General features: G+C 71.0%; 49 protein-coding genes, 10 tRNA genes and 1 other RNA gene. 39 read left to right on the top strand and 21 right to left on the bottom strand.

Features of this window, described 5'->3' with window-relative positions; genetic code table 11:
- Nucleotides 1-552: 552 nt before the first annotated feature.
- The 9 genes from rpmI (at nt 553) to QFW77_RS12475 (ending at nt 6,578) form a co-directional block, all read left to right on the top strand.
- The gene (gene rpmI, locus QFW77_RS12515; protein WP_024889803.1) at nt 553-750 is read left to right on the top strand and encodes a 50S ribosomal protein L35; all 198 of its coding nucleotides are present in this window, start codon (nt 553-555) and stop codon (nt 748-750) included.
- A gap of 12 nt (nt 751-762) precedes the next feature.
- Nucleotides 763-1,122, top strand: a complete 360-nt coding sequence (gene rplT / locus QFW77_RS12510) for a 50S ribosomal protein L20 (protein ID WP_180678114.1) — start codon at nt 763-765, stop codon at nt 1,120-1,122.
- A 153-nt stretch (nt 1,123-1,275) separates the two neighbouring features.
- Nucleotides 1,276-2,286 (top strand): phenylalanine--tRNA ligase subunit alpha, encoded by a 1,011-nt coding sequence (gene pheS, locus QFW77_RS12505; RefSeq protein ID WP_280575070.1) that lies wholly within the window; start codon nt 1,276-1,278, stop codon nt 2,284-2,286.
- Between the two features lie 123 nt (nt 2,287-2,409).
- Complete coding sequence (pheT, locus tag QFW77_RS12500; RefSeq protein ID WP_280575069.1) at nt 2,410-4,818, top strand: phenylalanine--tRNA ligase subunit beta; 2,409 nt, start codon at nt 2,410-2,412, stop codon at nt 4,816-4,818.
- Between the two features lie 19 nt (nt 4,819-4,837).
- Nucleotides 4,838-5,140 (top strand): integration host factor subunit alpha, encoded by a 303-nt coding sequence (locus QFW77_RS12495; protein ID WP_280575068.1) that lies wholly within the window; start codon nt 4,838-4,840, stop codon nt 5,138-5,140.
- The gene (locus tag QFW77_RS12490) at nt 5,133-5,489 is read left to right on the top strand and encodes a MerR family transcriptional regulator (RefSeq protein WP_280575067.1); all 357 of its coding nucleotides are present in this window, start codon (nt 5,133-5,135) and stop codon (nt 5,487-5,489) included. Before QFW77_RS12495 ends, QFW77_RS12490 begins: the two co-directional genes overlap by 8 nt.
- 83 nt (nt 5,490-5,572) lie before the next feature.
- Nucleotides 5,573-5,649, top strand: a tRNA-Pro gene (locus tag QFW77_RS12485).
- Between the two features lie 72 nt (nt 5,650-5,721).
- Complete coding sequence (locus tag QFW77_RS12480) at nt 5,722-6,174, top strand: cupin domain-containing protein (protein WP_425603322.1); 453 nt, start codon at nt 5,722-5,724, stop codon at nt 6,172-6,174.
- Nucleotides 6,175-6,200: 26 nt separating this feature from the next.
- The gene (locus QFW77_RS12475) at nt 6,201-6,578 is read left to right on the top strand and encodes a hypothetical protein (RefSeq protein ID WP_280575064.1); all 378 of its coding nucleotides are present in this window, start codon (nt 6,201-6,203) and stop codon (nt 6,576-6,578) included.
- Between the two features lie 149 nt (nt 6,579-6,727).
- Here QFW77_RS12475 and dxs read toward each other — a convergent pair whose 3' ends face one another.
- The 10 genes from dxs to QFW77_RS12425 all read right to left on the bottom strand — a co-directional run bounded on the left by dxs (nt 6,728) and on the right by QFW77_RS12425 (nt 20,722).
- Nucleotides 6,728-8,635 carry a 1-deoxy-D-xylulose-5-phosphate synthase gene (gene dxs, locus QFW77_RS12470; RefSeq protein ID WP_280575063.1) on the bottom strand — a complete coding sequence of 636 codons (1,908 nt, stop codon included), beginning with the start codon at nt 8,633-8,635 and terminating at the stop codon, nt 6,728-6,730.
- A gap of 75 nt (nt 8,636-8,710) precedes the next feature.
- Entirely contained in the window at nt 8,711-9,826 is a 1,116-nt protein-coding gene (locus QFW77_RS12465; RefSeq protein ID WP_280575062.1) for a hypothetical protein, read from the bottom strand.
- Between the two features lie 96 nt (nt 9,827-9,922).
- Nucleotides 9,923-10,594 (bottom strand): HNH endonuclease, encoded by a 672-nt coding sequence (locus tag QFW77_RS12460; RefSeq protein ID WP_331487957.1) that lies wholly within the window; start codon nt 10,592-10,594, stop codon nt 9,923-9,925.
- Between the two features lie 67 nt (nt 10,595-10,661).
- Nucleotides 10,662-12,452, bottom strand: a complete 1,791-nt coding sequence (locus QFW77_RS12455) for an acyl-CoA dehydrogenase C-terminal domain-containing protein (RefSeq protein ID WP_280575061.1) — start codon at nt 12,450-12,452, stop codon at nt 10,662-10,664.
- 82 nt (nt 12,453-12,534) lie between these two features.
- Nucleotides 12,535-13,011 carry an LEA/WHy family protein gene (locus QFW77_RS12450; RefSeq protein ID WP_280575060.1) on the bottom strand — a complete coding sequence of 159 codons (477 nt, stop codon included), beginning with the start codon at nt 13,009-13,011 and terminating at the stop codon, nt 12,535-12,537.
- A gap of 100 nt (nt 13,012-13,111) precedes the next feature.
- Nucleotides 13,112-14,635: an exopolyphosphatase gene (ppx, locus tag QFW77_RS12445; protein ID WP_280575187.1), complete on the bottom strand. Its 1,524-nt coding sequence runs from the start codon at nt 14,633-14,635 to the stop codon at nt 13,112-13,114.
- Nucleotides 14,636-14,655: 20 nt separating this feature from the next.
- Nucleotides 14,656-16,701 carry a polyphosphate kinase 1 gene (gene ppk1 / locus QFW77_RS12440; RefSeq protein ID WP_280575186.1) on the bottom strand — a complete coding sequence of 682 codons (2,046 nt, stop codon included), beginning with the start codon at nt 16,699-16,701 and terminating at the stop codon, nt 14,656-14,658.
- Nucleotides 16,702-16,771: 70 nt separating this feature from the next.
- Nucleotides 16,772-18,127: a phosphate regulon sensor histidine kinase PhoR gene (gene phoR, locus QFW77_RS12435; protein ID WP_280575185.1), complete on the bottom strand. Its 1,356-nt coding sequence runs from the start codon at nt 18,125-18,127 to the stop codon at nt 16,772-16,774.
- 160 nt (nt 18,128-18,287) lie between these two features.
- On the bottom strand, nt 18,288-18,977 hold the full coding sequence (gene phoB / locus QFW77_RS12430; RefSeq protein ID WP_280575058.1) for a phosphate regulon transcriptional regulator PhoB: 690 nt from the start codon (nt 18,975-18,977) through the stop codon (nt 18,288-18,290).
- A gap of 89 nt (nt 18,978-19,066) precedes the next feature.
- Entirely contained in the window at nt 19,067-20,722 is a 1,656-nt protein-coding gene (locus tag QFW77_RS12425) for a M48 family metalloprotease (protein WP_280575184.1), read from the bottom strand.
- 195 nt (nt 20,723-20,917) lie between these two features.
- Between QFW77_RS12425 and grxC the strand changes: the two genes are divergently transcribed.
- The 4 genes from grxC to QFW77_RS12405 all read left to right on the top strand — a co-directional run bounded on the left by grxC (nt 20,918) and on the right by QFW77_RS12405 (nt 24,212).
- Complete coding sequence (gene grxC / locus QFW77_RS12420; protein WP_280575056.1) at nt 20,918-21,205, top strand: glutaredoxin 3; 288 nt, start codon at nt 20,918-20,920, stop codon at nt 21,203-21,205.
- Entirely contained in the window at nt 21,202-21,615 is a 414-nt protein-coding gene (locus tag QFW77_RS12415; protein WP_280575055.1) for a carboxymuconolactone decarboxylase family protein, read from the top strand. The genes grxC and QFW77_RS12415 overlap by 4 nt, the downstream gene beginning before the upstream one ends.
- A 190-nt stretch (nt 21,616-21,805) precedes the next feature.
- Entirely contained in the window at nt 21,806-22,813 is a 1,008-nt protein-coding gene (locus tag QFW77_RS12410; protein ID WP_280575054.1) for an isocitrate dehydrogenase, read from the top strand.
- Nucleotides 22,814-22,880: 67 nt separating this feature from the next.
- Complete coding sequence (locus QFW77_RS12405) at nt 22,881-24,212, top strand: Na+/H+ antiporter NhaC family protein (RefSeq protein ID WP_280575053.1); 1,332 nt, start codon at nt 22,881-22,883, stop codon at nt 24,210-24,212.
- A 248-nt stretch (nt 24,213-24,460) separates the two neighbouring features.
- Here QFW77_RS12405 and QFW77_RS12400 read toward each other — a convergent pair whose 3' ends face one another.
- Entirely contained in the window at nt 24,461-25,219 is a 759-nt protein-coding gene (locus QFW77_RS12400; RefSeq protein ID WP_280575052.1) for a Bax inhibitor-1/YccA family protein, read from the bottom strand.
- Between the two features lie 183 nt (nt 25,220-25,402).
- Between QFW77_RS12400 and QFW77_RS12395 the strand changes: the two genes are divergently transcribed.
- From QFW77_RS12395 to QFW77_RS12330, 14 genes are all read left to right on the top strand, one after another.
- Nucleotides 25,403-25,479 (top strand) — tRNA-Pro (locus QFW77_RS12395).
- Nucleotides 25,480-25,520: 41 nt separating this feature from the next.
- A tRNA-Arg gene (locus tag QFW77_RS12390) sits at nt 25,521-25,597 on the top strand.
- Nucleotides 25,598-25,639: 42 nt separating this feature from the next.
- Nucleotides 25,640-25,716: transfer RNA gene (locus tag QFW77_RS12385), tRNA-His, on the top strand.
- Between the two features lie 71 nt (nt 25,717-25,787).
- Nucleotides 25,788-25,863, top strand: a tRNA-Lys gene (locus QFW77_RS12380).
- A 103-nt stretch (nt 25,864-25,966) separates the two neighbouring features.
- Nucleotides 25,967-26,052: transfer RNA gene (locus QFW77_RS12375), tRNA-Leu, on the top strand.
- Between the two features lie 286 nt (nt 26,053-26,338).
- On the top strand, nt 26,339-27,637 hold the full coding sequence (gene tig / locus QFW77_RS12370; RefSeq protein ID WP_280575051.1) for a trigger factor: 1,299 nt from the start codon (nt 26,339-26,341) through the stop codon (nt 27,635-27,637).
- A 64-nt stretch (nt 27,638-27,701) separates the two neighbouring features.
- Nucleotides 27,702-28,331: an ATP-dependent Clp endopeptidase proteolytic subunit ClpP gene (gene clpP / locus QFW77_RS12365; RefSeq protein ID WP_280575050.1), complete on the top strand. Its 630-nt coding sequence runs from the start codon at nt 27,702-27,704 to the stop codon at nt 28,329-28,331.
- A 203-nt stretch (nt 28,332-28,534) separates the two neighbouring features.
- Nucleotides 28,535-29,821 carry an ATP-dependent Clp protease ATP-binding subunit ClpX gene (gene clpX / locus QFW77_RS12360; RefSeq protein WP_280575049.1) on the top strand — a complete coding sequence of 429 codons (1,287 nt, stop codon included), beginning with the start codon at nt 28,535-28,537 and terminating at the stop codon, nt 29,819-29,821.
- Nucleotides 29,822-29,869: 48 nt separating this feature from the next.
- Nucleotides 29,870-30,169, top strand: a complete 300-nt coding sequence (locus tag QFW77_RS12355) for a PAAR domain-containing protein (protein ID WP_280575048.1) — start codon at nt 29,870-29,872, stop codon at nt 30,167-30,169.
- A 361-nt stretch (nt 30,170-30,530) separates the two neighbouring features.
- Nucleotides 30,531-32,954, top strand: a complete 2,424-nt coding sequence (lon, locus tag QFW77_RS12350) for an endopeptidase La (RefSeq protein WP_280575047.1) — start codon at nt 30,531-30,533, stop codon at nt 32,952-32,954.
- A gap of 207 nt (nt 32,955-33,161) precedes the next feature.
- Nucleotides 33,162-33,434 (top strand): non-specific DNA-binding protein Hbs, encoded by a 273-nt coding sequence (hbs, locus tag QFW77_RS12345; RefSeq protein WP_180679307.1) that lies wholly within the window; start codon nt 33,162-33,164, stop codon nt 33,432-33,434.
- A 12-nt stretch (nt 33,435-33,446) separates the two neighbouring features.
- Nucleotides 33,447-33,521 (top strand) — tRNA-Val (locus QFW77_RS12340).
- A 25-nt stretch (nt 33,522-33,546) separates the two neighbouring features.
- Nucleotides 33,547-33,623 (top strand) — tRNA-Asp (locus tag QFW77_RS12335).
- Nucleotides 33,624-33,798: 175 nt separating this feature from the next.
- Nucleotides 33,799-35,772 carry a SurA N-terminal domain-containing protein gene (locus QFW77_RS12330; protein WP_280575043.1) on the top strand — a complete coding sequence of 658 codons (1,974 nt, stop codon included), beginning with the start codon at nt 33,799-33,801 and terminating at the stop codon, nt 35,770-35,772.
- Nucleotides 35,773-35,799: 27 nt separating this feature from the next.
- On the opposite strand, the gene QFW77_RS12325 is transcribed toward QFW77_RS12330, so the two are convergent.
- From QFW77_RS12325 to gloB, 3 genes are read right to left on the bottom strand one after another with little or no spacing between them, the layout of a single operon-like run.
- A complete protein-coding gene (locus QFW77_RS12325) occupies nt 35,800-36,591 on the bottom strand; it encodes an enoyl-ACP reductase FabI (protein ID WP_280575042.1) in 792 nt (263 codons plus the stop codon).
- A gap of 32 nt (nt 36,592-36,623) precedes the next feature.
- Nucleotides 36,624-37,871, bottom strand: a complete 1,248-nt coding sequence (locus QFW77_RS12320) for a lytic transglycosylase domain-containing protein (RefSeq protein WP_280575041.1) — start codon at nt 37,869-37,871, stop codon at nt 36,624-36,626.
- Nucleotides 37,868-38,635, bottom strand: a complete 768-nt coding sequence (gene gloB, locus QFW77_RS12315) for a hydroxyacylglutathione hydrolase (RefSeq protein ID WP_280575040.1) — start codon at nt 38,633-38,635, stop codon at nt 37,868-37,870. The genes QFW77_RS12320 and gloB overlap by 4 nt, the downstream gene beginning before the upstream one ends.
- A gap of 41 nt (nt 38,636-38,676) precedes the next feature.
- Between gloB and QFW77_RS12310 the strand changes: the two genes are divergently transcribed.
- The 3 genes from QFW77_RS12310 to dnaQ are packed head-to-tail and all read left to right on the top strand — an operon-like array spanning nt 38,677 to nt 40,585.
- A complete protein-coding gene (locus QFW77_RS12310; RefSeq protein ID WP_280575039.1) occupies nt 38,677-39,330 on the top strand; it encodes a hypothetical protein in 654 nt (217 codons plus the stop codon).
- 5 nt (nt 39,331-39,335) lie between these two features.
- A complete protein-coding gene (gene rnhA, locus QFW77_RS12305; protein WP_280575183.1) occupies nt 39,336-39,818 on the top strand; it encodes a ribonuclease HI in 483 nt (160 codons plus the stop codon).
- Nucleotides 39,819-39,850: 32 nt separating this feature from the next.
- Entirely contained in the window at nt 39,851-40,585 is a 735-nt protein-coding gene (gene dnaQ, locus QFW77_RS12300) for a DNA polymerase III subunit epsilon (protein WP_280575038.1), read from the top strand.
- A 24-nt stretch (nt 40,586-40,609) separates the two neighbouring features.
- Here dnaQ and QFW77_RS12295 read toward each other — a convergent pair whose 3' ends face one another.
- Complete coding sequence (locus tag QFW77_RS12295; RefSeq protein ID WP_280575037.1) at nt 40,610-41,314, bottom strand: PP2C family protein-serine/threonine phosphatase; 705 nt, start codon at nt 41,312-41,314, stop codon at nt 40,610-40,612.
- Between the two features lie 482 nt (nt 41,315-41,796).
- Nucleotides 41,797-41,887, bottom strand: a tRNA-Ser gene (locus QFW77_RS12290).
- Nucleotides 41,888-42,000: 113 nt separating this feature from the next.
- Here QFW77_RS12290 and QFW77_RS12285 point away from each other — a divergent pair.
- Nucleotides 42,001-42,408, top strand: coding sequence for a DUF6165 family protein (locus QFW77_RS12285; protein WP_280575035.1), 408 nt, complete (start codon nt 42,001-42,003; stop codon nt 42,406-42,408).
- Here the strand turns inward: QFW77_RS12285 and QFW77_RS12280 are convergent.
- Together QFW77_RS12280 and QFW77_RS12275 are read right to left on the bottom strand one after the other, a co-directional pair.
- Nucleotides 42,405-42,932, bottom strand: coding sequence for a DUF1203 domain-containing protein (locus QFW77_RS12280; protein WP_280575034.1), 528 nt, complete (start codon nt 42,930-42,932; stop codon nt 42,405-42,407). The two genes, QFW77_RS12285 and QFW77_RS12280, sit on opposite strands and share 4 nt — an antisense overlap.
- Nucleotides 42,933-43,068: 136 nt before the next feature.
- Complete coding sequence (locus QFW77_RS12275; RefSeq protein WP_280575033.1) at nt 43,069-44,130, bottom strand: glycosyltransferase family 9 protein; 1,062 nt, start codon at nt 44,128-44,130, stop codon at nt 43,069-43,071.
- 21 nt (nt 44,131-44,151) lie between these two features.
- Here QFW77_RS12275 and QFW77_RS12270 point away from each other — a divergent pair, with 21 nt between their 5' ends.
- The 5 genes from QFW77_RS12270 to QFW77_RS12250 all read left to right on the top strand — a co-directional run bounded on the left by QFW77_RS12270 (nt 44,152) and on the right by QFW77_RS12250 (nt 47,572).
- Nucleotides 44,152-44,904: a 3-deoxy-D-manno-octulosonic acid kinase gene (locus QFW77_RS12270; RefSeq protein WP_280575032.1), complete on the top strand. Its 753-nt coding sequence runs from the start codon at nt 44,152-44,154 to the stop codon at nt 44,902-44,904.
- On the top strand, nt 44,904-45,668 hold the full coding sequence (locus tag QFW77_RS12265; RefSeq protein WP_280575031.1) for an MBL fold metallo-hydrolase: 765 nt from the start codon (nt 44,904-44,906) through the stop codon (nt 45,666-45,668). The genes QFW77_RS12270 and QFW77_RS12265 overlap by 1 nt, the downstream gene beginning before the upstream one ends.
- 94 nt (nt 45,669-45,762) lie before the next feature.
- Complete coding sequence (gene moaA, locus QFW77_RS12260) at nt 45,763-46,785, top strand: GTP 3',8-cyclase MoaA (protein WP_280575030.1); 1,023 nt, start codon at nt 45,763-45,765, stop codon at nt 46,783-46,785.
- A gap of 53 nt (nt 46,786-46,838) precedes the next feature.
- On the top strand, nt 46,839-47,333 hold the full coding sequence (gene moaC / locus QFW77_RS12255; RefSeq protein WP_280575029.1) for a cyclic pyranopterin monophosphate synthase MoaC: 495 nt from the start codon (nt 46,839-46,841) through the stop codon (nt 47,331-47,333).
- Nucleotides 47,330-47,572 (top strand): MoaD/ThiS family protein, encoded by a 243-nt coding sequence (locus tag QFW77_RS12250; protein WP_280575027.1) that lies wholly within the window; start codon nt 47,330-47,332, stop codon nt 47,570-47,572. The genes moaC and QFW77_RS12250 overlap by 4 nt, the downstream gene beginning before the upstream one ends.
- Here QFW77_RS12250 and QFW77_RS12245 read toward each other — a convergent pair.
- A complete protein-coding gene (locus QFW77_RS12245) occupies nt 47,559-47,684 on the bottom strand; it encodes a hypothetical protein (protein ID WP_280575025.1) in 126 nt (41 codons plus the stop codon). The genes QFW77_RS12250 and QFW77_RS12245 overlap by 14 nt on opposite strands.
- A gap of 109 nt (nt 47,685-47,793) precedes the next feature.
- Here QFW77_RS12245 and QFW77_RS12240 point away from each other — a divergent pair, with 109 nt between their 5' ends.
- Both QFW77_RS12240 and QFW77_RS12235 read left to right on the top strand, forming a co-directional pair.
- Nucleotides 47,794-48,237 (top strand): molybdenum cofactor biosynthesis protein MoaE, encoded by a 444-nt coding sequence (locus tag QFW77_RS12240; protein WP_280575023.1) that lies wholly within the window; start codon nt 47,794-47,796, stop codon nt 48,235-48,237.
- A complete protein-coding gene (locus QFW77_RS12235) occupies nt 48,234-49,256 on the top strand; it encodes a beta-propeller fold lactonase family protein (RefSeq protein ID WP_280575021.1) in 1,023 nt (340 codons plus the stop codon). The genes QFW77_RS12240 and QFW77_RS12235 overlap by 4 nt, the downstream gene beginning before the upstream one ends.
- 54 nt (nt 49,257-49,310) lie before the next feature.
- Here QFW77_RS12235 and ffs read toward each other — a convergent pair.
- Nucleotides 49,311-49,407, bottom strand: an RNA gene (ffs, locus tag QFW77_RS12230) — signal recognition particle sRNA small type.
- Between the two features lie 55 nt (nt 49,408-49,462).
- A tRNA-Ser gene (locus QFW77_RS12225) sits at nt 49,463-49,555 on the bottom strand.
- 122 nt (nt 49,556-49,677) lie between these two features.
- Between QFW77_RS12225 and dnaX the strand changes: the two genes are divergently transcribed.
- Nucleotides 49,678-50,802, top strand: a 1,125-nt coding sequence (gene dnaX, locus QFW77_RS12220; RefSeq protein WP_280575019.1) for a DNA polymerase III subunit gamma/tau, incomplete at its 3' end; no start/stop codon positions are given.

Below are 50,802 nucleotides of genomic sequence, written 5' to 3'. Positions count from 1 at the left end.
TGGCCCGATCCGCCGCCGCAGACCGTCCCTGGTCTGCTGTCCGCATCCCCCGGCCCGGACGCCGCGTCGGCGATTCGCTTGCGGATGCTCGGTAGCCACTCGCTCCGAAGTCGACCAACGCTCGAGCGCGAGCCGCGCCGGGGGTGTTGCGCAGAGCAGACCATGGATGGTCTGCGGCCCTGGCTCCGGCCATGGATGGCCGGACGGAAGGGCGGAGCAATACCCCCGGCGCGGCTCACGCTCCGCGGCGGACACCCAAGCCGCTCTCGGCGCGGGGTCGCGACCGCCGTCGCTCCCGCGGTTCTGGGAGTGCACGGCCGCTTGCGCGGTGCCTCCCGGCCTGAGGCACGGCTCCAACCGTCTGATTTGCAAGCCAAACCCCGGGGCGGCATAATGGCCGGCCCGGTTCGCCGGGTTGTCGTGCGCAACACTCAGGACCCGCCGCGATTCCGTTGTGGATCAGTGGCTTACAACCGGTCAGGGCAGGATGGAAAGCGTGGCTGAGAGGCCGCCGCCCGCGCCAGTCGCAGCAAGACCCACAAGGACATCGCAATGCCCAAGATCAAGACCCACCGGGGCGCGGCCAAGCGCTTCCGGAAGACCGCTTCCGGAAAGTACAAGGCGGGCCACGCCAACCGCAGCCATATCCTCACCAAGAAAGCGACCAAGCGGAAGCGCAACCTCCGGCAGACGAATCACGTCCGCGCCGAGGATGCAGGCCGTCTGGACCGCATGTTGCCCTATCTCTGAGGAGGCTGAACCATGGCACGAGTCAAGCGGGGCGTCACCGCACGCCGTCGTCACAAGAAGGTCCTGAAGCTCGCCAAGGGCTACTACAACGCGCGCCGCAAGGTCTTCCGCGTCGCCAAGCAGGCGGTGATCAAGGCCCAGCAGTACGCCTACATCGGCCGCAAGCAGAAGAAGCGCAACTTCCGTTCGCTGTGGATCACCCGCATCAACGCCGCGGCGCGCATCAACGGCATGAGCTACAGCCGCTTCATGAACGGCCTGTCCAAGGCCGGTATCACCCTGGACCGCAAGGTGCTGGCGGACATCGCCGTGCACGATGCCACCGGGTTTGCGGCCCTGGCCGAGAAGGCGAAGGGCGCTCTGGCGGCCTGAGCCGCCGTCTCCACGCACAGCGGTATCGACGGCTCGCCGTCGGGACAGGTGGGGAAGGGCGCAGGTCCTTCCCCATTTTTTTGGCGCCGGCGGCGCCGGAGCCGACCGCTCCCGGTAGATCCGGGGCCGGCGGAACCTGGGGAACACGGGCGGATGAGCGGGATCGAGCAGATCGAGACACAGGCGCTGGCCGACATCGCCGCGGCGGACTCACCCGATGCGCTCGAGGCGCTGCGGGTGGCGCTGCTGGGCAAGGGCGGCAGCATCACCGCGCAGCTGAAGTCGCTGGGGGGCTTGCCGGCGGAGGAGCGCAGGATCGCGGGTGCGGGAATCAACCGCGTCCGGGATGCGGTGGGCCGGGCGCTCGCGGAGCGGCGCGAGGCGTTGGACCAGGCGGCGCTCGATGCCAGGCTCGCCGGGGAAACCATCGACGTCACCCTCCCGGGGCGCAACGCCGCCCGTGGCGGGGTGCATCCGGTCAGCCGCACCATCGAGCGGATCGCCGAGATCTTCGCCCGGCTGGGCTACGAGCTCGCGGACGGCCCCGAGATCGAGGACGACTGGCACAACTTCGAGGCGCTGAATTTCCCCCCGCACCATCCCGCGCGGGCGATGCACGACACGTTCTACCTGACCGACGACGGCAGCGGCGTCGCCCGGCTGCTGCGCACCCACACCTCGGGCGTGCAGGTGCGCTACATGGCCGAGCACGCGCCGCCGCTGCGGATGATCGCACTGGGCAAGGTCTACCGGTCAGATTCGGACCAGACCCACACCCCGATGTTCCACCAGTGCGAGGGCCTGCTGGTCGACGAGCGCGCCAGCTTCGCCGACCTCAAGGGCACCCTGGTCGAGTTCGTGCGCGCGTTCTTCGAGCGCGATTTCGAGATGCGGTTCCGCCCGAGCTACTTCCCCTTCACCGAGCCCTCGGCCGAGGTCGACATCGCCTGGCAGCAGGCGGACGGCTCGACCCGCTGGCTGGAGGTTCTCGGTTGCGGCATGGTGCATCCGAACGTGCTGCGCAACGTCGGCATCGACCCCGAACGCCATACCGGCTTCGCCTTCGGCATGGGTGTCGAGCGTCTGGCGATGCTCCGCTACGGCGTCGGCGACCTGCGCGCGTTCTTCGACAACGACGTGCGGTTCCTCAGGCAGTTCGCCTGAGGCACGGGATTGGTGATTCGTGATTGGTGATTCGTAGCAGCGGATCGCCGCGGCGGTCACGGTCCGGGCACGAGCCGCCTTTACGAATCACGAATCCCCGATCACCAATCACGGCTTTTCAACATGAAATTCAGCGAAAACTGGCTCCGCCAACATGTCGCCATCGAGGCCTCGCGCGACCAGCTCGCCGCCACGCTGACCGCGATCGGCCTGGAGGTGGAGGAGGTCACGCCGCTGGGCGAGGGCCTGGAAGGCGTGGTGGTCGCGCGCATCGTCGCCGCGGAGAAGCACCCGCAGGCGGACCGCCTGCAGGTCTGCCGGGTCGATGCCGGCCTGGACGCGCCGCTGCAGATCGTCTGCGGCGCGCCCAACGCGCGGGTGGGCCTGTTGGCGCCGCTGGCGATGGTCGGCAGCCGTATCGGCGAGCTCACCATCGAGGCGGCGAAGCTGCGCGGCGTCGAGTCGAACGGCATGCTGTGCTCGGCGCGCGAGCTGGGCCTGGACAGCGACGGGTCGGGGCTGATGGAGCTGCCCGACGACGCCCGTCCGGGCACGCCGCTGGCGGAGCATCTCGGGCTGCCGGACGCGACCTTCGAGCTCAAGCTCACTCCCAACCGCGCCGACTGTTTCGGCATCCGCGGCATCGCCTTCGACGTCGCCGCGGCCTGCGGCGGCGAGGTCGCGGCGGATGGCATCGAACCGGTTGCGGCGCAGACCGACGCCGCGCTGGAGGTCTCGCTCGATGCGGGCGCCGATGCGCCGCGCTACCTCGGCCGGGTGATCTGCGAGGTGGATGCCGCGCGCGCCACGCCGCTCTGGATGGCCGAGCGCCTGCGCCGCAGCGGGGTGCGTCCGGTCGGCTTCCTCGTCGACGTGACCCAGTACGTGATGCTCGAGCTCGGCCAGCCGATGCATGCCTTCGACCGCGACCGCCTGCAGGGACCGGTCGGGGTGCGCCGTGCCCGTGCCGGCGAGGCGCTGCGGCTGCTCGACGGCCGCGAGGCCGTGCTCGACGAGGGCTTCCTGGTGATCACCGACGCCGACCGCGCGGTGGCGCTGGCCGGGGTGATGGGCGGCGACGACACCCGCGTCGGCAGCGCCACACGCAACGTGTTCCTGGAGGCGGCGCACTTCGCACCCGCCGCGGTGATCGGCCGCGCCCGGCGGCTCGGCATGCAGACCGATGCCGCGCACCGCTTCGAGCGCGGCGTGGACCCCGGCCTGCCGCGCCAGGCGCTCGAACTGGCGACCCGGTTGATCATGGAAACCGCCGGCGGCCGTCCGGGGCCCGTCGTCGAGGCGGTGCTGCCCGAACACCTGCCGCAGCCGCGGACGATCCCGCTGCGCCGCGCGCGCCTGGCGCGCGTGCTCGGGCTGGAGATCGCCGATGTCGAGGTCGGGCGCATTCTGCGCGCGCTGGGACTGGTCGTTGAGGCCGACGCCGGGGGCTGGCGCGTGACCACGCCGGCGCGTCGCTTCGACCTGGAGATCGAAGAGGATCTGCTCGAAGAGATCGCGCGCATCCACGGCTACGACCGCATTCCCGCCACCGTGCCGGCCGGGGCCACGCGCGTGGCTCCGGCCGCCGAAGGCCTGGTGGCTGAAGCCGAGCTGCGCCGCCAGCTGGTCGCGCGCGACTACCTCGAAGCGGTGAACTACGCCTTCGTGGACGCGGGGCTGCTGGCGCGCTGGGATGCCGGCGAGGGCGCGGTCGCGCTGGCCAATCCGCTGAGCGCCGAACTCGGCGCGATGCGCACCATGCTGCTGCCGGGGCTGGTGGATGCGCTGGCGCGCAACGCCGCGCGGCAGCAGCCGCGGGTGCGCCTGTTCGAGATCGGCAAGGTATTCGCAAGCCGGGCATCGGGCATCGGGAATCGGGAATCGGCGAGCGCGGAGGCCGCCGCGCCGGTGGAGACTGCGCGAATCGCGGCGGTGGCGGCCGGCGCTGCCTCCGCCGAGCAGTGGGGAACGGAAGCGCGCGAGGTGGATTTCCACGATCTTCGTGGCGACCTCGAGAGCCTGGCCGCCTGCGCCGGTGCGGTGCTGGAGTTCCGGCCCTCGCAGCGGCCCTACGGGCATCCGGGGCGTTCGGCCGAGGTGTTCCGCGACGGCAGGCCGGCCGGCTGGATCGGCGAACTGCATCCGCGGCTGCTGGCCGGGCTCGGGCTCGACCACCGCGCCGTGGCCTTCGAGCTCGACCTCGCGCCGCTGCAGCGGCGCGCCTTGCCGGTGGCGGAGGCGCTGACGCGGTTTCCGTCCGTCCGCCGGGACCTCGCGTTCGTCGTCCCGCAGCAGGTGCCCTGGGCTGCGCTGGACGCCTGCATCCGCGACGCCGCGGGACCGCTGCTGGCCGGGCTGCGGCTGTTCGACCGTTACCAGGGCAAGGGGGTCGAAAACGGGTGCAAGAGCCTGGCCATCGGCTTGATTCTGCAGGACAAATCGCGCACTCTGACCGACCGCGACGCGGAGGCCGTGACGGAACGCGTCATCGCCGCGCTGCGGGACGGATACGGTGCGAGTATCAGAAGCTGATGGTGCCCCGGGGAGCAGCATGGCATTGACCAAGGCGGAAATGGCCGAACGCCTCTACGAGGAGGTCGGTCTCAACAAGCGCGAGGCGAAGGAATTCGTCGACGCGTTCTTCGACGCGCTGCGCGAAGCGCTGCAGGGCGGGCGCCAGGTCAAGCTTTCCGGCTTCGGCAACTTCGACCTGCGGCGCAAGAACGAGCGCCCCGGCCGCAATCCGAAGACCGGCGAGGAGATCCCGATCTCGGCGCGCACCGTGGTGACCTTCCGCCCGGGCCAGAAGCTGAAGGAACGCGTCGAGGCCTACGGCGGTACCGCGCATGCTTGATCCCGGCAGCAACCGCGAGCTCCCGCCGATTCCGGCCAAGCGCTACTTCACCATCGGCGAGGTGAGCGAACTGTGCGACGTCAAGCCGCACGTGCTGCGGTATTGGGAGACCGAGTTCCCCGGCCTCAGCCCGGTCAAGCGCCGCGGCAACCGACGCTACTACCAGCGCCACGACGTGCTGATGGTGCGGCAGATCCGCGCGCTGCTGTACGAACAGGGCTACACCATCGGCGGGGCGCGCCTGCGCCTGGAGGGCGATGGCGCCAAGCGGGAGTCGGCGCTGAGCAGCCAGATCGTGCGCCAGGTGCGGACCGAGCTGGAGGACATCCTGCAGCTGCTTCGGCGCTGACCGGCCGTGGCGCTGGGATGGCGGGCCCAATCCCGCTACAATCAGCGCCCGCCCGGCGGCCGCTGGCCGCCGGCGGGAGCTTTCGGGGTGTAGCGCAGCCTGGTAGCGCACCTGTCTGGGGGACAGGTGGTCGTCGGTTCGAATCCGGCCACCCCGACCAATTCCGCCCCGGCCCGCCTCGCGCGGGCCGCCGCGTCTTCGCCGCCCGGGCCCGGGCGCGATGGAGGGCACGGTGAGCGCGACCGAGCTGGTCCGTGCGCTGGGGCTGCAGCCCCATCCCGAGGGTGGGCACTACCGGCGCGTGTACACCTCTGCGGCCCGTGCGGGCGATCCTGCTGACGGCCGCGCGGCGCTGAGCGCGATCCTCTACCTGCTCGCCGCGGGCCAGCGCAGCCGCTGGCACCGCATCGATGCCGACGAGGTGTGGCACTGGCACGGCGGCGACGCCCTGGAACTGCTCAGCGTCGACCCGGCCGGTGCCGGACTGGTTCGCCATCGCCTTGGCGCGGGAGCGCAGCGGGTGGCGGTGGTGCCTGCCGGCGTCTGGCAGGCGGCGCGGCCGCTGGGCAGGTACGCGCTGACGCTGTGCACGGTCTCGCCGGGGTTCGTCTGGGCGGGTTTCGAACTTGCCGGGGAGGACCATCCCGTGAGCGCGGAACTTCGCCGTCTGGGCGTCTTCCATTGAACACCTGTGGCCCAAGGATGACGACCATGTCCGCCGCGCTGCTTTGCCTGCTTCTGACCTTCTCCCCCGATGTGTCCGCCCAGGTCGCGCGAGATCCCGCGCCGGCCGTGCAGCCCACGACCACAGAGCTCGCAGCGCCCGCACCCGACGATGACGGCATCGTCGACATGGAGGCCCTGGTCGTCTCCGGGGTCCAGCCGGGGCCCGGGTTGTGGAAGGTGTCGCGCGACGGCCGGGTGCTGTGGATCCTCGGCACCGTGGCGCCGCTGCCGCGGCGCATGGAGCGGGCGTCGGACGAAGTGGAGGGCATCGTCGCGGCCTCGCAGGAGGTGCCCGATCCGCCCTCGATGGCGATGCGCTCGGGGCTGGGCGCCACCGCGTGCCGCGCACGCCGGTGCAGCTGACCATCGTCATCGAGGATCCGAAGAACGCGATCAGGGAATTCAACGCCGGTCCGCCGGCCGACACCGAGTGTTTCGAGCGGACCCCGGCGCGCATCGAGACCGACCTGGAGGCGCTGCGCGCGCGCGCCAATGCGCCGGGCGCGGCCGGCTCAGGCGATCGCGGCGCGGGCCCCGCTGCCGTCCGCCAGCCCGGGCCAGCGCGCCAGCACCGCCGCGCGAATACCCGCCGCATCCAGCCCGGCCTCGGCCAGCAGGTCCTCGCGGCTGGCGTGGTGCTGGAACGCGTCGGGCAGGCCCAGGTGCAGGATCGGCAGGGCGATCGCTTCGGCATTGAGGGATTCGGCCACCGCAGAGCCCGCACCGCCCATCACCACGTTGTCCTCGAGGGTGACGAAGCCCTCGTGCGAGCGCGCCAGTTCCAGTACCAGTGCCCGGTCCAGCGGCTTGACGAAGCGCATGTTGACCACGGTCAGGCCGAGCGCTTCGCCGACCCGTTCCGCGGCCGGCACGAGCGCGCCGAACGCGAGCAGGGCGATGCGCGCTCCGCGCCGGCGCACCTCGGCCTTGCCGATCGGCAGGGTGTCGAGCGACGCCTGCACCGCGATCCCGGGGCCGGTACCGCGCGGATAGCGCACCGCCGCCGGGCCTTCATGGCGGAAGCCGGTGGACAGCATGCGCCGGCACTCGCTCTCGTCGGCCGGCGCCATCACCAGCATGTTGGGCACGCAGCGCAGGAAGGAGAGATCGAGGTTGCCGGCATGGGTGGCGCCGTCGGGCCCGACCACGCCACCGCGGTCGATCGCGAACAGCACGTCGAGCTTCTGGATCGCCACGTCGTGCACCAGCTGGTCGTAGCCGCGCTGCAGGAACGTGGAGTAGATCGCCACCACCGGCTTGGCGCCCTCGCAGGCCATGCCGGCCGCCAGGGTGACGGCGTGCTGCTCGGCGATGGCGACGTCGAAATAGCGCTCGGGATACTCGCGGCTGAAGCGTACCAGGCCGGAGCCTTCGCGCATCGCCGGGGTGATCCCCATCAACCGCTCGTCGGCGGCGGCCATGTCGCACAGCCAGTCGCCGAAGACATCGGTATAGGTCGGCTTCTTCCCGCCCGGCTTGGCGACCACGCCCTGCGAGGGGTCGAACGGCGAGACCGCGTGGTAGCCGATCTGGTCGCCCTCGGCCAGGCCGTAGCCCTTGCCCTTGGTGGTGATGACGTGGAGCAGCTGGGGACCCTTCAGGGTGCGCAGCGTCTTCAGCGCGCCGATCACGGCCTTGACGTCGTGGCCGTCGATCGGGCCGGTGTAATGGAAGCCCATTTCCTCGAACAGCGTCGACGGCACGAACATCCCTTTCCAGTGCTCCTCCCAGCGACGCACGAACTTCGCCGGCGGGCTGTTCTTGTCGCCGAGCAGCTTCTTGCCGCCCTCGCGCAGGGCGTTGAGGGTCCTGCTGCCGGTCATCCGGCCGAGCATTCGGGTCAACCCGCCCACGTTCTCGCTGATCGACATCCGGTTGTCGTTGAGCACCACCAGCAGGTCGGGCTCCGGGTCCATGCCGCCGGCGTGGTTGAGCGCCTCGTAGGCCATCCCCGCGGTCATCGCGCCGTCGCCGATCACCGCCACCACCTTGCGATGGTTGCCGGCGCGGGCGTTGGCGATGGCCATCCCCAGCGCGGCCGAGATCGAGGTGCTCGAATGGCCGACCCCGAAGACGTCGTACCCGGATTCCTCGCGCTTGGGAAACGGCGCCACGCCGTCCTTCTGCTTGACCGTGTGGATCGCGTCGCGGCGGCCGGTAAGGATCTTGTGCGGATAGCACTGGTGGCCGACGTCCCAGACGATGCGGTCCTCGGGGGTGTCGTAGAGATAGTGCAGCGCGGTCGTGAGCTCGATCACGCCCAGACCGGCACCGAAGTGACCGCCGCTGCGGCCGACCGATTCGATCAGGTAGGCGCGCAGCTCGTCGGCGATCGCCGGGAGTTCGGCCTCGTCGAAGGCGCGCAGCTCGGCCGGGGAATCGATGCGGGACAGGCGCGGATAGCGCGTTGAGTCGATCATCCGGCCATTTTCGCCCCCGCCGCCGCGACGGGCAAGGAAAGCCGGCGCGGCGCGCGGGCGCCGCGCCGGCCCGGTTCAGGGTTTGCGGCGCAGCCGGCCGAAGAAGCCGCCCGAACGGGCCGGGGTTTCCGGCTCCGGCGTCGGCTCGGGCACCAGCTCGGCCGCGCCGGTGGCGAGGTTGGCGTTGATGAAGTCGGCGACCTCCGGCAGCGGCGTGCTGCTGGCCTCGGCGATCTCGGCGAGGGTCGCCGGACCGCGCATCATCGCGGTGGCGATACGGAAATGGCGCGGGTACTCGCGTTCTGTCTGCGACCACTTGGTGAGCCGGTAGCGCCCGTCCGGGTCGTTGCCGGGCAGGAGCTCGCCCTTGCCGGCCGAAAGGCCGCCCAGCCACACCAGCCGAGACAGCGGCTGCGCATCGCCGGCCGCGGCGGTGCCGGCGGTCCAGGTCGGATCGTCGACCCGCTCCAGATCCTCCTCGCGTACGGTGCCCTCGAAGTACCCGGCGAGCGGCTTGAGGAGGGCGGGGCCGTGATACTCGCGTGCGGCCGGATCGATCCAGAGCGTCGGGCCGTCCCCGCGCCGGTAGCGGCGGCGCCCGGCCAGCGCGCCGGGTTGCAGCCAGTCGGCCAGCACCGGATCTCGCGCCGGCGGCGGCGGGCGCGGTTGCGGCGGTGGCGGGGGGGCCGCGATGGGCGCGGCTTCGACGGAGGGCGCTGCGGGCTCGGCCGGGTCCTGCGCCGCCGCCTCTCCGGCTTCCTTGCCGCCCGGGGGCTCGATGGCCGGTGCCGGGCCTGCCGCAACCGGTGCCGGCGCGGCTTCGGGCGCGGCCGGCGCCGCCTGGGCGGATTCGATGGCGGCCGGTTCCGCGGCCAGATCCACCCCGGCCTTGGCGGCGATCTCGCGCAGCAGGCCGATCACCATCACCGTGTCGAACGGCCGGCCGAGGCGGAAATCGGCCTGGGTGCGCGGGGAGGCGGTCAGGCCGACCACCTGCTTGCCGGCCGCATGCAGGCGCAGCCAGCCCATCGGCCCGTACATGCTGTCCATGTCGATGACCACGTAGTCGGCGGTGGTTTCCGGCACCAGCGAAAAATGCGCGTGGAGCTCCGCATTGGCTTCGGCGAAGGCCGCACGCAGTGCGGTCTCGGTTGCCTGGTCCATGCTGGTGAAGCCGATGGTCAAAGCCATGCTGCGGCGCTCGCGGATCGGGAAACGGCGAGTTTAGCCTGAGACGGGGGCGCGGGCAGGCGGGAGGGGAGCGCGGCCGCGCGGGCCGACGGCGCGTCAGCCGGGACGGCGCTTCTTTCTGGGCAGCTGCGAAGTCAGGAACGCCATCTGGTCGGCGAGGATGTTGCGGTTGGAGAGGATCAGGTGCTCGATCCAGCTTGGCCGGTACGGCACCGCGAGCAGCGGCATCGAGGCCTGCGCCGGGGTCCGGCCGCCCTTGCGCGAGTTGCAGTGGAAGCAGGCCGAGACCACGTTCTCCCAATGGTCGCGTCCGCCCTGCGAGAGCGGCATCACGTGGTCGCGGGTGAGCTGTTGGCGCGGGAAATGGCTGCCGCAGTACAGGCACAGGGACTGGTCGCGGGCGAACAGCGCCGCGTTGGTCAGCGCCGGGGTCGGGTCGAGCGCCTTGGCGCGGGCATGGCCGCGGGCGGCGATGATCGGGTGCAGCGGCATCACGCTGCGCTCGCCGCTGCTGCGGCTGATCCCGCCGCGCACGTGCAGGCACGGGTCGCCGAGGGTCCAGGCCACCGCCTCGCGCGCGTACAGGCAGGCCGCGTCCTGCCAGCTCATCCAGTCGAGCACCCGGCCGTGGGCGTCGAGCGAGAGCAGGCGGACGCTGTCGAGCCGGGCGGGTGGTGGAGGCTGGGCGATGACGCCGGCGGATGCGTCGACCGGACCGCGGCCGGAACCGGCAGTGAGCAGCTGGAGCTTCGCTCTGTCGCCCTTCATTGGAGCAACAGCTTATACCCGAATGTTGATGTTTTGTGTATTTCCGGCGGGCGACCGGGCGGCCGGCTCAGGCGTCGAACCCCGCGGCGTCCAGCGCCATCAGCGGCGCGGCGCCGCTGTCGATCGCGGCCTTGTGGGCGAGGGTGCGGGGCAGGATGCGAGCGTAGTAGAAGCGCGCGGTCTGCCGCTTGGCGTCCTTGAACGCATCCGGCTGCGACGCGCCCCGGGCGGCCGCGGCGCTGCGCGCCCACCAGTAGGCCAGGGCGACGTAGCCGGAGTAGAACAGGTAGTCGACGCTGGCCGCGCCGATCTCCTCGGGATCCGCCATCGCGCGGCGGCCGATCTCCCGGGTCATCCGCTGCCATTCGCCGGCCTTCTCGCGCAGCGGGCCGACGAACTCGGCCAGTTCGGCATCGGCTTGGTGCTCGTTGCAGAAGCGCTCGATCATCTCCAGGAAAACGCCCAGCCCGGCGCCCTTGAGCTGCATGGTCTTGCGGCCCATCAGGTCGAGCGCCTGGATACCGGTGGTGCCCTCGTAGAGGGTGGTGATGCGAGCGTCGCGCGCCAGCTGTTCCATGCCGTGCTCGGCGATGTAGCCATGGCCGCCGAAGCACTGCAGGGCGTGGTAAGTGCACTCCACGCCCCATTCGGTCAGGCAGGCCTTGACGATCGGGGTGAGGAAGCCGAGCAGGGCGTCGGCCTGCTCGCGCTCGGCGGCATCGCCGCCGTGCTCGATGACGTCGAGCAGGCTGGAGGCGTGGTAGCCGAGCAGGCGCCCGCCCTCGACCAGCGCCTTGCAGGTCAGCAGCATGCGCCGCACGTCGGGGTGGACGATGATCGGGTCGGCCGGCTTGTCCGGGAACTTCGGCCCCGACAGCGAGCGCATCTGCAGGCGCTCGCGGGCGTAGCGCAGCGCATTCTGGAGCGCGCGGTCGGACAGCCCGAGGCCCTGCAGCCCGACCGCCAGCCGCGCCGAGTTCATCATGGTGAACATGGCCGCCAGGCCCTTGTGCGGCTCGCCGATCAGCCAGCCCTGGGCGTCGTCGAGGTTGAGTACGCAGGTCGACGAACCGTGGATGCCCATCTTGTGCTCGATCGAGCCGCAGCGCACGCCGTTGGGCGCGCCGACCTTGCCGGCGCGGTCGACGCGCAGCTTGGGCACGATGAACATCGAGATGCCGCGGCTGCCGGCCGGCGCGTCCGGCAGCCGCGCCAGCACCAGGTGCACGATGTTGTCGGTCAGGTCGTGCTCGCCGGCGGTGATGAAGATCTTGGTCCCGGACACCGCGTAGCTCCCATCCCCGGCCGGCACGGCGCGGGTGCGCAACAGGCCCAGGTCGGTGCCGCAGTGGGGTTCGGTCAGGCACATGGTGCCGGTCCAGCGGCCGTCCACCAGCGGCCTGAGGAAGACATCCTGCTGCCAGGCTTCACCGTGGTGCAGCAACGCCTCGGTGGCGCCGTGCGAGAGCAGCGGGAAGTTGCCCCAGGCCAGGTTGGCGGCGTCGATCATCTCCTTGAGCGCGGTCCCGAGCGCGTGCGGCAGGCCCTGGCCGCCGAAGCGCTCCGGCGCGGTCAGCCCGGCCCAGCCGCCCTCGACATATTGCGCGTAGGCCTCGCGGAAGCCGGGCGGGGTGGTCACCGCGCCGGTGGCCTTGTCGTGGCTGCAGCCGATCTCGTCGCCGATGCGGTTGAGCGGCGCCAGCACGGTCTCGGTCAGGCGCGCGCCTTCCTCCAGCACCGCGTCGACCACGTCGCGGGTGGCCTCCGAGCGGCCGAGCCGGGAGAACAGGGCTTCCGCCTGCAGCACATCGAACAGGGCGAAGCGGATGTCGGCGAGCGGGGCTTTGTAGGAACTCATTGCGGCGGCCTCGAGGGAGGACAGGAGGTGTGGCGCAGGGCACCCGGCCGCGCTGCCGGCCGGGCGGCAACGCCGCTTGCTTTCAGCGCAGCACGCCGGGAAGGCCCGGCACCGGGCTGAGCACGCCGGTGTGTTCGACCCGGTAGTCGCGGGCACGGCCGCGGTCGGCGGGGCTGGCCACCAGTTCGCCGCGCAGGGCGTAGGGCAGGCTGCGGGCATCGGCGAGCGCGTCGGCCAGCAGCAGCTTCGCCTGCGCGGTTGGATTCAGCTGCAGGGTGATCACATCCGCCGATTCCCCGGCGATCGACACCTGAGGCGCCGCTTCGAGGGTGCCGGCGGTCGTGTCCCCGGAAGCCAGCTCCAGCCGCAGCGTGTCGAAGCGCATGGCGATGCTGCTGTAGTTCTGGATCCGCAGATCCACCGACCACACACCGTCGGCGCCGACGCTGAGCTGCTGGATGCGGGCCGCCGGTTCGGAGATGCGCCGGACCGGTCCGCTGCTGCAGGCGACCAGCAGCAGGCAGGCGATCCAGGCCAGGAAGGTGTGCGGACGGACCATGCCGAAGCTCCAGGGAAATCTGCCGGCAGGATACCCGATCGCCGCCCCGCTCCTGTTCCGGGAACGCTGCGCCGCCGCGGCCGCGAGCGCGGTCCCCGCCTCAGTCGGCCGCCTCGACGCGCAGCTCGATGCCCAGTGCCGCGATGTCGGCGGGCTCGCCCGCCAGGTCGGTGCTCAGCAGCGGCCTGGCATCCAGCCAGCGGCGGTCCATGCGCAGGGTGAGCCGTTCGCCGGCCGCGATCGCGTCCAGGCGCGGGATCGGCTGCGATTCCTGAGCGCGGTTGAGCAGCACCGCCAGCCGCAGCAGCACGCTGACCCGGCAGGCCGGCGCGAGCAGGCGCTCGGGCAGCGCGTCGAACGCGCTCCGGGGAACCTTGCGCCGGTGGGTGCGCACCAGCGCGGCGAGGAACTGCTGCTCCTGGCGCGAGAATCCGGGGATGTCGGAATGTTCGAGCACGTAGCCGCCATGGACGTGGTACTGGCTGTGGGCGATGGTGAGGCCCAATTCGTGCAGGCGCGCCGCCCAGCCCAGCATCAGCAGGTCGTCCGCGCCGAGCTGCCAGGCGCGCGCGACCTGGTCGAACAGGCGGATCGCGGTCTGCTCGACACGCGCGGCCTGGGCGGCGTCGATGCCGTAGCGCAGGGTGACCGCGGCGATCGCGGTCTCGCGCGGGTCGTCCTCGCCGCCGCGGCCGAGCATGTCGTAGAGCACGCCCTCGCGCAGCGCCGCCTTGCTCACCGCCATGCGCTGCAGGCCCAGGGTCTGGAACGCCGCCTCCAGCACCAGCAGCCCGCCGGCGATCACCGGCCGGCGCTCGGCGGAGAGCCCGGGCAGGACGATCGTGTCGATGCGATCGGCGGCGAGCAGCCGCTCGCGTACCTGCGGCAGCGCCTCCGCCGTCACCGCGCCCTTGGTCAGCTTCATCGACGCGCAGATCTGCCCGATCGCCTTGTTGGTGCCGGATGCCCCCAGCGCTTCCTGCCAGCCGAGTTCGCGATACGCGGCGGCGAACTGCTGGAACTCCGCCGACACCTCGGCCAGCGCGTCGCGCCAGCGGCGCCGCGAAAGCTTGCCGTTGCCGAAGAAGCGCCTGGTGGTGGAGATGCAGCCGACCTGCAGGCTCTCGCGTTCGATCGTGTCGAAACCGGCGCCGATGATGCACTCGGTGGAGCCGCCGCCGATGTCGATCACCATGCGCCGGTGCCCGGGTTTCGGCGGCTGTGCGTGGGCCACGCCGAGATAGACCAGGCGCGCCTCTTCGCGCCCGGAGATGACCTCGATGGCGTGGCCCAGGGCGTCCTCGGCCGGCACCAGGAACGCCTGCGGGGCGGCGAGCTGCCGCACGGCGTTGGTCGCCAGCGCGCGTACCCGCTGCGGCGGAATGTCGCGGATGCGCTGACCGAAGCGCGACAGGCAGCCCAGGGCGCGCTGGCGCGCCTCCCGCTGCAGCCCGCCCTCGCCGTCGAGGCCCTCGCCCAGGCGCACGGTCTCGCGCAGCCGGTCGACGATGCGCAGCTGTCCTAGGGTGTAGCGCGCCACCACCATGTGGAAGCTGTTGGATCCCAGGTCGATCGCGGCGAGCAGGTCGCCGTCCTCGAGCGGATCGGCCAGCGAGCCGGCCATCGTCAGGGTGTGGGAGCCGGTCATCCGCAGAGTTTCGCCAGCAGCCAGGATTGCGCCGAATGCGGCATCGCCTCGTCGCCGGGCGCGAGTTTGAGGTAGCTGCCGTCGGCCTGCAGTTCCCAGGCGTTGAGATTATCGGCGAGGTAGTTGTTCAGGGCCTCCTCGCGCACCCGCCCGGCCAGCGCCGGGTCCAGCACCGGGAAGCAGGTCTCGACGCGGTGCAGCAGGTTGCGCTCGAGCCAGTCGGCGCTGGCGCAGTACAGGTCCGGGCGGCCGTCGTTGGCGAACCAGTACACGCGGTGGTGTTCGAGGAAGCGGCCGACGATCGACACCACGCGGATGTTCTCGGAGACGCCGTCCACCCCGGGCCGCAGGGTGCAGGCGCCGCGCACGATCAGGTCGACCGTGACTCCGGCCTGCGAGGCGGCGTACAGCGCACGGACCACCTGCGGCTCGTTGAGCGCGTTCATCTTGGCGACGATGCGCGCCGGGCGGCCGGCGCGGGCGTGCGCCGCCTCCCGCGCGATCCGTTCCAGGATCCCGGCATGCAGGGTGAAAGGCGACTGCAGCAGGTGGTGGAGCCGGATCAGGGGCGCCAGCCCGGACAGCTGCTGGAAGATCTGGTGCACGTCCTCGCCGATCCTCGCGTCGGAGGTCATCAGGCCGAGATCGGTGTAGGCGCGCGCGGTGCCGGAGTGGTAGTTGCCGGTGCCCAGATGCACGTAGCGGCACAGCCGCCTGCCCTCGCGGCGCACGATCAACAGCATCTTGGCGTGGGTCTTGTAGCCGACCACGCCGTACACCACCTGCACGCCGGCTTCCTGCAGGCGATCGGCCAGCCCGAGGTTGGCCTCCTCGTCGAAGCGCGCGCGCAGTTCCACCACCACGGTGACGTCCTTGCCGTTGCGTGCCGCCTGCACCAGGTGCTCGACGATCGCCGAGTCCTTGCCGGTGCGGTAGAGGGTCTGCTTGATCGCCAGGACGTTGGGGTCCTCGGCGGCCTGGCGGATCAGTTCCAGCACCGGGGTGAACGCGTCGAACGGATGGTGCAGCAGCAGGTCGTCCTCCGCCAGCAGCTCGAACATCGCGTCGCTGCCGGGTAGCTGCCGCGGCTGGAACGGCGGGAACTTGAGGTCCGGCCGCTGCACCAGATCGTAGACCTGGATCACCCGGTTGAGGTTGACCGCACCGTCGATGCGGTAAACCGCGTTCTCCGGCAGCTCGAAGTTCTCCAGCAGCGTGCGCACGATCGGCTTGGGGCAGTCGGCCGCGATCTCCAGCCGCATCGCCCGCAGGTAGCCGCGCCCGATCAGCTCGTCGCGCAGAGCCAGCGCCAGGTTCTCGACCTCCTCCTCGTCGACGATCAGCTCGGAGTTGCGGGTCACCCGGAACTGGTAGGCGCCCTTGACCTGCATGCCTGGGAACAGCTCGTCGACGAACTCCGACAGCACCGAGGACAGGAACACGAAATCGTGCTCTCCGCCGGAGACCCGTTCGGGCAGCTGGATGATCCGCGGCAGCGAGCGCGGCGCGCGCACGATCGCCAGGTGGCCGCTGCGGCCGAAGGCGTCCTTGCCCTTGAGCACCACCACGATGTTCAGCGACTTGTTGAGGATCTTCGGGAACGGGTGCGCCGGGTCGAGCCCGAGCGGCGACAGCACCGGCATGATCTCGTCGCGGAAGTAGGTGCGCAGCCAGCGTTTCTGCCGCACGTTCCACTTGTCGCGGCCGAGGATGCGCACCCCGGCATCGTTGAGCGCCGGCCGCAGCAGCTCGTTCCAGCAGCGGTACTGCGCCTCCACCAGGCTGGCGGCCCGCTCGTGGATGCGGCGCAGCACCGTCGACGGCGCCAGCCCGTCGGGCGCGCCGGGCATGCCGAAATCCTGGGCGTGGCGGACGGTGGCGGCACGGATCTCGAAGAACTCGTCGAGGTTGGTGCAGGAAATGCACAGGTAGCGCAGCCGCTCCAGCAGCGGCACCGCCTCGTCCTGGGCCTGGGCCAGCACCCGGAAGTTGAAATCGAGCTGGGACAGCTCGCGGTTGAAGTACAGCGCCGGGTCGGCCAGGGGGTCCCCCGGGGCCGCTTCCTCCGCCCCTGGCGCGGCCGGGCGCGCACCGCGCGGGGGCGCCTGGGGCTTACGCCTGGCGGGTGGGTTGCTGGGTACGCTCACGTATCGCTCCGGAACCGGTGCCGTCGCGCGGGTGTGCGCGGTCGGCGGGAAAGATACAGGTGAAGATACTGCCTCGGCCGACTTCGCTCTCGATCTCCAGCCGCGCCTGGTGCAGCTGCAGCACGTGCTTGACGATCGCAAGGCCCAGGCCGGTACCGCCCAGTTCGCGCGAACGGCTGGTCGAAACCCGGTAGAAGCGCTCGGTGATCCGCGGCAGGTGGGCGGCGGGAATGCCGTAGCCGGTGTCCTCGACCGACAGCGCCACTTCCTCGCCCTGCTGGGCGAATCCGATGGTGATGCTGCCGCCCGCCGGGGTGTAGCGCACCGCGTTGGCCACCAGGTTGGAGAACGCGCTGTGCAGTTCCCGGGTCGATCCCCACAGGTCCACCGCGGCCCGGTCCTGGACGGCGACGGTGTGGCGGCCCTGGCTCAGCGCCTCGGCCTCGCGCCGGAGCGTGGCCAGCATCGAGGCCATGCCGACGCTTTCGTCGCTCACCGTGTCCTGGGCCTCCAGCCGCGACAGCGTGAGCAGGTCCTCGACCAGCTGGGTCATGCGCTGCGACTGGCGCCGCATCTCTTCCAGGATCGGCGCCCACTCCGGTTGGTCGGAAGGGTCGAGCATGTCGAGGTAGCCATGCACGACGGTCAGCGGGGTACGCAGTTCGTGGGAAACGTTCGCCACGAAGTCGCGGCGGACCTGTTCGAGGTGCATCAGCTTGCTGACGTCGCGCGCGACCAGCAGCCAGAGCTCCTGGGAGTAGGGGATCAGGCGCATGCTCAGGCGCAGTGCCGGGTCCACCGGGGAGGGCACGTCCAGCAGCGGCTCGGCATGGCGGCCGCTGGCCAGCCAGTGCGCGATCGGCAGCGGCCGCAGGCGTTCGCCGAGGGGGGCGCCGATGTCGGACGGATAGCGCAGCCCGAGCAGGCCGGCCGAGGCCTCGTTGAACCACTGCACGCGCTGGCTGTTGCGGTCCAGCACCACCACAGCGTCGGGCAGCGCGGCGGCGGCGGCGCGATAGGCGCGCAACATCTGCACCAGCCGGCGCTTGCGGTTGCGGGTGTCGTCCTGGCTGCGGTGCAGCAGCCGGTCCAGCTCGTTCCAGACGCCTTCGCCGCGCGCGGGCGGCAGCCGCCGGTGGGAGGTGAGCCGCAGCAGCACCTTGCGCAGGCGCCAGTAGTGCCAGGCCACGATTCCCAGGGCCGCGGCCGTCAGCACCGGCCACACCTGCCCGGCAAGCAGGCCGAGGACGAGCGCGCCGAGCAGGACCAGGGCGAGCACGCCCAGGGTCCGGATCCAGGCGGAGCGGGCGTGGGGCAGCATGGTCAAGGGCGGGGATCGGGGATCGGGAATCGGGAATCGGGAATCGGCAGGGAGGATCATAGGCATTCCGTCGTTGGCTCGCCTCGCCCGGAGCGGCGAGGCGGCGGCACGGCCGTCAGCAGCGGATCCTTTCGATTCGCGGTTCCCGGTTCCCGCCCCGTCACATCGACGCCGAGAACCGGTACCCGGACCCGCGCACCGTCTGCACCATGCCGTCCAGCCGCACCGGCTCCAGCGTCTTGCGCAGGCGGCGGATGTGCACGTCGACCGTCCGCTCCTCGACGTACACGCTTCCGCCCCAGACGTGGTCGAGCAGCTGCGAACGCGAATACACCCGCTCCGGATGGGTCATGAAGAAGTGCAGCAGGCGGTACTCGGTGGGGCCGATGCTGACCGGCTCCTCGCCGGCGAACACCCGGTGCGCGGCCCCGTCGATACGCAGCGCACCGACGTTGATGCTGCCGTCCTCGTCGTCCTCGCGCGAGCGCCGCATCACCGCGCGGATCCGTGCCAGCAGCTCGCGCGCCGAGAACGGCTTGACCACGTAGTCGTCGACGCCCGCCTCGAGCCCGCCGACCCGGTCGTTCTCCTCCCCGCGGGCGGTGAGCATGATGATCGGCACCTCCCGGGTCAGCTCCTCGCGGCGCCAGCGCCGCGCCAGCTCGAGGCCGCTGACGCCCGGCAGCATCCAGTCGAGCAGGATGAGGTCGGGCACACGGTCGGCGATCGCGGACTGCGCCTCGCGCGCATCCGCGGCGTGGGCCGGTTCGAAGTCGCCCTTGCGCAGCGCGAAGGCCACCATCTCGCGGATGGCGGGCTCGTCGTCGACGATCAGGATCCGTTTCTGCATGCGGGGTCGTCCAGGCCGGTCAAGGGCATTAGACGACAGATTTGTGACTCGTATGTGACATGCCGCGGCGGGCGCGCCGGGCGGCGGGATCAGTGCTGCCGGCGCAGGTCCTCGTCGCGCACGCCCTGGCGGCGCAGCTCCAGCACCGTAGGCGTGATCGCGGCGATGCGCGCCTCGATGCGGGCCCGGGCGTAGTAGTCGAGGTCGTCGCGTTTGCGCAGGGTGTGGAGCTGGACCAGCGCGCGCTCGGCGCGGCCGCTGAGGAAATCGGCCTCGGCGTAGGCTTCGCCGGCGCGCACCGGGTCGCCGGCGATCTCGCTGATGCGCGCGAAGGTGCGCTGGAACAGCGGATCGTCTGAGGCCGTGCGCAGCAGCGGCCGCAGCAGGTCCTGGGCGCGCCGGCCGGCTTCCGGGGTGTTGCGCTCGGCCAGCACGCCGGCATAGGTGAGGGCGACCGCGCGGTGGTTCGGCATGCGCCGCAGCAGGGCCTCGAAGCGCGCGTCGGCTTCGTCCGGGCGCCCGGCGCGCGCCTGGGCTTCGGCAAGGCCGAGCGCCAGCCAGGTGTCGTCCGGGTAATCGTCGAGCAGCGCGGCGAACCGGGTGGCCGCGGCGGCGGCGTCGCCGGCCTGCAGGCGGGCCAGGGCCATGCCGTAGCGCTTGGCGTCGTCGAAGTCGCCGGCGCGGCGCATGCCTTCGTATTCGCGTACCGCCGCGCCGGCGGTATTGGCGCTGAGCACCCGCATGCGCTCGCGGGCCCAGCCGAACTGGACGCTGTCGCCGTAAGCCAGATCGGCGGCGGTCACGCGCAGCGAACCGGGCAGCAACGGGTTGAAGGGGCCGCCCGCGGCGGCGGCGGCCGCCGCGCTCGTGCCTGCCGGCACCGGCACCCGTTCGGTACGGACCGCCTCGGGGGTGGCGGTCGTCACCACGACGCTCTCGTCGCCGCGTAGCTGCTCGGCGCGCTGGCGCGCCTCGCTGATGCGGGTGGTGGTGACCGGGTGGGTGCGCAGGTAGTCCGGCACACGCTCGCGCTCGCCGCCCTGGTTGGTACGCGAGGCGGCCTGCATGCGTTCGAACATGTCGGCCATCCCGTCGACGTCGAAGCCGCTGCGCGCGAGGGTGCGCATGCCGAGGCGGTCGGCTTCCGACTCGTTGGAGCGGGTGTAGTCGATCTGGCGCTGGATCGCCAGGCCCTGGGCGGAGGCGATCGCGGCCATCGCCGCGTCCCCCGACGAGCTGCTGTCGCTGCTCGAGGCGATGGCGATCGCGCCCAACATCGCCAGCAGCAGGGGGATGCTGTCGCGCTGGGCGCGTTCGGCGCCGCGCAGCACGTGGTTCTGGGTGACGTGGGCGACCTCGTGCGCGAGCACCGCGGCCACTTCGTCTTCGGTCTGGGCGGTCAGCACCAGGCCGACGTTGACGCCGATGTAGCCGCCCAGGGTGGCGAAGGCGTTGATGCTGCGGTCCTTCATCATGAAGAACGTGAACGACTGCCGCGGCTGGTCGCTGGCCGCCGCCAGCCGGTTGCCGGTGGCGCGAAGCCACTGGTCGACCAGGGGGTCCTCCAGCACCATGTCGTAATGGCGCAGCTGCGCGAGCAGCATCTGTCCGTACTCGGCCTGCTGAGCGGGGCTGAGCACGGTGCCGGCGGAGGAGCCGATATCGGGCAGGCGGGTGTCCTGGGCCGCGGCATGGCCGCCGGCAACGGCCAGGCAGAGGACGAGGGCGACCAGGAAGGCGCGCATTGCGGGGACCGGAGCGAACGACAGGCGCAGCATGCCGGCGGCCGTGCGCGACGGCGTGAACCCGGCGTTAATCCTCATCGTCGCTCCTGGCGGTTGCCTGTCTGGGATCGGACCAGGCCCCGGCGGGCTGGAAATGCCGTGGGGCCGGACCCACTGTAGGACCATCATGCCAGCTGCAAGTTTCCGGAGAGCCGCTTGAACGCCCCAGCCGACCCCACATCCCCCGAGATCACCCTGTACACCAGCGCCGTCTGCGGCTACTGCGTGGCCGCCAAGAATTTCCTGCGCAGCCGCGGCCTGGCCTGGAACGAGGTCCGGATCGACCTCGATCCCGACGCCCGCCAGCGGATGGTGGCCCGGACGCGGCGCACCAGCGTGCCGCAGATCTTCGTCGGCGAGACCCACGTCGGCGGCTACGACGACATGATGGCCCTGCATCGGGCCGGGGGCTTCGATCGCCTGCTCGCGGGGGACGGCGAATGACCGGCGGCCCCGACCAGGACGATCCCGTCGCGGGCTTCAACGCCTACCGCAGGCGCATGAACGAACGGATCCTGGCAGAGCCGAACCAGGTCGTGCGGCGCTTCTTCGCGCTCGACACCCAGACCTACCGGCCGGGCGCGCTGGACCTGAAGACCAAGGAGCTGCTCGGCCTGGTCGCCTCGCTGGTGCTGCGCTGCGACGACTGCATCAGCTACCACGTCGCGCAGTGCCACGAGGCCGGGGTGACCCGCGAGGAGATGTTCGAGGCCTTCTCAGTCGGCCTGGTGGTGGGCGGCTCGATCGTGATCCCGCACATGCGCCGCGCGGTCGATTTCCTCGACCGCCTCGGCGGCACCGTTCAGCCGCCCGGCCCCGTCCCGGAGCCGCCGGAAGCGCACGAGCACGGCTGATCGCTCCTGCTGGGCAAGGACGGCACCGAAGCCCGAATACTCGACGCGCGCCATGCCCACGAAGTGCATTCGTACGCTCGATGGGGCCACCGCCGGTCGCTGCGGCCGGAGCGTGCTTCCGGCATAATGCGCCGTCCCCTTTCGAACCGGCGCCCGCCCCTGCGCGGCGCCCTTCTGCACGGAAAACATCATGACCCAGACCATCACGGTCATCCGCGGCGACGGCATCGGCCCGGAGATCATGGACGCCACCCTGCATGTCCTCGACACCATGCAGCTCGGCCTGAAATACGAGTACGCCGACGCCGGCCTGGCCGCCATGGAGAAGCACGGCGAACTGCTGCCGGCCGCCACGCTCGAATCGATCCGCCGCAACGCCATCGCCCTCAAGAGCCCGCTGACCACCCCGGTGGGCGAGGGCTTCAGCTCGATCAACGTGGCGCTGCGCCGGCATTTCGACCTCTACGCCAACGTGCGCCCGGCCAAGTCCTTCCCGAACACCAAGTCCCGGTTCCCGAGCGGCGTGGACATCGTCACCGTTCGCGAGAACACCGAGGGCGCCTACATCGGCGAGGGCCAGTCGATCACCGAGGACGGCGAGACCGCCACCCTGATGCAGAAGGTCACCCGCAAGGGCTCCGAGCGCATCGTCCGCTACGCCTTCGACCTGGCGCGGCGCACCGGGCGCAAGAAGATCACGGTGGTGCACAAGGCCAATATCCTCAAGACCACCTCGGGGCTGTTCCTGAAGGTGGCGCGCGAGGTCGCGGCCCAGTACCCCGAGATCGAATGCAACGAGATGATCGTCGACAACACCTGCATGCAGCTGGTGATGCGGCCCGAGCAGTTCGATGTCATCGTCACCACCAACCTGTTCGGCGACATCATCTCGGACCTGTGCGCCGGGCTGGTGGGCGGGCTGGGGCTGGCCCCCGGCGCCAACATCGGCGTGGACGCGGCGATCTTCGAGGCCGTGCACGGCACCGCCCCGGACATCGCCGGCAAGGGGCTGGCCAACCCCTGCGCCCTGATCCTGGGGGCGGCGCAGATGCTCGACCATCTCGGCAAGCCGGACCAGGCGCAGCGGCTGCGCGAGGCGGTGATCGCGACCCTGGAAGCGAAGGACTCGCTGACCCCCGACCTCGGCGGCGACGGCGACACCATGGCGTTCGCCCGGGCGATCGCCAACCGCCTCTGACGGCTGCTGCTGACGGCGCCCGGCTCTAGCCGCAGAATCGGGGACTTCCCGGCCGGTCCCCGCACCCATGAGCGAACGACCCGGCGTCATCGCATTGACGCCCCTGCTGCTGTTCCTGGCCCTGTTCCTCGGGGCGGGGATCCATTACACCGTCCAGGGCGCCGAGCTGGGCTTCTACCAGCTGCGCGCCCCGGTGGCGATCCTGCCGGCGCTGGCGCTGGGCGCCTGGCTGGCGTGGCGGCGCGGGCTGCCGGCGATGGAGACCCTGCTGGGCGGGATGGGGCATCCCAACGTGATGCTGATGTGCCTGGTGTTTCTGCTGGCCGGGGCATTCGCCACGGTGTCGCGGCAGATCGGTGCGGTGGACGCGGTGGTGGCGCTCGGCCTGGGCGCGCTGCCGACCTCGCTGGTCCTACCCGGGCTGTTCCTGGTCGCCGGGTTCGTGGCCCTGGCGGTGGGGACCTCGATGGGGACGATCGCCGCGGTGACGCCGATCGCGCTGGGCGTGGCCGAGGCCGCGGGCATGGACCGCGGCCTGGTGGTGGGCGCCGTGGTCGGCGGCGCGATGTTCGGCGACAACCTGTCGGTCATCTCGGATACCACCATCGCCGCCACCCGCAGCCAGGGGGTCGGCATGCGCGACAAGTTCCGCGAGAACGTCCGCATCGCCGTGCCGGCGGCCCTGGCCACCGCGGCGCTGCTGGCGGTGCTGGGGCGGAGCGCGGAGGTTCAGGCGCCGGTGGACGCCTCGCCCTGGCTGGCGCTTCCCTATGTGCTGGTCCTGGGGCTGGCGGTCGCCGGGATGAACGTGGTGGTGGTGCTGGGCATCGGCATCGCCTTCGCCGGTGCGCTGGGATTCGCGATGGCGCCCGGCTACGACCTTCCCCGGCTGGCCGGGGACGTCTGGCTCGGCTACGAGGGCATGGTCGAGATCACCCTGCTGTCGATCCTGATCGGCGGGCTGGCGGCCCTGACCCGGGTGCTGGGTGGACTGGACTGGGTCGCGGCCCTGATCGCGCGGATGGCCGGCGCCCGGACCGGGCGCCGCGCGGGCGAGCTCGGTATCGCCACCCTGGCCGCGGGCACCGACGCGCTGACCGCGAACAACACCGTGGCGATCCTGGTGAGCGGGCCGCTGGCGCGGGACATCGCCGTGCGCCACGCGGTGGAGCCGCGGCGGGCGGCCAGCCTGCTCGACATCTTCGCCTGCGTGCTGCAGGGGGTGCTGCCCTACGGGGCGCAGATCCTGCTGGCGGCCTCGCTGGCGGCGCTGTCGCCGCTGCAGCTGGCAGGCCGCGTCCACTACTGCTGGATCCTGGCGCTGGTCGCGCTGGCCTTCATCCTGTGGCCGCGTCCGGCGCGCGACGCGGGTGGTCCGCCTTTCGATTCCCGGCCGTGAGGCTACGCGGGCGGGCCGGCACGGCGCCCAGGTGCGGGACACGCCGTGAATCCATCCATGGAGGCTCGTCGACGCCATCCATGGCGTCGGCGGTCCCGCCCCGGGACGCCGTACCGGCCTGGTCCCTGCGCGGGGCGGCGGCTTGATTCAACGGTCGGCCCGTGGAGCCGGCTGTTTGCGGGGCGGACCAAACAGCAAAAAAAAAAGGGCGCCGGAGCGCCCTTTTTTTTCTTGATCTTCAGGTCCGCTCAGCGCGACTGCAGCTTCGCCAACAGGCGCAGGAACTCCAGGTACAGCCACACCAGCGTGACGATCAGGCCGAAGGCGCCGTACCACTCCATGTACTTCGGCGCGCCCTGCTCCACGCCGGTTTCGATGAAGTCGAAATCGAGCACCAGGTTGAGCGCCGCGATCACGATCACGAACAGGCTGAAGCCGATGCCGATCAGGCCGTTGTCGTGGATCATCGGCATGTTGATGCCGAAGAAGCCCAGCACGATCGTGGCCAGGTACACCAGGGCGATGCCGCCGGTGGCGGCGACCACGCCGAGCTTGAAGTTCTCGGTGGCCTTGATCAGCCCCGAGCGATAGGCGAACAGCAGCGCGAACAGGGTGCCGAAGGTGAGCATCACCGCCTGCATCACGATGCCGTCGAAGAAGTTGTTGTACATCGCCGAGATCGCGCCGAGGAAGAAGCCCTCGACCAGCGCGTACAGCGGCGCGGTCACCGGCGCCCATTCCTTCTTGAAGATGGTCACCAGGGCGACGATGAAGCCACCGATGGCGCCGCCCCAGACGTAGACGTTGAAGCCGGGGGCCAGCTCGCCGGTCGGGGTCAGGGCCTGGGTCCAGGCGAACGCCGCGGTCATGACCGTCAGCAGCAGCAGGATGGCGGTCTTGTTGACCGTCCCGTTGAGGGTCATCGTCTCGCCGGCGCGGGAGACGACGCTGCCGCTGCCGAGGTCCAGGAATGTCGATTCCTTGAGTGCCGGATTGCCGCTGCGCATTGACTTTGCCCCTGATGATGATTGGTGAAGACCGGCAAGAGGATACACTCGAAACGCGGCTCCGGCGCGCCGCTGGCGCCGGCCGACGGTTGGATTTCGTTGACAGGGGCGCGGGGCCTCCTGACAATGACCACCCCTTCGCGCCGCAGTGGACGCGGGTGGGATCGCACCGTTCGACGTCGGCGGGGTATAGCGCAGTCTGGTAGCGCGCCTGCTTTGGGAGCAGGATGTCGGGGGTTCGAATCCCTCTACCCCGACCATCCGGCCCCCCGGGGCGGCGAAGGTGCGACAATCCGGCCGGGCGCCCGTAGCTCAACCGGATAGAGCACCGGCCTTCTAAGCCGGTGGTTGCAGGTTCGAGTCCTGCCGGGCGCGCCACCCAGGGCCGTGGCCTGGCGGGCCTGGTGTGATGTTCCGATGGTGGACGTAGCTCAGTTGGTTAGAGTCCCGGATTGTGATTCCGGATGTCGGGGGTTCGAGTCCCCTCGTCCACCCCATACCCGAGGCGGTCGCCTGGTGGCGATTGCCAGTACGCGCAGGTTTGCTTACACTGCGCGGCCGATTTTCGGGGCCGTTAGCTCAGTTGGTAGAGCAGCTGACTCTTAATCAGTAGGTCCAAGGTTCGAATCCTTGACGGCCCACCAGTCTCGAAACGCGCCCGGCTTGCCGGGCGTTTTTCGTTGCGGCGGGAGCGCCGGCTCGGCCGCCGGCGGAGCTAGAATTGCCACGGGCGCCGGCTCGAGGACTGCGAAAGTGGCGGAACTGGTAGACGCACTGGATTTAGGTTCCAGCGGGTAACCCCCGTGCGGGTTCGAGTCCCGCCTTTCGCACCAGCCCAGACAGGATGACCAGGTGGGGCGGCGATGAACGCGCGTTCGCCGGCCGTGAGGCCGACGCCCCCGGGCTTCCAGCTCGTCCGGACCGCGGATGGACCAGCGCTCGGAGCCGGCGGAGCAGGCCCGCGGCCGCCACGGACCTGCCCTCCCGAGCTGGCGGCCTCCCGCCGAATCGGCCACAATATCCAGTTCCGCCGGACCCGTGGCCTAGGCCTCCGGGGCCGCGGCCCGACATCCCTACAAGACGACAAACCCGGCAGCGGCCGCGGTGGCAGGAGTGGTTATGCAAGTTTCGGTCGAATCCGTGGGCGCGCTCGAGCGCCGGATGACGTTCCAGCTCCCCGCGGAGCGCCTCGAGACCGGTGTCGGCGGGCGCCTTCGCGAGATCGCGCGCACCGCGCGCATCAAGGGGTTCCGGCCCGGAAAGGTGCCGGCGAAGGTGATCGAGCAGCGCTACGGCGAGCAGGTGCGCGCCGAGGTGCTCGACCGCATGCTGCGCGAGGGCTTCGACGAGGCCGTGCGCGAGAACGACCTGCGCCTGGCCGGCGCCCCGCGGATCGAGCCCGAGAGTGCCGACGGGCTGGCCTACGTCGCCACCTTCGAGGTGGTGCCGGACTTCGGCCAGATCGATGTCTCGAAGCTCTCGGTGGTGCGCCACACCGCCGAGGTCACCGAGGAGGACATCGACCGCATGATCGAGAACCTGCGCCTGCAGCGGCGCAGCTGGAGCGAGGTGACCCGCCCGGCGCAGGAGGGCGATGCGCTGGACATCGAGACCTGGTCGCAGATCGGCGACGAGCGCCTGCCGGCCGAGGGCGCCGAGAAGGGCACCCCGGTGCTCGGCAGCGGCGCGATGCTGCCGGCGCTGGAGCAGGCGCTGACCGGCATGGCGGCCGGGGACGAGAAGACCGTCGAGGTCGAGTTCCCCACCGGCTGGCGGGTGCCGCAGCTGGCCGGCAAGAAGGCGGAAGTGCACGTGAAGGTCGAGCGGGTCTCCGAGCAGGTGCTGCCCGAGGTCGATGCCGCCTTCATCAAGAGCTTCGGGGTCAAGGCGGGCGAGCTCGACCAGTTCCGCAGCGAGATCCGCACCAATCTGGAGCGCGAGCTCAAGGGCGCGCTGATGAACCGGCTGCGCCGCGAGGTCGGCGAGCAGCTGGTCGCGACCTGGGCGCAGGTGGACCTGCCGCCGCGGCTGGTCGAGAGCGAGGCGCGCTCGATGGCGCGCCAGGCGGTCGAGCAGGCGCGCCGCCAGGGCCGCAACGTCGAATTGCCGGCCGACGCCCACCAGCAGTTCATGGAGCCGGCGCGCAAGCGCGTGCTGGTCGGCCTGCTGGTCGGCGAGATCGCCCGCAACCACAAGCTGCAGCTCGACTCCAAGCGCCTGAACGAGACCCTCCGGCTGATCGCCTCCACCTACGAGGAGCCCGACCAGGTCATTGAGTTGTACCGCAACGACCCCCAGCTGATGTCGGGACTGCAGAACCGGGTGATGGAGGAGCAGGTGATCGACTGGATCGCCGAGCGCGCCCAGCACACCGAGCAGCAACTCAGCTTCCAGGAAGCGATCGCCCCGCAGCAGTGATGCGGCCGCTCGTTCCAGCACCGCCGGCCGCGGCCGGATCCCCCACGCAAACCGGACTCCGCCCATGAGCAGCATCCCGACCACGGCCCTCAACCTCGTCCCGATGGTGGTCGAACAGACCAGCCGCGGCGAGCGCGCCTACGACATCTATTCGAGGCTGCTGAAGGAGCGGGTGATCTTCCTGGTCGGCGGCATCGACGACCACGTCGCCAACGTGATCATCGCCCAGCTGCTGTTCCTCGAGGCCGAGAATCCCGAGAAGGACATCAACCTCTACATCAACTCGCCCGGCGGCGTGGTCACCGCCGGCATGGCGATCTACGACACCATGCAGTTCATCAAGCCCGACGTGAGCACCATCTGCGTGGGCCAGGCCGCGAGCATGGGCGCGCTGTTGCTGGCCGCCGGCGCCAAGGGCAAGCGCTACGCGCTGCCGAACTCGCGGATCATGATCCACCAGCCCCTCGGCGGCTTCCAGGGCCAGGCCACCGACATCGACATCCACGCGCGCGAGATCCTCGCCCTGCGCCAGCGCCTGAACGAGATCCTCGCCGGCCATACCGGCCAGAGTTTCGACACCATCGCGGCCGACACCGAGCGCGACAACTTCAAGAGCGCCGTGGCGGCGCGCGAGTACGGCCTGGTCGACGAGGTGCTCGAGCGCAGGCCCGAAGAGTCGATCCAGCCGGCCTGAATCTTGCAGGGATCGACCAAGGCAGGGCGGACCGGCCTGCAACCGGTGCCGCCCGCCTGCCATCGGCATCCGATGGAGCGCCGTAACCCATTGGCGCAGCGACGGTTTCCGTCCCTGGCGGGGGTTCTGGCGCGACGCCATCGCTATGCTATTCTCGAACCGAATCCCGTCTCCGGCCGGGAGCACCACCGGGTAACCGACGCATGAGCAAAGATTCCCAGGGACGTTCCGGCGACAGCAACAAGATCCTGTACTGCTCCTTCTGCGGAAAGAGCCAGCACGAGGTCCGCAAGCTGATCGCCGGCCCGAGCGTGTTCATCTGCGACGAATGCGTCGAGCTGTGCAACGACATCATCCGCGAGGAGCTCGAGGAGAAGGCGCAATCGGCGCGCAGTTCGCTGCCCAAGCCGAAGGAAATCCTGGAGGTCCTCGACCAGTACGTGATCGGCCAGCAGCGCGCCAAGCGGACCCTGGCGGTGGCGGTGTACAACCACTACAAGCGCATCGAGAGCCGGCAGAAGAGCGACGACGTCGAGCTGGCCAAGTCCAACATCCTGCTGGTCGGTCCCACCGGCTCCGGCAAGACCCTGCTCGCCGAGACCCTGGCGCGCCTGCTCAACGTCCCGTTCACGATCGCCGACGCGACCACGCTGACCGAGGCCGGCTACGTCGGCGAGGACGTCGAGAACATCATCCAGAAGCTGCTGCAGAAATGCGACTACGACGTCGAGAAGGCGCAGCAGGGCATCGTCTACATCGACGAGATCGACAAGATCTCGCGCAAGTCCGAGAACCCGTCGATCACCCGCGACGTCTCCGGCGAGGGCGTGCAGCAGGCGTTGCTCAAGCTGATCGAAGGCACCATGGCCAGCGTGCCGCCCCAGGGCGGGCGCAAGCATCCGCAGCAGGAATTCCTGCAGGTCGACACCAGCAACATCCTGTTCATCGTCGGCGGCGCGTTCGCCGGCCTCGACAAGATCATCCAGCAGCGCAGCACCGATGCCAGCGGTATCGGTTTCGGCGCCAAGCTCAAGAGCAGCGAGCGCAAGACCGAGACCGGCAGGGTGCTGGCCGACGTCGAGCCCGAGGACCTGATCAAGTTCGGCCTGATCCCGGAATTCGTCGGCCGCCTGCCGGTGGTCGCCACGCTCGAGGAGCTGGACGAGCCGGCGCTGGTCAAGATCCTCACCGAGCCGAAGAACGCCATCAGCAAGCAGTTCCGAAAGCTGTTCGAGATGGAAGGCGTGGAGCTGGAATTCCGCGAGGACGCGCTGCTCGCGATCGCCCGCAAGGCGATCAAGCGCAAGACCGGCGCGCGCGGCCTGCGCACCATCGTCGAGGCGGTGCTGCTGGACACCATGTACGACCTGCCGTCGCTGGAGAACGTCAGCAAGGTGGTGGTCGACGAGTCGGTGATCGAGCACAAGTCCGAGCCCTACCTGATCTACCAGACCCCGCCGGCCTCGCCGAAGGTCGCCTCCGGCGAATAGGCGCCACCACAGGGAAGTTCGACCCCATCACTGGCAAAGGGATTTTGCATGGCCAAGAACTGGATCGTTCAGGGCGACCCCACCAGCAGCGGCGGCCGCGTCCTCACCGGCTCGCCGTTCACCGATATCGACGGCGTGCCCGTCGCCCGGGTCACCGACCAGGCCACCTGCCCGCAACACAAGGGCGCGTTTCCGATCCTGGACGGCGACCCGACCCTGGTCGTCGACGGCCAGCCGGTCGCCCTGCACGGCAGCACCCTGGCCTGCGGCTGCAAGGTGCTCTCGGCCAAGCAGATGCGGGTGTTCGTGGATCCGGGTGGTGGTGCAGGCGGTGGCGCTGGCGCCTGAAGCGCAGCCGCGGCAGCCGCGGCGGGAGCTGCCATCGTGGCCGCGTAAGCGCGCGGGGCTCGCGCGGAACGCCAGAGCAGTTCCAGGCGGTATTGTCGGAGTTCCTGCTTGATCCGTCGTCCAGAAGCAGCCTTCCGAGCAGGCGCCGATGAAGTACCAATAATTCTGTGCGCCCTGGCAGCGCTGCCCAGGGCGGACTCCGGCACCGCTCTTGGGGCTAAGTCTCTGATTTCGGGTCGACGGTCGGGGTTCGACGAGCGGCACGCAGTGTCCGCTTGCATCGATCCCGCGTCAGCCCCATAACGGGGACATCCGGCGCCGGCCCCCGGCCGTGCCGCCCAATCGCCTTCACGGAGCCAACATGACCCGTCCCACCGAAATCGAGACCTTCGACCTGCCGGTGCTGCCGCTGCGCGATGTAGTGGTGTTCCCGCACATGGTGATCCCGCTGTTCGTGGGCCGCGAGAAGTCGATCCGGGCGCTGGACCTGGCGATGGAGGCCGACAAGCGGATCCTGCTGGTCGCGCAGAAGTCCGCCGAGACCGACGATCCGGGCGCCGAGGACCTGTACGAGGTCGGCACCCTGGCCCAGGTCCTGCAGTTGCTGAAGCTACCCGACGGCACCATCAAGGTGCTGGTGGAGGGCGTCGCGCGTGCGCGGGTCACCGGCATCGCCGAGCGCGACGGCACCCTGGCCGGGCGCGGCGAGGTGGTCGAGTCCACCGACGGCCGCGAGGTCCGCGAGATCGAGGCGGTGGCGCGCTCGCTGATGGGGCTGTTCGAGCAGTACGTCAAGACCAGCCGCAAGCTGCCGCCGGAGCTGCTGCAGACCCTCGCCGGCATCGACGAGCCCGGCCGCCTGGCCGACACCATCGCCGCGCACCTGGGCGTGCGTCTGGCCGACAAGCAGCGCCTGCTCGAGACCATCGCCACCGGCGACCGCCTGGAAATGCTGGTCGGCTTCGTCGACGGCGAGATCGACGTGCAGCAGATGGAGAAGCGCATCCGCGGCCGGGTCAAGTCGCAGATGGAGAAATCGCAGCGCGAGTACTACCTCAACGAGCAGATGAAGGCGATCCAGAAGGAGCTGGGCGAGATCGACGACGCGCCCAACGACCTGGAGGAGATCGCCCGCAAGATCGCCGAGGCCGGCATGCCCAAGCCGGTCGAGATCAAGGCGAAGAACGAGTTCAACAAGCTCAAGCAGATGTCGCCGATGTCGGCCGAGGCCGCGGTGGTGCGCAACTACCTGGACTGGCTGCTGGGCGTGCCGTGGAAGAAGCGCAGCAAGGTGCGCAAGGACCTCAAGGTCGCGCAGGACACCCTCGACGCAGACCACTACGGGCTGGAGAAGGTCAAGGACCGGATCCTCGAGTACCTGGCGGTGCAGACCCGGGTCAAGCAGATGAAGGGGCCGATCCTGTGCCTGGTCGGTCCGCCGGGCGTCGGCAAGACCTCGCTCGGGCAGTCGATCGCCCGCGCCACCAATCGCAAGTTCGTGCGCATGAGCCTGGGCGGGGTGCGCGACGAGGCCGAGATCCGCGGCCATCGCCGCACCTACGTCGGCTCGATGCCGGGCCGCATCGTGCAGAATCTCAACAAGGCCGGCACGAAGAACCCCCTGTTCGTGCTCGACGAGATCGACAAGATGTCGATGGACTTCCGCGGCGATCCGTCCTCGGCGCTGCTGGAGGTGCTGGATCCCGAGCAGAACCACGCCTTCAACGACCATTACCTGGAGGTCGACCTGGACCTGTCCGAGGTGATGTTCGTCGCCACCTCCAACTCTCTCAACATCCCCGGCCCGCTGCTCGACCGCATGGAGGTGATCCGCATCCCCGGCTACACCGAGGAGGAGAAGCTCAACATCGCCACCCGCTACCTGATGTCCAAGCAGCTCAAGGCCAACGGCCTGAAGGCCGACGAGCTGAAGATCGGCGAAGGCGCGATCCGCGACATCGTGCGCTACTACACCCGCGAGTCCGGCGTGCGCAACCTCGAGCGCGAGATCGCCAAGATCTGCCGCAAGGTGGTCAAGGAGATCGCGCTGGCCGGGCCGCAGCCGAAGAAGGGCAAGGCGGTGACGGTCACCTCCCGCAACCTAGACAAGTACCTGGGCGTGCGCCGCTACGACTTCGGCCGCGCCGAGCAGGACAACGAGATCGGCATGGTCACCGGCCTGGCCTGGACCGAGGTGGGCGGCGACCTGCTCCAGATCGAAGCCACCCAGATCCCCGGCAAGGGCAACCTGATCCTGACAGGCCAGCTCGGCGAGGTGATGAAGGAGTCGGCCTCCGCAGCCCACTCGGTGGTGCGCGCGCGCAGCGAACAGCTCGGCATCGATATCGAGGCGCTGCAGAAGCACGACATCCACGTGCACGTGCCCGACGGCGCCACGCCCAAGGACGGCCCCAGCGCCGGCGCCGCCATGGCGACCGCGCTGGTCTCGATGCTGACCAGGATCCCGGTGCGCGCCGACGTGGCGATGACCGGCGAGATCACCCTGCGCGGGCGCGTCACCGCGATCGGCGGCCTCAAGGAAAAGCTGCTGGCGGCGATGCGTGGCGGCATCCGCACCGTGATCATTCCCGAGGAGAACCGCAAGGACCTGGTCGACATTCCCAAGAGCGTGACCCAGGCGATCAAGATCGTGCCGGTGAAGTGGATCGACGAGGTGCTCGACCTGGCGCTCGAGCGGCCGCTGACCCCGGCGGCGAAGGAGCGGCTGGAAGAGGTGATCCGCAAGCCGAAGAAAAGCCCGGCACAGGCTGGCGTCAAGCACTGAGTCGCATCGGGTCCTCAGGCCGGCTTCAGCCAAAAACCGCGTGGTTGTGCGATTTTTCGGTTGCGTGGGGTAGGGGCCGCTGGTATAACGGTCGCAAATCGCGGCGCGCATTCCTGATGCGCGCCGTTCTTCGAGCCGACCGGACGGGTCCCGTCATCCGGTCGCCACTTTTTTTCGCGGCTCGGGGCCGCAAGGGAGTCATCAAAAATGAAGAAAAGCGACCTGACCGACAACGTTGCCGAGAAGTGCGGCCTGTCCAAGGCCGACGCCACCGCTGCGGTCGACACCGTGTTCGACTCCATCGCCAAGGCGCTGGGCCAGGGCGACAGCGTCGCCATTGCCGGCTTCGGCAGCTTCGAGGTTCGCGAGCGCGCCGCCCGCACCGGCCGCAATCCGCGCACCGGCGAGGAGATCCAGATCCCCGCCGCAAAAAATCCCGCGTTCAAGGCTGGCAAGGCCCTCAAGGACGCTGTAAACTAATCGGCTCCGCTCGGGTGCTTAGCTCAGCGGTAGAGCGTCGCCCTTACAAGGCGAGGGTCGGGGGTTCGAAACCCTCAGCACCCACCACGCCAGGTTTCAGAAGGTTCAACGCGGAGCGGTAGTTCAGTTGGTTAGAATGCTGGCCTGTCACGCCGGAGGTCGCGGGTTCGAGTCCCGTCCGCTCCGCCAGATCCACCGCAAGGGCGCCGGAAACGGCGCCCTTGTTTTTTGCGCATCCGAGGCGCGCCGGGGAGCGATGGCGGGCGGGCGATGCCCGCCGTGGGGCTAGCTGCCCGCGCGCCGGCCCTGTGACGGCCGGGCAATCCGGTTAAACTGCGCGGCTACGTCCACGGCCAGTCCCACGATGCTGCAAGCCCTGAGAGACAAGATGAGCGGCTGGATCGCGATCGTCATCGTGATCCTGCTGGCGATCCCGTTCGCCTTCTTCGGCATGGAACAGTACCTGTTCCAGAGCGGCGCGAACTACGCGGCCAAGGTCGAGTCGCCGCCGTCGTGGTGGCGCGGCGCGCCGGATTTGTGGCCGGTGCGCAAGCTGTTCTGGGAGACCGAGGAGGTCTCGCCCGAGGATTTCCGCAACGCCTTCGAGCAGGAGCGGCAGCAGCGCCGCGAGCAGCAGGGCGAGGCCTTCGACCCGCGCGCGTTCGAGTCGCTGGAGACCCGCCGCGAAGTGCTCGAGCGTCTGGTCGACCAAGCGGTACTGCGGCTGGCCGCGCGCAATCGGGGGATGGCGGTGGGCGATGCGCAGGTGCGCCGCGAGATCGAGCAGATCCCGGCGTTCCAGGTGGATGGCCGCTTCGACCCGCAGCGCTACCAGCTCGCGCTGGGTTCGCAGGTGCCGGCGCGCAGCCCCCAGCAGTTCCAGGAGCTGATCCGCGAGAGCCTGCAGCAGTCGCTGATCCCCACCCACGTCTCGGCATCCGCCTTCGTGACCCCGGCCCAGCTGGACCGGCTGCTGGTGATGCTGGGCGAGCGGCGCGACGTTTCCTTCGTGATGCTGCCGCCCCCGCAACCGGGCGCCGGCGAAGTCGGCGACGCCGAGATCCAGGCGTGGTACCAGGCCAACGCCGGGGATTTCCGCGCCCCGGAGACGGTGGAGATCGAATACGTCGAGATCGACGGCAGCGATCTACAGGTCGACGAGGAGGTCGGCGAGGCGGCGCTGCGCGAGCGCTACGAGCAGGAGCGCTCGCGTTTCGCGCAGTCCGAGCAGCGGCTCGCCTCGCATATCCTGATCGAGGTTCCGGCCGATGCCGACGCCGCCGCCCAGCAGCAGGCGGAGGAGCAGGCCGAGGCGCTCGCCGCGCAGGCGCGCAGCGGCGACTTCGCGGCGCTGGCCCGGGAGCACTCGGACGACACCGGCTCGAGCGCCGCCGGCGGCGACCTCGGCTGGGTGGAGCAGGGCATGATGGTCGAAGCGTTCGAGCAGGCGCTGTTCGCGATGGAGCCCGGCCAGGTCAGCGAACCGGTCCGGACCGAGTTCGGCTGGCACGTGCTGCAGCTGCGGGACGTGCGCAGCGGCGAGCAGACTCCGTTCGAGGAGGTCCGCGACGAGCTGGCGCGCGAGCTGTCGGAAGGCGCCCGCGAGCGCGCCTACAGCGAGCTGGTCGGCGAGGTGGTGGACCAGGCCTATCGCCACCCCAACTCGCTCGGTCCGGCCGCCGAGGCGGGCGGGCTGACGGTGCGCACCGCCGGGCCGTTCGCCCGCGGGAGCGGCGAGGGTATCGCGGCGCATCCGGCGGTGCAGCGCGCCGCCTTCAGCGAGCGCCTGATCGAGGACGAGACCGTCAGCGATCCGATCGAGATCGGGCCCGGCCACAGCGTCCTGATCCGCGTCACCGGGCACACCCCGGAGCGCGCCCTGCCGCTCGAGGAGGTTCGCGATCAGGTGGTCGAGGCGATCCGCGCCGACCGCGCCGCGAAACGGGTGCAGGCGGAAGCGGACGCGATGCTCGCGGAGATGTCCGGGGGTGCCACGCTGCAGGCGGTGGCCGAGCGGCGCGAACTGCCGGTGCAGGAGGTGCCCGGCGTGCCGCGTGGCGCCCCGGTTCCGCACCCGGATGCGGTGACGGCCTATTTCGCGGTGGAGACGCCGGAGGAAGGCGCGTCGAGCCCTGGCAAGGCCGTGCTCGACGATGGCAGCGTGGTGGTCTTCGCGGTCACTGCGGTCGTCCCGGGGGATCCCGAGGAGGCGTCGGAGCAGGAGCGGCAGATGCTGCAGCAACAGCTGGCGCTGCTGGCCGGCAGCCAGGACGCCACGGCGGTGCTCCGGGCCCTGCGCGAGCGCATGAAGATCACCGTGGTGGAAGCGCAGCTCTAGCGGGTCCGCCCAGGGCTGCGCAGGCGTTCAGTCGATGCCGGTCATGCCGAGGATGTTGTAGCCGCAGTCGACATAGGTCACCTCGCCGGTGATGCCGGCGGCCAGGTCCGAACACAGGAACGCGGCGGCGTTGCCCACGTCCTCGATGGTGACGTTGCGGCGCAGCGGCGCGTTGTCCTCGACGTGGCCGAGGATCTGGCGGAAGCCGCCGATGCCGGCGGCGGCGAGGGTCTTGATCGGGCCGGCCGAAATCGCGTTGACGCGGGTGCCTTCGGGGCCCAGGTTGAGCGCGAGATAGCGCACCGTGGCTTCCAGGCTCGCCTTGGCCACGCCCATCACGTTGTAGTTCTTCAGCGCGCGCTCGGCGCCCAGGTAGCTGAGGGTGAGGATCGCGCCATGCCCGCGCCGGGCCAGCATCGGCCGGGTGGCCTTGGCCAGCGCCGCCAGCGAGTAGGCCGAGATGTCGTGGGCCATCGCGAACGCCTTGCGGTCGAGCCCTTCCAGGAATTCGCCGGCGATCGCCTCGCGCGGCGCGAACGCGATCGCATGCACCAGGATGTCGAAGCCCTCGCTCCAGCGCCGCTCCAGCGCCGAGGCGAGCGCCTCGATCTGGGCGTCGTCGGTGACGTCCAGCGGCAGCACGATGTCCGAGCCGGTCTTGCCGGCCACATCCTCGACCCGTGTCCTGAGCTTGTCGTTCTGGTAGGTGAAGGCCAGCTCCGCACCCTCGCGATGCATCGCCTCGGCGATGCCGTTGGCGATCGAGCGCTGGCTGGCGATGCCGGTGATCAGGGCGCGCTTGCCTTGCAGGAAACCCATGGACGTCGTTCTCGCGGTGGTGGCGGGGCGCGCTAGTTTGCCACGGGCGGCGCGGCGGCGTTGCCGGCGTCCGCCTCGGCGGCCGGGGCGTCGACCAGCAGGGTCGTTCCGGGGCGCAGCACGCTGTCGCGGGTCAGGCCGTTGCGCTCGAGCAGTTCGGCGCTGGTGACCCGGTAGCGGCGGGCGAGCCGCCAGATCGAATCGCCGCGCGCCACCACGTGGGTGCGCGGCCCCGCGCCGCTGCCTGGCTCGGCGACGAGGGCGCTGGCGTCGGCGACGAATCCGTCGGCGGGCGAGGCGCCGGGGGCCTCGGCGGCGGCGTTCGCGGCGCCCACCGCGGCGCCCGGCCCCGGCGCGGCGGCGCGTGCCGGCGCCAGCACCTGCGGGTCGCCGCCCGCACGGGTCACGCGGCCGTCGACGAAGGCCGGATTGAGGCGGCGTACCAGGCGCGCGTCGTGCCCCTGGCGCTGCGCCCACGCGTCCAGCCCGGAAGTCCCGGCCGGGAGCGGGGCCGCGGCCAGCACCGGTACCGGCCGGTCGATGGCGCGCAGCCAGTCCTCGCTTTCCCCCGCCTCCACCAGCAGGCAGCTCAGCGCCTGCAGCTTGCGTACGTAGGCCTGGGTGATCCGCGGTACCTGCAGGCGTTCCGGGTCGGCATCCATGGCGCGCTGGCCGGCCGCCCTGAGCGCTCCGAACACGCGGTATTCGCCGGCGTTGTAGCCCATCACCGCCAGGCGCCAGTCGCCGGCGAACATGCCGTGCAGGGTACGCAGATAGCGCACCGCGGCGCGGGTGGAGTCCACCGGCGACAGCCGGCCGTCGTAGCCTGGACGGATCGCGATCTTGTGCTTGCGCGCGGTGACCGCGATGAACTGCCACAGCCCGGCCGGCCCGGATGCGCTGCGTGCGCCCGGCCGGTAGCCGCTCTCGACGAACGGGATCAGCGCGTACTCGGTCGGCAGATGCGAATCGCGCAGCGCGTCGATGACGTATCCGAACAGCGGCAGCAACCGCTCGGGGCTGGCGGCCAGATCGTCCGGGACGTGGGCGAAGTGGCGCCGCCAGCGCTCGCTCTGCTCGGCGGTGCATTCGGGATCCGCAAGCCCTTCGCGGAAGCGGGCATAGATCTCGCGTCCGCTGCGGGCCGGCGCGCCGGCCGGCGCCTCCGGGGCGGCCCCCGCGCCGGCGGGTGCCGCGGCCACATCGCGGGCGTGCACCGGCGCCCACAGCAACCACAGCGCGAACAGCGCCGCTCGCAGCGCCACGGCCGGCGCCGTCATGCCCGGAATTCGTCCTTCCAGCGCCGCAGCGCGGCGAACAGGGCGACCCGGTCGGCGCCGGCAGTGCCGGCAACGCGGCCGGCCAGGGCCGTACGAACCGCGGCGGCGTCGATCCGCAGGAACGGATTACAGGCCAGTTCTTCGGCCAGGGTACTGGGCAGGGTCGGTTGTCCGCGGTCGCGCATGGCCTGGATGTCCTGGCTGCGGCGCTCCAGCGCCTGGTTGCCGGGCTCCACCGCGCGGGCGAAGGCGGCGTTGTCCCGGGTGTATTCGTGCCCGCAGCAGACCCGCGTGGCGCCGGGCAGGGCGGCCAGGCGCTCGAGCGAGTCCAGCATCTGCGCCGGCGTACCCTCGAACAACCGGCCGCAACCCAGACTGAACAACGTGTCCCCGCAGAACAAGTGGCCATGACCGTGAAATGCGATATGGCTCACGGTATGCCCTGGTACCGCGATCACCTCGAATGCGAAGCCCTCGCACTCGACCCGGTCCCCCTGGCCGACGCGGTGCGTGGCTGTGGAGATGCGGTCGTCGTGCGGGGCGTAGACCGGCAGCCCGGGCCAGCGGTGCAGCAGCTCGGGCACGCCTCCGACGTGATCGTGATGATGATGGGTGAGCAGGATCGCGGCCGGCTCCAGCCCGCGCGCGGCAGCGGCCAGCACCGGCGCGGCTTCGCCCGGGTCCACCACCAGCGCCCGCCCGCCGGGGCCGGCGAGGGTCCAGATGTAGTTGTCGGCCAGTGCCGGCACGGCCTCCAGTCGCATTGGCGGATCGCCTCATCCGGGCAGCCGGTAGAATGGCGACCATGCCCGCGACTTCACCGGCCGGTCAACCCGGCAACCCCAGCGACTGGTTCGCCACCCCCGCGGGCCGCGCGGTGGTCGAGAGCGAGGCGGCGCTGGTGCGCCGCGCGCTGGACGAGCAGCCCGGCCGGCAGTGGCTGTGGCTGGCCCCGGCCGCGCAGCCGGCCGAGCCCGCGGGCCGCGGCCTGCGCCTGCACCCGCGCGGCGAGGGCTGGGACGGGGGCCTGCGCTGCGCGCTGCCGTTGCCCCTGGCCAGCGAATCGATCGGCACGATCGTGCTCCAGCACGCGGCCGCCCCGGGCGGCGACCCCGCGGCCCTGTTCGAGGAATGCGCCCGCCTGCTGCTGCCCGGCGGCCGGCTCTGGCTGTTCGCGCTCAATCCGCTCTCGCCCTATTGCTGGCGCTGGCGCGGCCGTGGCCTGGCGGCCAACGAACCGCTCACCTGGCGGCGCCGGCTGCGGCGGGCCGGACTGGAGCCCGAACCGGTCTCGCAGGGGGTCGGCCCCGGCTGGGAGGTCGCGGTGCGAACCGGGCAGCGCAGCGGGCCGGGTCTGTGCGCGGCCTACGCCCTGTGCGCCGAGCGGCGCGTGGCCCCGCTCACCCCGGTGGCGCCGCGCACGGCGTTGCGCATGCCGCAGGGAGCGGCGCCGGCGTGAGCGGGATGAAGCGGGTCGAGATCCACACCGATGGGGCCTGCCTGGGCAACCCCGGCCCGGGGGGCTGGGCCGCTTTGCTCCGCTACCGGGCCCAGGAACGGGAGCTGGTCGGCGGCGAGGCGCTGACCACCAACAACCGGATGGAGCTGATGGCGGCGATCCGCGCACTGGAGGCGCTGACCGCGCCATGCGAGGTGGTCCTGCATACCGATTCGCAGTACGTGCGCAAGGGCATCACCGAGTGGTTGCCCACCTGGGTGCGCCGCAACTGGCGCACCGCCGGTGGCGCCGCGGTCAAGAACCAGGATCTGTGGGAGCGGCTGCAGGCGGCCTGCGGCCGCCACCGGATCGACTGGCGCTGGGTGCGCGGCCACTCCGGCGACCCGGACAACGAACGCGTCGACGTGCTGGCGCGCACCCAGGCCGAGCTGGTGAAGGCGCGCGGGGCCGCGGCTCCGGGCCTGTGCGACGGCGCCCCGGTATCCTGAGCGTGGATGGCGACCGGGGAGGCGGCCCGCAGATGCGACAGATCGTGCTCGACACCGAAACCACAGGCCTGGAATGGAAGAAGGGCAACCGGGTGGTCGAGATCGGCTGCGTCGAACTGCAGGAACGCCGGCCCACCGGCCGCACCTACCAGTGCTACATCAACCCGCAGCGCGAGTTCGAACCGGGGGCGCAGGAGGTCACCGGGCTGACCCTGGAATTCCTCGCCGACAAGCCGCTGTTCGCGGAAGTCGCCGACGAATTCCTGGCCTTCATCGACGGCGCCGAGCTGATCATCCACAACGCCGCGTTCGACGTCGGCTTCCTGGATGCCGAGCTGTCGCGGCTGGGGCAGGGCTACGGCCGGCTCCGCGACCGCGCCAGCGTGCAGGATTCGCTCGAACTGGCGCGGCAGCGCTACCCGGGCCAGCGCAATTCGCTCGACGCGCTGTGCAAGCGGCTGGGCGTGGACAACGCGCACCGGCAGCTGCACGGCGCCCTGCTGGATGCGCAGCTGCTGGCGGAGGTGTACCTGGCGCTCACCGCCGGCCAGAGCGAGATCGGGTTCGCGGTCCCGTCCGCGGAACAGGCCGGCGCGCGCGCGATCGCGCTGCCCGCCGCCGCACTGGGCCCGCGCCCGCGCGTGGTGGTGCCGGAACACGAACTGGCGCTGCATCGCGCGCGGATGGCTGCGATCCGCGAACGCGCCGGGACCTGCGTCTGGGACCTGCTGGAAGCGCCGGCGCCGCTGGAGGCGCTGCCCGCCTGACGCGCCGCGACGGTTGCGCGTGGTCTAGTGGCGGCGCACCAGCACCACGGTGACGTTGTCCGAACCGCCACCGTCGAGCGCGGCGGCCACCAGGCCGTCCACGCATTCCTGCGCGCTGCATTCGCCATGCGCCAGCACCCGGGCGATGCCGCCGTCGTCGACTTCCTCGGTCAGGCCGTCGCTGCACAGCAGCAGCTGCATCCCCGGCAACAATTCGCCGCTCATGGTCTCGACGTTGAGCGCCTGCGGGTCGGTCACTCCCAGCGCCTGGGTGACCACGTTGCGGTGCGGATGGTGCCGGGCCTGGTCGACCGTGATGGTGCCCTGGGAGATCAGCTCCTGGACGTAGCTGTGGTCTTGCGAGAGCTGCACCAGCTTCCCGGCGTGCCACAGGTAGACACGGCTGTCGCCGACCCAGGCCACCTCGAAGCGGTTGCCGGAAATGCGGGCCGCGACCACCGTGGTGCCCATCGGCAGGGTGTCGTGGCGCTGGCGGGAGGCGCGAATGATCTCCTCGTCGGCGATCCTGATCGCCTGGGCCAGCGGAGTGCCCTGGCGGGTCTCGCGCACGATCGCCTCGCGCGCCAACGCGCTGGCCACCTCGCCGTATTCGTGGCCGCCCATGCCGTCGGCCACCAGCCACAGGCCGAGTTCGGTATCGCCGTAGTACGTGTCCTCGTTCAGCTCGCGCCGTAGCCCGACGTGGGTCAGATGGCCGAATTCGATCATGCGCGCCCCACGAGCCGTCCCCAGGACCCCTGGGAGACCAAACGCAGGACCGCCATCGGGACGGCCAGATCGCGGTGCGGACGGGGAAGCGGGGGAAACGTCGGGCACGCGGCGACCGTGCGGGTGGCTGGCATCGAATAACCCTAGCAGAGTTGGCCGGCAGGAGGGGCGCGGATCCGGAAGCGGAGAGAGATCCGATAGCGAGAAGGCCGTCGCGACGCTATCGGCCGGGGTGGGCGATCCCTGAAGCGAACCGAAGGATCCGGGTCGGAGCAATGCGCTTGCGCCGCACGGGCCGGGGATGCGGACAACGGACCAGGGATGGTCTGCGGCGGCGAATCGCGCCAGGGATGGCCCGACACTTGCCGGGGCTCCCCCGGCCCGGGCGACGCTGCATCCGAAGCCCAGAACCTGTCCGCGACCACGACCCAGCTTCGTCTGCCCGAAACGCGAAAGCCCCCGTGCGGGGGCCTTGGCGTGTCTGGCGGAGAGGGGGGGATTCGAACCCCCGAGGCGCTATAAACGCCTGCCTGATTTCGAGTCAGGTACATTCAACCGCTCTGCCACCTCTCCGATGGCGGCCGGCAGCCAGCGCGCCGGGGCGGTCATGATACGGGCGGGTCAGGCGGGCGACAAGGCGGCGGCGTTACACTGCCCCCCGGCCCAATCCCCCGGTTCAGCCCCTCATGTCAGAAATCTCGGCCCCCGTCTCCTTCGGCGAACTGCTCGACAAGATCGCCATCCTCCAGATCAAATCCGAGCGCATCCGCGACGAAGCCAAGCTCGCCAACGTGCGCCACGAGCTCTCGGCCCTGGAGACCACCTGGATGGCGCACCCGGCCGCCGGGCACGACATCGCCCGGCTGCGCGCCGAACTGAAGGCCGTCAACGAGCGCCTCTGGGAGATCGAGGACGACATCCGCCTGAAAGAGAAGGCCCAGGCCTTCGACGAGGAATTCGTGCGCCTGGCGCGCAGCGTGTACTTCGAGAACGACGAGCGCGCGCGGATCAAGAAGGAGATCAACCTCGCGCTCGGGTCCTCCTACGTCGAGGAGAAGTCGTACCAGGACTACCGGAGCGGCGCGAGGCCCTAGCGGGGCCCCGGCGCCGCGGCGGACGCGCCTGTCCGGTCGCCAGGACCGACGCGCTCGACGCAGCAGGCGTAGCAGCCGCGTCCGGCGTGATGCAGATGCAGGAATGCCACCGCCGGATCGGCGAACAGCCCGGCGATCGCCGTTTCCAGCTCGTGGCCGCCGGCGATCGCCGCGGCGCTCATGTCTCCCGCCGCATCGTAGGCACGCAGCGAGAACAGTCGGGCGCGCATCGCCGCCGGGATCTCGCCCGGCGCCACCGCGGCGGGCCGCGCGCCGCGGCGGACGAAGACCGGTCCCGAAGCACGGTACGGCGACCGCGAGCGGTGGTGTTCCCAAGGCAGCAGCAGCACCTCCTCGCCCACCTCGGCATCGACCAGGCTGACCCGGCACGGGAAGCCGGGCTGCCGGTCGGCGACCATGCGCCGCGCCCCGCGCGCGGCGAGTTCGGGATCGTCGAGCGCGAACAAGGGGGCGAACGGTTCCGCGGGAAGCGGGACGATGCGAAAAGGGGCGTCGGTGGACATGGCGTCGCTCGGATGGGAAGAGCCGCCAGCGTGGCCCGGCATGCCCGGTGCGGTCTGGCCGTTTCCGGACATGGCAGCGGCGCCGGTGCGCCGATGAAAGACGCGTGCCGCAATGCGCGCGGATGGGCTGCTCGGGTCAGCGATCGGCGACGAAGCGCTCGAAGGCCGCGACCGCATCTTCCACGGTCACCAGGTCCATGACCCCCTCGTGCTCGATCTTGGTGCCCCAGCGCAGTTCGGCGGCGGGCTTTCCCATGAACCGGCGCGCGGCATCGTCGTAGCGGTCGACGCAGTAGCGGCGGTCGGAGTAGGGGCCGCTGCGCGCGGGGTTGCTGGCGGCGTGCAGGCCCAGCACCCGGGTGCCCATGGCGTTGGCGATATGCATCGGGCCCGAGTCGGGCGTCATCACCAGGTCGGCGCGCGCCAGCAGCGCCGGGAGCTGCTTCAGGGTGTCCCTGCCCACCAGGTCCAGCGCCGGCGAATCCATCGCGCCGAGGATGGCATCGGCGGTCTCCCGCTCGAGCGCGCTGCGGCCGCCGCACAGCACGATGCGCCAGCCGCGCGCGGCGGCATGGTCGGCCAGCGCGGCATGGCGTTCGGCGCGCCAGTTGCGCAACACGTGGCTGGAGCAGGGCGAGATCGCCAGCGTGGGCCGCCCGTCGTCCGCCCATTGCGCGCTCGCCCAGGCGTGGGCCTCCGCGGGAACCGGCAGGTCCCAGTGCACGCGTTCCTGGCGCAGGCCGAGCGGTTCGCAGAAGCTGCCGATCGCGTCGAGCACGTGGATGCCGGGGCGGTCGGGGATGCGCTCGTTGACGAACAGGCCGTGCAGGTCGCGAGAACGGGTGCGGTCGTAGCCGATCCGGCGCCGCGCCGGCACGAACGCAGAGAGCAGGTTGGCGCGTGCCGCCACCTGCATCTGCAGCAGGGCGTCGAAGCGGCGGCCGGCCAGCGCGTGGCGCAGCGCGCGCATCCCGGCAAGCCCGGACTTCTTGTCGTAGACCATGAACTCAACGCCGGGCAGCCCGTCCAGCAGGCGCTGCTCGCCCTTGCCGATCACCCAGGTCAGTGCCGTGTCCGGCCATGCGCCCCGCAGGGTGTGCACCAGCGGCAGCACGTGGGTCACGTCGCCCAGCGCCGACAGCCGCAACAGGCACAGGGCGTGCGGGGCGGGGGGCGGCGGCGATGCGGAAGCGCTCATGTTGCTTGCTAGACTCGCTGGATGGTCCGATTCGACGCCACCGAGAGCCTGACGCCGTTCCGCGGCGGCGGCGGCGGGTACGGCTCGATTCTGAGCGACGCCGCGCTGGCGCGGCAAGTCGAGCCGGGCTGGTTCGATCCGGCGTTCTGGGGCCGGCGCGCGCGCCCGGTGGACAGCGGCGGCCGCGGCGGCGCCTGGTTCGTCGAGACCCCGGTGGGGCCGGCGGTGCTGCGGCAATACCTGCGGGGCGGTTTCGCGGCGCGGCTGAGCCGCGACGCGCACCTCTGGCGCGGCGCCGACCGGGTCCGCAGCTTCGCCGAGTTCCGCCTCACCCGCGACCTGCTCCGCGATGGGTTGCCGGTGCCGGAGCCGCTGGCGGCCAGCTACGTGCGCGGGGGCGCGGCCTACCGGGCCGCGATCCTGGTACGGCGCCTGGACGATGTGCGCTCGTTCGCCGATCGGGTGGCCGTGGCCGCGGGCGATGCCCCCTGGGAGGAGACCGGCCGGCTGATCGCGCGGTTTCACCGCGTCGGCCTGGACCACGCCGACCTCAACGCCCACAACATCCTGTTCGGCCCGGGCGGCAACGGCTGGCTGATCGACCTCGACCGCAGCCGCCAGCGCCTGCCGGAAACCGGTTGGCGTTCGCGCAATCTCGCCCGGCTCGAACGCTCCCTGCTGAAGTTGCGCGGCAGCCGCCCGGCCGATGCGGTCCGCAGCGATTTCGCGCGCCTGCGTGCCGCATACGATGCCCGCTGGGCAAAGGGCTACTGATGCGCGGCAACGGGCAATGGGCTCTGCGCTTTCACGGGGTCGGCAACGCGGCAGCGGTGGAGCTGGGCTCGTCGATGGCGACGATAGAGCGCGATGGCGCGCCGTGGTTGACGATCGACTGCGGCAGCGAGGGCCTGACCGCCTGCCTGGCGCACTACGGCGAACCGCCGCGCGCGCTGTTCGTCACCCATACCCATCTCGATCACGTCTCGGGCTTCGAGCGGCTGTTCGTGGCGGAGTACTTCGATCCGGCGCGGCGGGGCCGTACCCCGGTCTACGTGCCGGCCACGGTGCTGCCGCTGCTGCACCAGCGGGTCGGCGACTATCCGAATGCGCTCGCCGAGGGCGGCGCCAACTTCTGGGAGGCGTTCCAGCTGATCCCGGTCGGCGACGCGTTCTGGCATGGCGGCATCCGCCTGGAGACCTTCGCGGTGCGCCATCACTGGCCGCGCACCGCCTACGGCCTGCGCCTGCCCGGCAGCCTGGTGTGGAGCGGCGATACCCGGCCGATCGCCGAGCTGCTCCGGGTCCATGCCGATGCCGGCGAGCTCGTCGCCCACGACTGCGGGCTGCACGGCAATCCCTCGCACAGCGGCCTCGACGATCTCGAGCGCGAATACTCGCCGGAACTGCTGGCGCGCTGCGTGCTGTACCACTACGGCAGCGCCGCGGACGGCGCGGCGATGCGCGCCCGCGGTCGGCGGGTGGCCGTTCCCGGGGAGGTGCTGGAGCTGTCGCCGCCGCGGGCGCCGGCGGGCTCCTGAACGCTCGCGCCGGCGATCGGGGCGGGCCCCGCGATCGCCGGCCCTCGGTGCCGCGGCGCGCGCATCATCCGTCTGCGCCTAGAATGCCGGGTCGATGAACGCGATCTCGCCCCTGCCGCTGCTGCCCCGGGACGCCCTCGGGCGGCCGCTGCACGACCTGCGGCTGTCGGTGATCGAGGCCTGCAATTTCCGCTGCGGCTATTGCATGCCGGCCGACCGGGTCCCCGACGATTACGGCCTCGACGCCGCCGCGCGGCTTTCGTTCGACGAGATCGAGACCCTGGTGCGCGGATTCGTCCGCGTCGGCGTGCGCAAGCTGCGGATCACCGGCGGCGAGCCGCTGCTGCGCCGGGGCCTGCCGGCGCTGATCGCCCGTCTGGCGGAGATTCCCGGGCTCGAGGACCTGGCGCTGACCACCAACGGCAGCCTGCTGGCGCGCCACGCCCGCGCCCTGCGCGCGGCCGGCCTGCGACGCCTCACGATCAGCCTCGACGCGCTCGATCCGGCACTGTTCCGGCAGCTGTCGGGGGGGCGCGGCGAGGTCGCGGAGGTGTTCGCCGGGATCGCCGCGGCGGAAGATGCGGGCTTCGGCCCGATCAAGTTCAACTGCGTGGTGCAGCGCGGCATCAACGACCACGAGGCGCCTGCGCTGGCGGCCCATTTCCGCGGCAGCGGACATGTCGTCCGCTTCATCGAGTACATGGACGTCGGCACCTGCAACGGCTGGGACCGTAGCCGGGTGGTGCCGTCGGCGGAGTTGCGCGGGCGCATCCATGCGCGCTGGCCGCTGCGCTGCCTGCCGCCGCGATACCCGGGCGAGGTGGCCGAGCGCCACGCCTATGTCGATGGCGCCGGCGAACTGGGGTTCGTCAGCTCGGTGACCGCGCCGTTCTGCGGCGGCTGCCACCGCGCCCGGGTGGCTGCCGACGGCACGCTGTACACCTGCCTGTTCGCGGCCGCCGGCGCCCCGCTCCGGCCGCGGCTCCGCCTTGGCGAAGCCGGGCTGGCCGAGCACCTGGCCAGGTTGTGGGCGCGACGCGCCGACCGCTACAGCGAACAGCGCGGCAGCACCCGCGCGCCGGGCCGTCGCGTCGAGATGTTCCTGGTGGGCGGGTGAATGGCCGGGCGCGCGGACGCTAACATGGCCCCTCGACAGGCAGCACCGGTGCCATGAGACACGGCAACTCCCCGGAGGTCACCCATCTGGATGCCGATGGCCGTCCGGCCATGGTCGACGTTTCCGGAAAGCAGGCGACGGCGCGCTCGGCCACCGCGCAGTGCCGGGTGCGGTTCCCGGCGGCGGTGGCGCGGCAGCTGCGCGACGGCGGCATGAAGAGCGCCAAGGGCGGCATCGTCGACACGGCCATCGTCGCCGGCACCATGGCGGTCAAGCGCACCTGGGAACTGATCCCGTTCTGCCATCCGCTGCCGATCGACGGGGTCCGCTTCGCGATCGACTGGCGCGGCGAGCGCGAACTGGAGATCGACTGCACCGTCAGGACCGTCCATCGCACCGGCGTCGAGATGGAGGCGCTGACCGGCGCGACGGTGGCCGCATTGACCGTCTACGACATGTGCAAGGCGCTGTCGCACGCGATCGTGCTCGGCCCGGCCAGGCTGGTGGCCAAGCGCGGCGGCAAGCGCGAGGTGGGGAAGTCCCCATGACCGCGGTGACGGTGCTGTACTTCGCCAGCCTGCGCGATGCCGCGGGCGCGGCCGAGGAGACGCTGGAGACCTCGGCCGGCGACCTGGCCGCGCTGTACGCCGAGCTGCAGGCGCGCCACGGTTTCGCGCTGCCGGCCAGCCGGCTGCGGGTGGCGGTCGACGGCGCGTTCGCGCGCTGGGACGACCCGCCGCGCGCCGGCGCGGAAATCGCCTTCATCCCTCCCGTCAGCGGCGGGTGAGCGGCCGCAGCAGGCGCCCTGTCGGCGCCTGCTGCAGCGGCGAGCGCGCGGTCGCGCCGGCGTTCCTTCCGTCGCGGCGATCCATCACCGTCGCCACGGGGCGATTCCTCATCAGCAGCCGCCCGGCGGGCGGCTGGTCGTTTCGTCGTGAGCCAAGACGGGGCGGGCGTCGGAGATCCGACACTGACCCGGAGCGGCCCTCCGGTGTTAAAACTGTCCGCATGAAGCGCTTCGCCCTGTCCGGATTCCCGATCGACATCGCACCGTTGCACGCGCGGTTGCGCCGAGCCGATGCAGGCGCCTGCAGCAGCTTCGAGGGCTGGGTGCGCGACCACAACGACGGGCGCCCGGTGCGTGGCCTTCGCTACGAGGCCTACGCCGCGCTGGCGGATGCCGAAGGCAGCCGCATCCTCGACGAGGCGGTGCGGCGCTTCGCCCTGGTGGAGGCCTGCTGCGTGCATCGTGTCGGCGAGCTGGCGATCGGCGATCTGGCGGTCTGGGTGGGCGCGTCCGCCGCGCACCGCGCCGCGACCTTCGATGCGTGCCGGTTCATCGTCGACGAAGTGAAGCTGCACGTCCCGATCTGGAAGCACGAGCACTACGCCGACGGTGATGCCCAGTGGCTGCACCCGGACGCCCACCCTCCCGGAGGACCCTCCCGATGATCCGATCCGTACTGCTGCTGTCGCTGCTCTGCGCGGCCCTGCTGGCCGCGCCGCCGAAGGCCGCTGCCGCCGGCGAGCTGCTGGTCGGCAACAAGGCCGACGACACCGTATGGCGGCTGTCGCTGGAGGACGGGCGCCGTCTCGGCGAGATCGCCACGGCACCGGGCCCGCACGAGATCGCGGTCAGCCCCGATCGGCGCCTGGCGGTGGTCACCGGTTACGGCGGCGCCGCGCCCGGCAACCGCCTGACCCTGATCGACACCGCCGCCGGCCGCGCCAGCGGCGAGGTGGACCTGGGCGAGCACGCGCGCCCGCATGGCGTGCGCTTCACGCCCGACGGCAGGCGGCTGCTGGTGACGACCGAGGACAGCGCCGCGCTGGTGGTGGTCGACGTGGCGACGCGCGCGGTCGAGCGCGCGATCGACGTCGGCGACGGTGTCGGCCACATGCTGGCGCTGTCGCGCGACGGCGCGGTGGCCTACGTGAGCAAGCTCGCCGCTGGCACCGTGGTGCGCGTGGACCTCGCCGACGCCGCCACCCTGGAGCGGCCCGCCGGCGGCGGCGCCGAGGGCCTGGCGGTCGCGCCCGACGGCAGCGTCTGGGTCGGCAACCGCGAGGACGGGACCGTGACCGTCCACGATCCCGCGACCCTGGCGGTGCGCGCCACGCTGCGCAGCCCCGGGTTTCCGATCCGCGTGGTCTTCACCCCCGATGGCCGCCACGCCCTGGTCACCAACGCCCGCGCCGGCACCCTGGCGGTGTTCGACGCGGCCAGCCGCGAGGCGGTGGCCGAAGTGGCGCTGGCCGATCCCGCCCGCGAATACCGCGAGACGATGCTCGGCCGCGCCGCGTTGCCGATCGGGGCCATCGCCGACCCGGACCCGGGCGTCGCGCGTGTCTACGTCGCCATCAGCGGCGGCAACGAGATCGCGGTGGTCGACAGCCGCTCGTGGCGCGTGGTGGATCGCTGGAAGACCGGCAACGAGCCGGATGCGCTGGGGATCGTCCGAGGAGAGTGAGCGAGGGCGGCCGCGGGTTCACCCGGAACGGGTCCAGGCGCCGCCATGGCGATGGCCCCGCCGACTGACCTCGGCGCCCGCGTCGACCGATACCGTTGCTGCCTTCCGGCTCTGGCGGGGTTTTCGGTCTAGCGTCGCGAGGGGCCGACGGGGCCACCATGGAGACGAACGCGCCGCTGCCTGCGGCGGTGCTGCTGCTTGCTTGATGGCGGAGAGGGCGGGATTCGAACCCGCGAAGCGGTGTTTAGCCGCTTACACACTTTCCAGGCGTGCTCCTTCAACCACTCGGACACCTCTCCAACCCGCCCGGAGCGCCGTTGCGGAGGCGACCGGATCGGCAATTCTAGCCCCGGCCCGGGGCCGCCACAAGGAAAACGCGGCCGCCCCCGAGGGTGGCCGGCCGGCATGGCAGAATGGGGACATGTCCTACCTCGTCCTCGCCCGCAAGTGGCGGCCCCGGCGGTTCGCCGAACTCGTGGGCCAGGGCCACGTGGTCCGCGCGCTGACCAACGCGCTCGAATCCGGCCGCGTGCACCATGCATTCCTGTTCACCGGCACCCGCGGCGTCGGCAAGACCACGATCGCGCGGATCTTCGCCAAGTCGCTCAACTGCGAACAGGGCACCTCGGCCGATCCCTGCGGAGAATGCAACGCCTGCCGCGACATCGACGCCGGCCGCTTCATCGACCTGCTCGAGATCGACGCCGCCAGCAATACCGGCGTCGACGACGTGCGCGAGCTGATCGACAACGCCCAATACATGCCCTCGCGCGGGCGGGTGAAGGTGTACCTCATCGACGAGGTGCACATGCTGTCGAAATCCGCCTTCAACGCGCTGCTCAAGACCCTCGAGGAGCCGCCCGGGCACGTCAAGTTCCTGCTCGCCACCACCGATCCGCAGAAGCTGCCGGTGACGGTGCTGTCGCGCTGCCTGCAGTTCAACCTCAAGCGCCTCGACCTCGAGCAGATCGGGGGCCAGATCGTCCGGATCCTGGAGGCGGAGGGCATCCGGGCCGAGGACGACGCGGTGCGCCAGCTCGCCAGGGCCGCCGACGGCAGCCTGCGCGACGGCCTGTCGCTGCTCGACCAGGCGATCGCCTACACCGGTGGGCAGCTCGAATCGGCCGGGGTGGCGGCGATGCTTGGCACCGTCGACCGCGGCCGCGTCGGCGCGCTGCTCGACGCGCTGGCGGCGGGCGACGGCGAACGGCTGCTCGATGAGGTCGCGGCGCTCGCGGAATTCTCCCCGGACTGGGGCAGCGTGCTCGATGCGGTCGCCGAGGCGCTGCACCGGATCCAGGTGCGGCAGCTGGTCCCGGGCAGCGCGGTCGAGGCCGACGGGGTCGACCTGGACGCGCTGGCGACCGGGCTGCGCCCCGAGGTGGTGCAGTTGTGGTACCAGATGGCGCTGGGCGGCCGCCGCGACCTGCCGCTGGCGCCGAGCCCGCGGGCCGGCTTCGAGATGAGCGTCCTGCGGATGCTGGCGTTCCGTCCCGTGGGCGCGGCCACCGCCGCTGCGGCCACGGGCGGTGGCCAGCCGGCGCGA

This window comes from Luteimonas endophytica (assembly GCF_029887875.1).
Classification (GTDB): domain Bacteria; phylum Pseudomonadota; class Gammaproteobacteria; order Xanthomonadales; family Xanthomonadaceae; genus Luteimonas; species Luteimonas endophytica.
This window is presented reverse-complemented; position numbering and strand designations above follow the sequence as displayed.

Excerpts from the sequence above, each read along its gene's own strand:
- rpmI (WP_024889803.1), top strand. The coding sequence starts at position 553 with ATGCCCAAGATCAAGACCCACCGGGGCGCGGCCAAGCGCTTCCGGAAG.
- rplT (WP_180678114.1), top strand. The coding sequence starts at position 763 with ATGGCACGAGTCAAGCGGGGCGTCACCGCACGCCGTCGTCACAAGAAG.
- pheS (WP_280575070.1), top strand. The coding sequence starts at position 1,276 with ATGAGCGGGATCGAGCAGATCGAGACACAGGCGCTGGCCGACATCGCC.
- pheT (WP_280575069.1), top strand. The coding sequence starts at position 2,410 with ATGAAATTCAGCGAAAACTGGCTCCGCCAACATGTCGCCATCGAGGCC.
- QFW77_RS12495 (WP_280575068.1), top strand. The coding sequence starts at position 4,838 with ATGGCATTGACCAAGGCGGAAATGGCCGAACGCCTCTACGAGGAGGTC.
- QFW77_RS12490 (WP_280575067.1), top strand. The coding sequence starts at position 5,133 with ATGCTTGATCCCGGCAGCAACCGCGAGCTCCCGCCGATTCCGGCCAAG.
- QFW77_RS12475 (WP_280575064.1), top strand. The coding sequence starts at position 6,201 with ATGTCCGCCGCGCTGCTTTGCCTGCTTCTGACCTTCTCCCCCGATGTG.
- dxs (WP_280575063.1), bottom strand. The coding sequence starts at position 8,635 with ATGATCGACTCAACGCGCTATCCGCGCCTGTCCCGCATCGATTCCCCG.
- QFW77_RS12465 (WP_280575062.1), bottom strand. The coding sequence starts at position 9,826 with ATGGCTTTGACCATCGGCTTCACCAGCATGGACCAGGCAACCGAGACC.
- QFW77_RS12460 (WP_331487957.1), bottom strand. The coding sequence starts at position 10,594 with ATGAAGGGCGACAGAGCGAAGCTCCAGCTGCTCACTGCCGGTTCCGGC.
- QFW77_RS12455 (WP_280575061.1), bottom strand. The coding sequence starts at position 12,452 with ATGAGTTCCTACAAAGCCCCGCTCGCCGACATCCGCTTCGCCCTGTTC.
- QFW77_RS12450 (WP_280575060.1), bottom strand. The coding sequence starts at position 13,011 with ATGGTCCGTCCGCACACCTTCCTGGCCTGGATCGCCTGCCTGCTGCTG.
- ppx (WP_280575187.1), bottom strand. The coding sequence starts at position 14,635 with ATGGCCGGCTCGCTGGCCGATCCGCTCGAGGACGGCGACCTGCTCGCC.
- phoR (WP_280575185.1), bottom strand. The coding sequence starts at position 18,127 with ATGCTGCCCCACGCCCGCTCCGCCTGGATCCGGACCCTGGGCGTGCTC.
- phoB (WP_280575058.1), bottom strand. The coding sequence starts at position 18,977 with ATGCAGAAACGGATCCTGATCGTCGACGACGAGCCCGCCATCCGCGAG.
- QFW77_RS12425 (WP_280575184.1), bottom strand. The coding sequence starts at position 20,722 with ATGCGCGCCTTCCTGGTCGCCCTCGTCCTCTGCCTGGCCGTTGCCGGC.
- QFW77_RS12415 (WP_280575055.1), top strand. The coding sequence starts at position 21,202 with ATGACCGGCGGCCCCGACCAGGACGATCCCGTCGCGGGCTTCAACGCC.
- QFW77_RS12410 (WP_280575054.1), top strand. The coding sequence starts at position 21,806 with ATGACCCAGACCATCACGGTCATCCGCGGCGACGGCATCGGCCCGGAG.
- QFW77_RS12405 (WP_280575053.1), top strand. The coding sequence starts at position 22,881 with ATGAGCGAACGACCCGGCGTCATCGCATTGACGCCCCTGCTGCTGTTC.
- QFW77_RS12400 (WP_280575052.1), bottom strand. The coding sequence starts at position 25,219 with ATGCGCAGCGGCAATCCGGCACTCAAGGAATCGACATTCCTGGACCTC.
- tig (WP_280575051.1), top strand. The coding sequence starts at position 26,339 with ATGCAAGTTTCGGTCGAATCCGTGGGCGCGCTCGAGCGCCGGATGACG.
- clpP (WP_280575050.1), top strand. The coding sequence starts at position 27,702 with ATGAGCAGCATCCCGACCACGGCCCTCAACCTCGTCCCGATGGTGGTC.
- clpX (WP_280575049.1), top strand. The coding sequence starts at position 28,535 with ATGAGCAAAGATTCCCAGGGACGTTCCGGCGACAGCAACAAGATCCTG.
- QFW77_RS12355 (WP_280575048.1), top strand. The coding sequence starts at position 29,870 with ATGGCCAAGAACTGGATCGTTCAGGGCGACCCCACCAGCAGCGGCGGC.
- lon (WP_280575047.1), top strand. The coding sequence starts at position 30,531 with ATGACCCGTCCCACCGAAATCGAGACCTTCGACCTGCCGGTGCTGCCG.
- hbs (WP_180679307.1), top strand. The coding sequence starts at position 33,162 with ATGAAGAAAAGCGACCTGACCGACAACGTTGCCGAGAAGTGCGGCCTG.
- QFW77_RS12330 (WP_280575043.1), top strand. The coding sequence starts at position 33,799 with ATGCTGCAAGCCCTGAGAGACAAGATGAGCGGCTGGATCGCGATCGTC.
- QFW77_RS12325 (WP_280575042.1), bottom strand. The coding sequence starts at position 36,591 with ATGGGTTTCCTGCAAGGCAAGCGCGCCCTGATCACCGGCATCGCCAGC.
- QFW77_RS12320 (WP_280575041.1), bottom strand. The coding sequence starts at position 37,871 with ATGACGGCGCCGGCCGTGGCGCTGCGAGCGGCGCTGTTCGCGCTGTGG.
- gloB (WP_280575040.1), bottom strand. The coding sequence starts at position 38,635 with ATGCGACTGGAGGCCGTGCCGGCACTGGCCGACAACTACATCTGGACC.
- QFW77_RS12310 (WP_280575039.1), top strand. The coding sequence starts at position 38,677 with ATGCCCGCGACTTCACCGGCCGGTCAACCCGGCAACCCCAGCGACTGG.
- rnhA (WP_280575183.1), top strand. The coding sequence starts at position 39,336 with ATGAAGCGGGTCGAGATCCACACCGATGGGGCCTGCCTGGGCAACCCC.
- dnaQ (WP_280575038.1), top strand. The coding sequence starts at position 39,851 with ATGCGACAGATCGTGCTCGACACCGAAACCACAGGCCTGGAATGGAAG.
- QFW77_RS12295 (WP_280575037.1), bottom strand. The coding sequence starts at position 41,314 with ATGATCGAATTCGGCCATCTGACCCACGTCGGGCTACGGCGCGAGCTG.
- QFW77_RS12285 (WP_280575035.1), top strand. The coding sequence starts at position 42,001 with ATGTCAGAAATCTCGGCCCCCGTCTCCTTCGGCGAACTGCTCGACAAG.
- QFW77_RS12280 (WP_280575034.1), bottom strand. The coding sequence starts at position 42,932 with ATGTCCACCGACGCCCCTTTTCGCATCGTCCCGCTTCCCGCGGAACCG.
- QFW77_RS12275 (WP_280575033.1), bottom strand. The coding sequence starts at position 44,130 with ATGAGCGCTTCCGCATCGCCGCCGCCCCCCGCCCCGCACGCCCTGTGC.
- QFW77_RS12270 (WP_280575032.1), top strand. The coding sequence starts at position 44,152 with ATGGTCCGATTCGACGCCACCGAGAGCCTGACGCCGTTCCGCGGCGGC.
- QFW77_RS12265 (WP_280575031.1), top strand. The coding sequence starts at position 44,904 with ATGCGCGGCAACGGGCAATGGGCTCTGCGCTTTCACGGGGTCGGCAAC.
- moaA (WP_280575030.1), top strand. The coding sequence starts at position 45,763 with ATGAACGCGATCTCGCCCCTGCCGCTGCTGCCCCGGGACGCCCTCGGG.
- moaC (WP_280575029.1), top strand. The coding sequence starts at position 46,839 with ATGAGACACGGCAACTCCCCGGAGGTCACCCATCTGGATGCCGATGGC.
- QFW77_RS12250 (WP_280575027.1), top strand. The coding sequence starts at position 47,330 with ATGACCGCGGTGACGGTGCTGTACTTCGCCAGCCTGCGCGATGCCGCG.
- QFW77_RS12245 (WP_280575025.1), bottom strand. The coding sequence starts at position 47,684 with ATGAGGAATCGCCCCGTGGCGACGGTGATGGATCGCCGCGACGGAAGG.
- QFW77_RS12240 (WP_280575023.1), top strand. The coding sequence starts at position 47,794 with ATGAAGCGCTTCGCCCTGTCCGGATTCCCGATCGACATCGCACCGTTG.
- QFW77_RS12235 (WP_280575021.1), top strand. The coding sequence starts at position 48,234 with ATGATCCGATCCGTACTGCTGCTGTCGCTGCTCTGCGCGGCCCTGCTG.